The 57,334-nt window shown below is 37.2% G+C and carries 61 protein-coding genes (1 of these 61 cut by a window edge); 37 read left to right on the top strand and 24 right to left on the bottom strand.

Translation table 11 applies throughout. The features are described from left to right. Positions 1 to 251 precede the first annotated feature (251 nt). Both gdhA and ABYK33_RS00715 read left to right on the top strand, forming a co-directional pair. Positions 252 to 1,640 (top strand): NADP-specific glutamate dehydrogenase, encoded by a 1,389-nt coding sequence (gene gdhA, locus ABYK33_RS00710; RefSeq protein WP_373030978.1) that lies wholly within the window; start codon positions 252 to 254, stop codon positions 1,638 to 1,640. Between the two features lie 189 nt (positions 1,641 to 1,829). Continuing rightward, positions 1,830 to 2,444: a hypothetical protein gene (locus tag ABYK33_RS00715; protein ID WP_373030979.1), complete on the top strand. Its 615-nt coding sequence runs from the start codon at positions 1,830 to 1,832 to the stop codon at positions 2,442 to 2,444. A 27-nt stretch (positions 2,445 to 2,471) separates the two neighbouring features. Here ABYK33_RS00715 and ABYK33_RS00720 read toward each other — a convergent pair whose 3' ends face one another. After that, complete coding sequence (locus tag ABYK33_RS00720; RefSeq protein WP_373030980.1) at positions 2,472 to 2,789, bottom strand: hypothetical protein; 318 nt, start codon at positions 2,787 to 2,789, stop codon at positions 2,472 to 2,474. Between the two features lie 179 nt (positions 2,790 to 2,968). Between ABYK33_RS00720 and ABYK33_RS00725 the strand changes: the two genes are divergently transcribed. Further along, complete coding sequence (locus tag ABYK33_RS00725) at positions 2,969 to 3,487, top strand: DUF4136 domain-containing protein (protein WP_373030981.1); 519 nt, start codon at positions 2,969 to 2,971, stop codon at positions 3,485 to 3,487. A gap of 104 nt (positions 3,488 to 3,591) precedes the next feature. Here ABYK33_RS00725 and ABYK33_RS00730 read toward each other — a convergent pair whose 3' ends face one another. After that, the gene (locus ABYK33_RS00730; protein ID WP_373030982.1) at positions 3,592 to 7,008 is read right to left on the bottom strand and encodes a mechanosensitive ion channel domain-containing protein; all 3,417 of its coding nucleotides are present in this window, start codon (positions 7,006 to 7,008) and stop codon (positions 3,592 to 3,594) included. 166 nt (positions 7,009 to 7,174) lie between these two features. Beyond that, positions 7,175 to 8,299, bottom strand: a complete 1,125-nt coding sequence (locus ABYK33_RS00735) for a DUF481 domain-containing protein (protein WP_373030983.1) — start codon at positions 8,297 to 8,299, stop codon at positions 7,175 to 7,177. A 200-nt stretch (positions 8,300 to 8,499) separates the two neighbouring features. Between ABYK33_RS00735 and ABYK33_RS00740 the strand changes: the two genes are divergently transcribed. The 6 genes from ABYK33_RS00740 to ABYK33_RS00765 all read left to right on the top strand — a co-directional run bounded on the left by ABYK33_RS00740 (position 8,500) and on the right by ABYK33_RS00765 (position 15,637). After that, positions 8,500 to 8,817: a hypothetical protein gene (locus ABYK33_RS00740; protein ID WP_373031036.1), complete on the top strand. Its 318-nt coding sequence runs from the start codon at positions 8,500 to 8,502 to the stop codon at positions 8,815 to 8,817. A 56-nt stretch (positions 8,818 to 8,873) separates the two neighbouring features. Next, the gene (locus ABYK33_RS00745; protein ID WP_373030984.1) at positions 8,874 to 11,690 is read left to right on the top strand and encodes a helicase-related protein; all 2,817 of its coding nucleotides are present in this window, start codon (positions 8,874 to 8,876) and stop codon (positions 11,688 to 11,690) included. Positions 11,691 to 11,804: 114 nt separating this feature from the next. After that, entirely contained in the window at positions 11,805 to 12,293 is a 489-nt protein-coding gene (locus ABYK33_RS00750; protein WP_373030985.1) for a GNAT family N-acetyltransferase, read from the top strand. Between the two features lie 20 nt (positions 12,294 to 12,313). Continuing rightward, positions 12,314 to 13,282, top strand: a complete 969-nt coding sequence (locus tag ABYK33_RS00755; protein WP_373030986.1) for a hypothetical protein — start codon at positions 12,314 to 12,316, stop codon at positions 13,280 to 13,282. 34 nt (positions 13,283 to 13,316) lie between these two features. Next, complete coding sequence (locus tag ABYK33_RS00760; RefSeq protein WP_373030987.1) at positions 13,317 to 14,174, top strand: RluA family pseudouridine synthase; 858 nt, start codon at positions 13,317 to 13,319, stop codon at positions 14,172 to 14,174. Positions 14,175 to 14,437: 263 nt separating this feature from the next. Continuing rightward, on the top strand, positions 14,438 to 15,637 hold the full coding sequence (locus tag ABYK33_RS00765) for a DEAD/DEAH box helicase (protein WP_373031037.1): 1,200 nt from the start codon (positions 14,438 to 14,440) through the stop codon (positions 15,635 to 15,637). An 11-nt stretch (positions 15,638 to 15,648) separates the two neighbouring features. Here ABYK33_RS00765 and ABYK33_RS00770 read toward each other — a convergent pair whose 3' ends face one another. Then, complete coding sequence (locus ABYK33_RS00770; protein ID WP_373031038.1) at positions 15,649 to 17,067, bottom strand: phospholipase D-like domain-containing protein; 1,419 nt, start codon at positions 17,065 to 17,067, stop codon at positions 15,649 to 15,651. Positions 17,068 to 17,208: 141 nt separating this feature from the next. Here ABYK33_RS00770 and ABYK33_RS00775 point away from each other — a divergent pair, with 141 nt between their 5' ends. Next, a complete protein-coding gene (locus ABYK33_RS00775) occupies positions 17,209 to 17,988 on the top strand; it encodes a patatin-like phospholipase family protein (protein ID WP_373030988.1) in 780 nt (259 codons plus the stop codon). Here ABYK33_RS00775 and ABYK33_RS00780 read toward each other — a convergent pair. After that, on the bottom strand, positions 17,985 to 18,635 hold the full coding sequence (locus tag ABYK33_RS00780; RefSeq protein WP_373030989.1) for an Hsp20/alpha crystallin family protein: 651 nt from the start codon (positions 18,633 to 18,635) through the stop codon (positions 17,985 to 17,987). The genes ABYK33_RS00775 and ABYK33_RS00780 overlap by 4 nt on opposite strands. A gap of 151 nt (positions 18,636 to 18,786) precedes the next feature. Between ABYK33_RS00780 and ABYK33_RS00785 the strand changes: the two genes are divergently transcribed. The 3 genes from ABYK33_RS00785 to ABYK33_RS00795 all read left to right on the top strand — a co-directional run bounded on the left by ABYK33_RS00785 (position 18,787) and on the right by ABYK33_RS00795 (position 21,694). Further along, a complete protein-coding gene (locus tag ABYK33_RS00785) occupies positions 18,787 to 19,950 on the top strand; it encodes a DUF819 domain-containing protein (protein ID WP_373030990.1) in 1,164 nt (387 codons plus the stop codon). 71 nt (positions 19,951 to 20,021) lie between these two features. Next, positions 20,022 to 20,627, top strand: a complete 606-nt coding sequence (locus ABYK33_RS00790) for a hypothetical protein (protein ID WP_373030991.1) — start codon at positions 20,022 to 20,024, stop codon at positions 20,625 to 20,627. Further along, the gene (locus tag ABYK33_RS00795; RefSeq protein WP_373030992.1) at positions 20,627 to 21,694 is read left to right on the top strand and encodes a dipeptide epimerase; all 1,068 of its coding nucleotides are present in this window, start codon (positions 20,627 to 20,629) and stop codon (positions 21,692 to 21,694) included. The genes ABYK33_RS00790 and ABYK33_RS00795 overlap by 1 nt, the downstream gene beginning before the upstream one ends. Before the next feature lie 46 nt (positions 21,695 to 21,740). Here the strand turns inward: ABYK33_RS00795 and ABYK33_RS00800 are convergent, their stop codons facing one another. Beyond that, on the bottom strand, positions 21,741 to 22,253 hold the full coding sequence (locus ABYK33_RS00800; RefSeq protein ID WP_373030993.1) for a hypothetical protein: 513 nt from the start codon (positions 22,251 to 22,253) through the stop codon (positions 21,741 to 21,743). A gap of 118 nt (positions 22,254 to 22,371) precedes the next feature. Here ABYK33_RS00800 and ABYK33_RS00805 point away from each other — a divergent pair, with 118 nt between their 5' ends. From ABYK33_RS00805 to ABYK33_RS00825, 5 genes are read left to right on the top strand one after another with little or no spacing between them, the layout of a single operon-like run. Then, positions 22,372 to 23,238 carry a metal ABC transporter solute-binding protein, Zn/Mn family gene (locus ABYK33_RS00805; RefSeq protein ID WP_373030994.1) on the top strand — a complete coding sequence of 289 codons (867 nt, stop codon included), beginning with the start codon at positions 22,372 to 22,374 and terminating at the stop codon, positions 23,236 to 23,238. 1 nt (position 23,239) lies between these two features. Beyond that, positions 23,240 to 24,025, top strand: coding sequence for a metal ABC transporter ATP-binding protein (locus tag ABYK33_RS00810; RefSeq protein ID WP_373030995.1), 786 nt, complete (start codon positions 23,240 to 23,242; stop codon positions 24,023 to 24,025). Beyond that, the gene (locus ABYK33_RS00815; RefSeq protein ID WP_373030996.1) at positions 24,022 to 24,828 is read left to right on the top strand and encodes a metal ABC transporter permease; all 807 of its coding nucleotides are present in this window, start codon (positions 24,022 to 24,024) and stop codon (positions 24,826 to 24,828) included. Before ABYK33_RS00810 ends, ABYK33_RS00815 begins: the two co-directional genes overlap by 4 nt. A 35-nt stretch (positions 24,829 to 24,863) precedes the next feature. Beyond that, on the top strand, positions 24,864 to 25,004 hold the full coding sequence (locus ABYK33_RS00820; RefSeq protein ID WP_373030997.1) for a hypothetical protein: 141 nt from the start codon (positions 24,864 to 24,866) through the stop codon (positions 25,002 to 25,004). A 21-nt stretch (positions 25,005 to 25,025) separates the two neighbouring features. Next, positions 25,026 to 25,214 (top strand): hypothetical protein, encoded by a 189-nt coding sequence (locus ABYK33_RS00825; RefSeq protein ID WP_373030998.1) that lies wholly within the window; start codon positions 25,026 to 25,028, stop codon positions 25,212 to 25,214. On the opposite strand, the gene ABYK33_RS00830 is transcribed toward ABYK33_RS00825, so the two are convergent. Then, positions 25,211 to 26,290: an SO_0444 family Cu/Zn efflux transporter gene (locus tag ABYK33_RS00830; protein WP_373030999.1), complete on the bottom strand. Its 1,080-nt coding sequence runs from the start codon at positions 26,288 to 26,290 to the stop codon at positions 25,211 to 25,213. The two genes, ABYK33_RS00825 and ABYK33_RS00830, sit on opposite strands and share 4 nt — an antisense overlap. Positions 26,291 to 26,551: 261 nt before the next feature. Between ABYK33_RS00830 and ABYK33_RS00835 the strand changes: the two genes are divergently transcribed. From ABYK33_RS00835 to ABYK33_RS00860, 6 genes are all read left to right on the top strand, one after another. Continuing rightward, the gene (locus ABYK33_RS00835; RefSeq protein WP_373031000.1) at positions 26,552 to 27,403 is read left to right on the top strand and encodes a DUF808 domain-containing protein; all 852 of its coding nucleotides are present in this window, start codon (positions 26,552 to 26,554) and stop codon (positions 27,401 to 27,403) included. 70 nt (positions 27,404 to 27,473) lie between these two features. Further along, a complete protein-coding gene (locus ABYK33_RS00840; protein ID WP_373031001.1) occupies positions 27,474 to 27,782 on the top strand; it encodes an ArsR/SmtB family transcription factor in 309 nt (102 codons plus the stop codon). Between the two features lie 17 nt (positions 27,783 to 27,799). Continuing rightward, entirely contained in the window at positions 27,800 to 29,038 is a 1,239-nt protein-coding gene (locus ABYK33_RS00845; protein ID WP_373031002.1) for a glycosyltransferase, read from the top strand. A 93-nt stretch (positions 29,039 to 29,131) separates the two neighbouring features. Further along, positions 29,132 to 29,533 carry an arsenate reductase ArsC gene (locus ABYK33_RS00850; RefSeq protein ID WP_373031003.1) on the top strand — a complete coding sequence of 134 codons (402 nt, stop codon included), beginning with the start codon at positions 29,132 to 29,134 and terminating at the stop codon, positions 29,531 to 29,533. A 14-nt stretch (positions 29,534 to 29,547) separates the two neighbouring features. Further along, the gene (locus ABYK33_RS00855; RefSeq protein WP_373031004.1) at positions 29,548 to 29,814 is read left to right on the top strand and encodes a hypothetical protein; all 267 of its coding nucleotides are present in this window, start codon (positions 29,548 to 29,550) and stop codon (positions 29,812 to 29,814) included. Continuing rightward, positions 29,805 to 31,058, top strand: coding sequence for an arsenic transporter (locus tag ABYK33_RS00860; RefSeq protein ID WP_373031005.1), 1,254 nt, complete (start codon positions 29,805 to 29,807; stop codon positions 31,056 to 31,058). The genes ABYK33_RS00855 and ABYK33_RS00860 overlap by 10 nt, the downstream gene beginning before the upstream one ends. A 27-nt stretch (positions 31,059 to 31,085) precedes the next feature. Here ABYK33_RS00860 and ABYK33_RS00865 read toward each other — a convergent pair whose 3' ends face one another. The 3 genes from ABYK33_RS00865 to ABYK33_RS00875 all read right to left on the bottom strand — a co-directional run bounded on the left by ABYK33_RS00865 (position 31,086) and on the right by ABYK33_RS00875 (position 33,850). Beyond that, the gene (locus ABYK33_RS00865) at positions 31,086 to 31,631 is read right to left on the bottom strand and encodes a diguanylate cyclase domain-containing protein (protein ID WP_373031006.1); all 546 of its coding nucleotides are present in this window, start codon (positions 31,629 to 31,631) and stop codon (positions 31,086 to 31,088) included. Between the two features lie 254 nt (positions 31,632 to 31,885). After that, positions 31,886 to 32,431 (bottom strand): diguanylate cyclase domain-containing protein, encoded by a 546-nt coding sequence (locus ABYK33_RS00870; protein ID WP_373031007.1) that lies wholly within the window; start codon positions 32,429 to 32,431, stop codon positions 31,886 to 31,888. A 96-nt stretch (positions 32,432 to 32,527) separates the two neighbouring features. Beyond that, positions 32,528 to 33,850, bottom strand: a complete 1,323-nt coding sequence (locus tag ABYK33_RS00875) for an EAL domain-containing protein (protein ID WP_373031008.1) — start codon at positions 33,848 to 33,850, stop codon at positions 32,528 to 32,530. 345 nt (positions 33,851 to 34,195) lie between these two features. On the opposite strand from ABYK33_RS00875, the gene ABYK33_RS00880 reads away from it, so the two are divergent. From ABYK33_RS00880 to ABYK33_RS00900, 5 genes are all read left to right on the top strand, one after another. Continuing rightward, positions 34,196 to 34,369, top strand: coding sequence for a hypothetical protein (locus tag ABYK33_RS00880; protein ID WP_373031009.1), 174 nt, complete (start codon positions 34,196 to 34,198; stop codon positions 34,367 to 34,369). Between the two features lie 29 nt (positions 34,370 to 34,398). Next, entirely contained in the window at positions 34,399 to 34,632 is a 234-nt protein-coding gene (locus tag ABYK33_RS00885) for a globin domain-containing protein (RefSeq protein ID WP_373031010.1), read from the top strand. Between the two features lie 204 nt (positions 34,633 to 34,836). Next, a complete protein-coding gene (locus ABYK33_RS00890) occupies positions 34,837 to 35,397 on the top strand; it encodes a hypothetical protein (RefSeq protein WP_373031011.1) in 561 nt (186 codons plus the stop codon). Positions 35,398 to 35,523: 126 nt separating this feature from the next. Then, positions 35,524 to 36,945: a hypothetical protein gene (locus tag ABYK33_RS00895; RefSeq protein WP_373031012.1), complete on the top strand. Its 1,422-nt coding sequence runs from the start codon at positions 35,524 to 35,526 to the stop codon at positions 36,943 to 36,945. Continuing rightward, positions 36,946 to 37,965, top strand: a complete 1,020-nt coding sequence (locus ABYK33_RS00900; protein WP_373031013.1) for a M14 family metallopeptidase — start codon at positions 36,946 to 36,948, stop codon at positions 37,963 to 37,965. A 29-nt stretch (positions 37,966 to 37,994) separates the two neighbouring features. Here the strand turns inward: ABYK33_RS00900 and ABYK33_RS00905 are convergent, their stop codons facing one another. From ABYK33_RS00905 to ABYK33_RS00915, 3 genes are all read right to left on the bottom strand, one after another. Further along, positions 37,995 to 40,571 carry a M14 family zinc carboxypeptidase gene (locus ABYK33_RS00905; protein WP_373031014.1) on the bottom strand — a complete coding sequence of 859 codons (2,577 nt, stop codon included), beginning with the start codon at positions 40,569 to 40,571 and terminating at the stop codon, positions 37,995 to 37,997. A gap of 149 nt (positions 40,572 to 40,720) precedes the next feature. After that, positions 40,721 to 42,169, bottom strand: a complete 1,449-nt coding sequence (locus tag ABYK33_RS00910) for a RimK family alpha-L-glutamate ligase (protein ID WP_373031015.1) — start codon at positions 42,167 to 42,169, stop codon at positions 40,721 to 40,723. 75 nt (positions 42,170 to 42,244) lie between these two features. Further along, positions 42,245 to 43,144: a RimK family alpha-L-glutamate ligase gene (locus ABYK33_RS00915; protein ID WP_373031016.1), complete on the bottom strand. Its 900-nt coding sequence runs from the start codon at positions 43,142 to 43,144 to the stop codon at positions 42,245 to 42,247. A 115-nt stretch (positions 43,145 to 43,259) separates the two neighbouring features. Here ABYK33_RS00915 and ABYK33_RS00920 point away from each other — a divergent pair, with 115 nt between their 5' ends. Further along, positions 43,260 to 44,363 carry a M20 family metallopeptidase gene (locus ABYK33_RS00920; protein WP_373031017.1) on the top strand — a complete coding sequence of 368 codons (1,104 nt, stop codon included), beginning with the start codon at positions 43,260 to 43,262 and terminating at the stop codon, positions 44,361 to 44,363. Positions 44,364 to 44,471: 108 nt separating this feature from the next. After that, the gene (locus tag ABYK33_RS00925) at positions 44,472 to 44,639 is read left to right on the top strand and encodes a hypothetical protein (RefSeq protein WP_373031018.1); all 168 of its coding nucleotides are present in this window, start codon (positions 44,472 to 44,474) and stop codon (positions 44,637 to 44,639) included. 32 nt (positions 44,640 to 44,671) lie between these two features. Here the strand turns inward: ABYK33_RS00925 and ABYK33_RS00930 are convergent, their stop codons facing one another. Together ABYK33_RS00930 and ABYK33_RS00935 are read right to left on the bottom strand one after the other, a co-directional pair. Continuing rightward, positions 44,672 to 45,478 carry a TerB family tellurite resistance protein gene (locus ABYK33_RS00930; protein WP_373031019.1) on the bottom strand — a complete coding sequence of 269 codons (807 nt, stop codon included), beginning with the start codon at positions 45,476 to 45,478 and terminating at the stop codon, positions 44,672 to 44,674. Between the two features lie 70 nt (positions 45,479 to 45,548). Beyond that, on the bottom strand, positions 45,549 to 46,205 hold the full coding sequence (locus tag ABYK33_RS00935; RefSeq protein WP_373031020.1) for a phosphatidylcholine/phosphatidylserine synthase: 657 nt from the start codon (positions 46,203 to 46,205) through the stop codon (positions 45,549 to 45,551). Positions 46,206 to 46,300: 95 nt separating this feature from the next. Between ABYK33_RS00935 and ABYK33_RS00940 the strand changes: the two genes are divergently transcribed. The 5 genes from ABYK33_RS00940 (at position 46,301) to mscL (ending at position 49,106) form a co-directional block, all read left to right on the top strand. After that, positions 46,301 to 46,765 carry an adenylyltransferase/cytidyltransferase family protein gene (locus ABYK33_RS00940; protein ID WP_373031021.1) on the top strand — a complete coding sequence of 155 codons (465 nt, stop codon included), beginning with the start codon at positions 46,301 to 46,303 and terminating at the stop codon, positions 46,763 to 46,765. Positions 46,766 to 47,233: 468 nt separating this feature from the next. After that, on the top strand, positions 47,234 to 47,422 hold the full coding sequence (locus ABYK33_RS00945; protein ID WP_373031039.1) for a histidine kinase dimerization/phospho-acceptor domain-containing protein: 189 nt from the start codon (positions 47,234 to 47,236) through the stop codon (positions 47,420 to 47,422). A gap of 89 nt (positions 47,423 to 47,511) precedes the next feature. Further along, the gene (locus tag ABYK33_RS00950; RefSeq protein ID WP_373031022.1) at positions 47,512 to 47,664 is read left to right on the top strand and encodes a hypothetical protein; all 153 of its coding nucleotides are present in this window, start codon (positions 47,512 to 47,514) and stop codon (positions 47,662 to 47,664) included. Between the two features lie 575 nt (positions 47,665 to 48,239). Next, entirely contained in the window at positions 48,240 to 48,410 is a 171-nt protein-coding gene (locus tag ABYK33_RS00955) for a hypothetical protein (RefSeq protein WP_373031023.1), read from the top strand. 264 nt (positions 48,411 to 48,674) lie between these two features. After that, the gene (gene mscL, locus ABYK33_RS00960; RefSeq protein WP_373031024.1) at positions 48,675 to 49,106 is read left to right on the top strand and encodes a large conductance mechanosensitive channel protein MscL; all 432 of its coding nucleotides are present in this window, start codon (positions 48,675 to 48,677) and stop codon (positions 49,104 to 49,106) included. Positions 49,107 to 49,309: 203 nt separating this feature from the next. Here mscL and ABYK33_RS00965 read toward each other — a convergent pair whose 3' ends face one another. The 3 genes from ABYK33_RS00965 to blaOXA all read right to left on the bottom strand — a co-directional run bounded on the left by ABYK33_RS00965 (position 49,310) and on the right by blaOXA (position 51,314). Beyond that, positions 49,310 to 49,441 carry a hypothetical protein gene (locus ABYK33_RS00965; RefSeq protein WP_373031025.1) on the bottom strand — a complete coding sequence of 44 codons (132 nt, stop codon included), beginning with the start codon at positions 49,439 to 49,441 and terminating at the stop codon, positions 49,310 to 49,312. A 312-nt stretch (positions 49,442 to 49,753) separates the two neighbouring features. Then, positions 49,754 to 50,461 (bottom strand): ABC transporter permease, encoded by a 708-nt coding sequence (locus ABYK33_RS00970; RefSeq protein ID WP_373031026.1) that lies wholly within the window; start codon positions 50,459 to 50,461, stop codon positions 49,754 to 49,756. Positions 50,462 to 50,513: 52 nt separating this feature from the next. Continuing rightward, entirely contained in the window at positions 50,514 to 51,314 is an 801-nt protein-coding gene (blaOXA, locus tag ABYK33_RS00975; RefSeq protein ID WP_373031027.1) for a class D beta-lactamase, read from the bottom strand. 178 nt (positions 51,315 to 51,492) lie between these two features. Here blaOXA and ABYK33_RS00980 point away from each other — a divergent pair, with 178 nt between their 5' ends. Beyond that, positions 51,493 to 52,395, top strand: coding sequence for a VOC family protein (locus tag ABYK33_RS00980; protein ID WP_373031028.1), 903 nt, complete (start codon positions 51,493 to 51,495; stop codon positions 52,393 to 52,395). 163 nt (positions 52,396 to 52,558) lie between these two features. Here ABYK33_RS00980 and ABYK33_RS00985 read toward each other — a convergent pair whose 3' ends face one another. From ABYK33_RS00985 to ABYK33_RS01010, 6 genes are all read right to left on the bottom strand, one after another. Then, positions 52,559 to 52,873, bottom strand: a complete 315-nt coding sequence (locus ABYK33_RS00985; RefSeq protein WP_373031029.1) for a hypothetical protein — start codon at positions 52,871 to 52,873, stop codon at positions 52,559 to 52,561. A 5-nt stretch (positions 52,874 to 52,878) separates the two neighbouring features. Continuing rightward, complete coding sequence (locus tag ABYK33_RS00990; RefSeq protein ID WP_373031030.1) at positions 52,879 to 53,499, bottom strand: outer membrane protein; 621 nt, start codon at positions 53,497 to 53,499, stop codon at positions 52,879 to 52,881. Between the two features lie 184 nt (positions 53,500 to 53,683). Beyond that, positions 53,684 to 55,009 (bottom strand): Na+/H+ antiporter NhaA, encoded by a 1,326-nt coding sequence (nhaA, locus tag ABYK33_RS00995; protein WP_373031031.1) that lies wholly within the window; start codon positions 55,007 to 55,009, stop codon positions 53,684 to 53,686. 20 nt (positions 55,010 to 55,029) lie between these two features. Then, positions 55,030 to 55,824, bottom strand: a complete 795-nt coding sequence (locus tag ABYK33_RS01000; protein ID WP_373031032.1) for an ion transporter — start codon at positions 55,822 to 55,824, stop codon at positions 55,030 to 55,032. Between the two features lie 157 nt (positions 55,825 to 55,981). Next, positions 55,982 to 56,326 carry a P-II family nitrogen regulator gene (locus ABYK33_RS01005; protein WP_373031033.1) on the bottom strand — a complete coding sequence of 115 codons (345 nt, stop codon included), beginning with the start codon at positions 56,324 to 56,326 and terminating at the stop codon, positions 55,982 to 55,984. A 33-nt stretch (positions 56,327 to 56,359) separates the two neighbouring features. Further along, positions 56,360 to 57,334, bottom strand: partial view of a sodium-dependent bicarbonate transport family permease gene (locus ABYK33_RS01010; RefSeq protein ID WP_373031034.1) — the 3' portion only. The gene runs 12 nt beyond the window's last position; 975 of the gene's 987 nt are visible here — the last part of the coding sequence; the start codon falls outside the window, past its right edge; the stop codon is at positions 56,360 to 56,362.

Genomic DNA, 57,334 nt, shown 5'->3' on the forward strand with positions numbered 1-57,334 from the left:
ACTAGAAGCCATTAAATACTCATCGTAGAGACAAGATAAAGGAGTACAAATGTATGAGAAGTTTAATGGCTTAAGACAGTGTATCATGACGCTGTCACATTTATGTCACATTGGAAAGATTAGGATAAACCTATATATTGTAACATAAGTGAATAGACCAAAACTCCTATTTTAAAATAGGAGTTTTGGTCTATTAGAAAGGATAAAAATATGTTAAACTATAAATATACTATATTAAGGGATACTAAATCATGCCGAGTAACAAACCAACGCTAGAAGATGCACATAAGAAGATAAAAGAAGAGCTAAACAAACTCATAGAGAGCCATCGTATTGAACATGATGTTTTTTATCAGGCTCTGGAAGAGGTTTTATTTTCTATTGCACCACTTTATCTTGCTGATGAAAAATATGCTAAACACAACATTATCAGAAGATTGGCAAATCCTGACAGAATTATAAAGTTTAAAGTCGAATGGATGAATGATAAGAATGAAATTAGGGTTAATACCGGATACAGGGTTCAGTTTAACAATTCACTTGGGCCATATAAAGGGGGGCTTCGTTTTCACCCATCAGTAAATGAAGGTATTTTGAAGTTTTTAGGATTTGAACAGATCCTTAAAAATGCACTTACCGGATTGCCTATAGGTGGAGGTAAAGGGGGAAGTGACTTTGATCCAAAAGGTAAAAGTGATTTTGAAGTAATGAAGTTCTGTACTTCGTTTATGCGAGAACTGCACAAATACATCGGTCCACGCATGGATGTTCCTGCGGGAGATATAGGTGTTGGTGCCAGAGAAATAGGATACCTTTTTGCTGAATACAAAAGGATCACTACAACTTTTGACGGTGTTTTAACAGGTAAACCTCTTTTCTTTGGGGGTTCTCTCGGGCGTACAGAGGCCACAGGGTATGGAGTGGTTTATTTTACTGAAGCGATGCTTGAAACGGAAAAGAAAGAAGGTCTGGAAGGTAAGACCTGTACCGTAAGTGGTGCGGGGAATGTGGCACTCTATACCATAGAAAAGCTTTATCAGCAAGGGGCCATTCCTGTTACATGTACAGACTCAAAAGGAACGATCTATGATGCCAGAGGTGTAGATCTAGAATACTTGAAAGATTTGAAGTTTAATCGTCGAGGATCTCTAGAAGAGTATGTTTCAAAACATCCTGAAGCGATTTATATTCCTGTCTCAGAATATCCTGAAGGAGGTCATGCAGTATGGAACATAGAGACTTATGCTGCTTTCCCTTGTTCTACACAAAATGAGCTAACTGAAATAGATGCAAAAAATCTAATCAAAAACGGTTGTGTCTCTGTGACCGAGGGGGCCAATATGCCGTCTACTCCAGAAGCCATGGAAACCCTTTTGACAAATAAAGTCTGTTTTGGTCCAGCTAAAGCAGCCAACGCAGGCGGGGTTGCTGTAAGTAATTTTGAAATGAGTCAAAATGCCTCTATGCTTAAGTGGACTTTTGAAGAGGTTGACGCCAAACTTAAAACGACTATGTATGATATTTGTCAAAATATTGCTGACACTGCTAAAGAGTATGGTGTCGAAGGAAACTATGTAGATGGTGCAAATATTGCCGGATTCAAAAAAGTTGCAGATGTCATGATCGCTGAGGGAATATAAATGAGTGAAAATACTTAATCTTCGGTGGTGTTGCGGGTGCTGCATCTAATATATCAGGAGTTCAACATCCACTCAGTAGCAAGATAAAAAATACAGATAAACCTATGAATATTTTTTTCATTTGCTTTGCCTTTCGTATATTTTATATTATATCAAGTATACTGTGGAAATCAATATCCAGGGGTTTGAATGAAAAATATTTTGTTGATTGTTTTGTTGAGTGTGTTTGGTCTTGCCAAAGAAGTGAAGCAAACTACTTATGCTTGTGAATTTAGTACTTATGCTACCGAGAAAGGTAGTTTCCGTGGTGATGTCATGAGATTAACAATTGTTACAAATGATAGTAACGGTACATATACTATGAAAGGTAAGAATAAAGTATCTCAAGGAAACATCATTAGAGGTGACAAAGGATTATCTTTTATTAAAGTGACAAGACTTGGGAATATCACGACAACTACGATGAGCATCATTCCTCCTATTGAAGATCCGCAAAAAGCGGTTCATAGTAGAAATATCCTTTCCGGTGGGAAACTTTTGGCAAGTCAATACTATGGAACATGTCAGCTTGTGGAAGAAATTCAAACTAAAAAAGTACGTTTTCATATCTCAAAAGAAAAAAGAAACTGGCTGTACAAAAAACTGAATATCAAAGCAAAACTAAAATCGCTTCCAAAAAAAGATGCTAAATATGTCCTTTCAGCACTCGAAGGTGTATTTCCTTCAAGACTCGAAATGGAAGAAGATATGAGTATAGAGGGGATGATCCTTGTATCAAAGATCATGGATAGTGCGACTAAATAAAACCCTTTTATAGACTTTTATGCTTATCTAGTCAAACTTAAGCTCTTCACTTAATTTTGTGAAGAGCCACTTTTCTATTTGATTACCTCTCACTTTTGCATATTCGGCAGCTTTTACTTTTACCTTAGGTATAAGTTCTTCAATAGAATATTGACCGAGAACTCCCAGTGACTTAACACCAGGTCTACCATAGTAAGCTACTATCATTTCATTTTCAGTAGGAAGTTCTTGTGTTACGTTAGTAGTATCTGCTGCTGATACAGATCCTGTAAGACCATATAGTGAAAGGCGATCGACATTGTAATACCTGTAAAGGCAGAGCGTATTTTTAATTTTTAATCTCATTCTTTATTACTTTCCCTTTTCATGTAATGTATTAATAATCACATTTCTTTCTGACACTAAATATCCAAAAACAATAAATTATAGTTTTAACTTGATTTTACCTTTATCATAACGATATACTTAGCATTATTGCTATATCAAAAGAGCCATAATTGTGTATAAAATAAAAAGGAAATAAAATGTCAAAGTTGTTAAAAAGTACGATGGTCGGTCTGATGATCGCAGGATTTACAGGATGTGCACAAAATACAAGTGATATTGAAGTCATAGCTTTAAAATCTGAAAAAGCTAATCTAGATGGGTACAAAACATATCAGATAATTGATCAGAGTGGTTTTGTACAGGATCCAAAAGGAACGCCGATCCCGACTAATTTGGATGTAAGTGCAGAGATACAACAGATAGTCAATGCCGAGCTGGCTAAAAAAGGCAAAATGGCAGTAACAGCGAATCCTGATTTCTATGTTGCCTATCTTGCAGCTGCAGATATGGATGCTATCAAAGAGAAAGTTGATAAAGAAGGAAAAATAACGATTGAAAATGCTCCGGATGCAGCAATGTTATTGACTCTTATCGATGCAGATACGGCGGAGATCATCTACATCTCTTCAGCAGAAGGCGATGTAAAAGGGTTACCTGCGGATCAAATGAAACAACGTTTGAACTATGCCATCAAAAAGATGCTTGGTAATATGTAATTTTAGACTACTAAGCTTTCCGGGTTTTCCCGGATAAGCCTCTCTCTTTTTATAACAAAGTATACTTCGTCACTTTTCCTCTTCACGCTAACTTCATTCAATATTTATGTGCTTTTATCATCTTTTTGATGCACACGAATATCGATCGGTTTACTGGTATCAAGATGTATATCTCGTTGAGGGAATGCAATAGATATACCTGCTTCATTAAACTTTTCATTAATGGTTTTATTCATTTCTGTAATAATATTTGTACGATTTTCTACCGTAGGTAAATAGGCCCTTAAGCTAAGTTGCAGCGCATTATCGCCAAAATTTTCGAAGGCAACAAATGATTCAGGGGAGTCAAGCACATTCTTATTTTCGGTGGCTGTTTCTTTCAACAGTTTCATCGCTTTTGGTACATCACTTCCATAAGCAATGCCCACAGGGATCACAACCCTTACCGTCTGATCAGACAATGTCCAATTGAGCAATTGTTGAGTGATGAATTCTTTGTTAGGTACCAGTAATTCCTGTCTGTCCCAGTTGACAATAGTAGTCGCACGGATCTGGATACGGGTCACTGTACCTGTAACGTTACCTACCGTCACAGTATCGCCCACTCTGATAGGTCTCTCGAATAAAATGATCAAACCACTGATAAAGTTAGCTACGATCTCTTGTAGACCAAACCCTATACCAACACTAAGGGCAGCAGCAAGCCATTGAATCTTCGACCAGTCAGCACCTATAATATTGAAAAAGGACATAGCTCCTACAGCAACGATCACATAACGAAACAATGTAGTTGCTGTATAGCGTCCACCTACTGTAGACTTCTGGTTCTGCAGCAATACAAATTCCAATAAGGCTGGTAATCCCCGCGATGCAATGATAGTGATAAGAATCACTATTATCGCAAAAATCAGATCTCCTAACGTTACTGGCACCATCATATCCACTCCATCGACCAGTCCTACACTACTCCAAAGAGAGATATCATTCAGGAAGTTAAAGGCAGGTAAAAGAGGTGACCAGATAAACCATAGACCTACTATCGCACCTGAGAAAAGCATTGTATGTAGTAACTTCCGGCTTTTTATACCCAGATCAACAAGGTCAACTTCCGGTTCATCATACTCCGAGATGGGTTCATCTTGACCTAAATTACTTTCCCTGTTTTTTTCCATCGCCTCTTTTAAGATCCTCGCCTCTTCCCGACGTGCCAAAATAGCTTGGACTTCAAGTCTTCGGTTTACTAATAGCATCCAACGTGCGAGCATTCCTTGAATAAGGACAAAAGCATAGATCATCCAGATCGTTATAAACAAGTTATGTGTTAACATACTAGCTGTATTGAGGTAACCAAGAAGCACAAGAATGACTGTGACAATTATCAACGCGATGAAAAACTTTTCCCAGATGAATCTGTAACGTACTATGAGATGATCAGTATTTTTCTCAAAGTACTTGCTAAGTACACCACCCTTGGGTGTAAACGTTCTAAAAAGAAAAAGTCCTATAGCACCAATGATAGTCAATAAACCCAGAAGTGTAAGTACCCCACTAATTCCTACACTCTCCAGAGTCACACTGTAAATCGCGATAAATATAGCGGGCAAGAGTAACACCATCAAGAAACTTATCTCTTTATGCAGTTTTACAGCGATCTTCTCTGGCCAACGAAAATGCTTCACAGCGACTCCATCGCGGATAGCTATATCAGCGAAGAAAAGGAGATAAAAAAAGTCGATAGAGGTACGCAGAATAGCTTTTGACACTGCATTTGAAAACTCACTGGGTTCAGCAGCCAATGACAGTTGCCAACCAGTTATCATAAATAAAAGCGGTAAAGGCAGTGAAGCTAAAGCCGTCCAAAAAAGTGCTTCAACAGTATAACCAAAATGATCGGTACGAATACTCCGTATTTTTTCGTTTGTAGCCCTTGCAGAACTTAAAAAAAATTTTCTCATAAAAATAAGAACAACAAGAAAAAGCATTAAAAGACTAATTGTAAATTGAGATCTAAGCTGTACTAGCAGAATGTTGCCCACAAGTATCCAATTGGATGGTGACAGAAACTGTTCAAGTTCTCCTGGCAAACTTTTAAACATAGAAAGACTAACCGGTTTGGTACTACGGATCCACAGAAGGTTTTCAGCTAAGAAATTATTATATGCTTTCACCACATTCATGAGTTTCAGTAAAGAAGTATCAAGTTCTCCTAATGCACGTGAATAAGAAGATTCCAGTTCAATAAGCTGATTCAGAAGTGCTTGACGGCTCAGTGCAAGATCTTTAAGTTCTGTACGAATTGATTCAACCTCATTTTGAGGTAGACCCTGCATAAACTCTGTCAGATAGGTATTAATGTCACGTAACTGCTTATACTCTTCTGCATACTGGATCTGTTCCAATCCAGACTGAGAAATACGTTTTTTTAAGCGACTGACCTCACTTTGCATAACGGAGACCTTAGGCATCGTATTATATTGTTTGATCAATATTTCACCGTAATCTTGGTTCATCCCCGCGATCTCAAGTTTTTGCTTGATACTGCTGAGAGTATCTCCAATACGCTTGGCACTTACACGATTGTTTCTCTCTGCAACAGAAATATCCTCAATATTAAGAGTAGTTGCTTGGAGCTTCTCTCCCAGTGCAACATTCTGCTCTGCTAATTTACGTACCAGAGGATGCTTATCTTTAGACTCTTCTTTGGTGATCTCAACTTGCTGCTGTACCAGTTTAACTTCTGCAAGTCGGCGTTTATTGAGAAGCTCATTTATTAACTTTATATATATCGTCATATATTTGACTTTACTTTCGGCAACATCACGTTTTGCCTTAAGTAATTTTATACGCTCCTCGTAACTCAACAGTTCTTGATCAAGCATATTGATCTCAGAGCTAATTGCAATTGACTGCGTTTCAAGCACCCATTTTTTTGCCTGTGACATCACAGCCACATCACCTTCAGATGATGACTTAGTTGTAGTTATGGCATCTAGTTTACTCTTCAGCTCAATTAATCTCTCTCTGGCAATATGTGGCCTTGTATTCTGAGTCACTATTTGATTGTCGAAATCAGACAATCTTGCTTCGATGGACGACAGATTAGCTTTTTCTTTTTCTTCTAGTTCTACGAGTTCTTTCAGTGTTTTTGTTTCCAAATCTTCCAAGAGTTTTTCAGGTAACATCTCTTCTTTCTCTTTTAGTAGATTGAGCAATTTTTCTATTTCTGCCGGTGCATTTTTTCGAGCCTCTGAAAATGATTCTGTATTTGCCACAAAGAATTGTTCTTTCTCGATATTTGCCAATGACAAATTGTAAAGCTCTATGAGCTTTTTCTTAGATTCTTCATCAAGATCTCTTTGATCAATTTCTTCGATCTTACTTTTAATCACTTCTGAATTCACACCAGATATCATTTGATTACTATTTTCTTCAGCTCCCAATGACCATTGTGTAACAAGTAGAAACAACAATCCTGTCATCAATATGATGCGTAAAAAATTCTGTACAATATCCCTCTTCATACCCATTCCTTCATATACAATTTTTGTATTTCTATTTATCACACTTAAACACACTAAGGAAGAGTCGAAAATAAAAAATCCTTCTTTATTTCCAAAACTAACCCTTTTATACTCTTATTATATCAAATCCTATTTTTCTCGTAATTAAGTGTCATGATATTTTAGTTTAAAATTCAAAACCAAACATCAGGTTGGTTTGTGTTTTATTGTTTCCTATTGAAGGATCAGGGTTGCTGTCATTGATATAATCGAAGGAAAGTTTCGTTGTAAAAAATTCATATACAGGTACAGTGAAAGCTAAATTTGCCCGTGTTAACCAATCTTCATTAGGATCTGTAAAACTTGGAAAATACACAACCCTTCCATCAATCTTTACTTTGTTGATGAGATACACATCCTCAATTAGATATTCCCCAGTCAATCCCAGTGCGGCTGCTGTATAACTTGAATCCCCATAGAGAGTATTATCTGTATATCTTGTCCAAACATATGCCAAACCTATCGACGGTTTAATCCAACTGCTTTTACCCAGTTTAAAATTGTGACCATACCCAGCTGTTGGGACCCATCGTGCATCAATATTTCTTATACGATCATATTCACCTATCAAGGCACCATACAGAAAGTTATCACGATCATAAAAATATCGGTTACCCACCATAATAGACAATTCATCTGTAGTCTCAGTCTTTGGAATACCAGGCGTTTTTTTCGTTTCATATTCATAATCAAAATGAAGGTAAGTCTCATTTTGTGCTTTTTTTCGTAAAAGGTTGGCTTGGACTCTAATTTCATCCGTAACGCTTGACCCACTCTCAAGCTCAAGTCCAATACTAAAATTTCCCTTGAGGTAAGGTACTTTATTGCGCACATAATTTTCAACTGACGGGTCATCTTCTATGGTCATTGCAAAATGATCAATATCAGTGATCTTAACCACTTTGGTTGTACCTGCACTTTGCACTTTTAAAGATTCCTGATCCACAATCCCTACAACTCTTCCATTAATTCTTTCATCTCCATATGAAATGTTGTAACGATATTTTGTATGGATCGCATCAATATCTTTATAAGCTATATGGTTGATCCCATCAATATTGACAAGTCTAAATGAGAGCTTATGAGGTCCAATATTTGTGATTTTGCCTTTAAGTACCATTCCATGGACTTCAATCGTATCCATTACAACTTCTTTTTTAGATTTATCGTTAGATATATTTCCACCTGCAAAAACAAAAGAACTAAAAACCAACATCAGTGAAACAAATACCATTTTTAAACCGGATACCATAACATTCCCTTTACACAACATCTTATATAAATACTAAAGTACTATTATTATAGCACGGTAAACAATCACTATCACGTTTTTATAATTCCTATGAAGAAGTAAACAGAGAAAAACATGACAATTTGACATATTTCTCACATTATTTTTTAAAATAGACTATCATTATATATCTATGATAGAAGGAGCCAAAGGTGGATGGTATGATAAAAGTAATGTACACAATAATGTGTAAAAATGACGTAAGTAAAACACTGAGCTTGGCAGATATATTTGCCAATGAGAAGGTTGAAAAGGCCATCAAGAGTGAGTTTGCCAAAGGTTTAAGAAACCTTGTGATCTCACACAAAGAAGAGGCCGAAGTTTTTCTAAAAACAGAAAAAGAAGTTTTTGAAGTAACCGTAAGTAAAAACGATTTCGCAGACCTACTGGAACTTGCAGAAGAAGATGCTCGTAAACATAAGCGTATCAAAAAAGAGTGCGATGGAGTGGAATTGGTTGATATTTGTACGGTTGAGTAGGTTTAGGGCTGATTTTTCATGCTATACTTAGTCAAAATAAATAATAATAAGACACTATGGCAAAGAAAAAGAAAAAATACTTTATAAAACTCAACAACAAAATACGAAACTATTTTAATGGTCTTCCTTTTGATGAAGGAGTCACTACACTCGATGAAGATAAACTTATAGAGCTCATTATGCTGCTTGAGATCACCCTTTCCTCGCACACAAAAGAAGAGATGGTACGTGCACTCAGACGTGTCTGGAGTGAAGGTGAAGCTGTATCTAGAGAAATGATAGTCTCATACCTCACACAGAGCTACAAAGCTGTACCTTATGCAGGACATATTAAACGTCCTTTGGACAAAGTAGAAAAGATACTCCAGCTCTTAGGAGATGTCAAGTACACTAAGCATGAAGAGAACCTGCTACTTGAAGCATTTATAGACGTTAAAAGTACCAAGATCACAGAAGAAAAAGTCCTCAATAAACTTGCTTATTTACGTATGAGAACTAGACTTCACACACTGGAGAATTCTTTAGAGGTAGTGTTCAATTCCCTCAATGAAATGGACTTTTACCACAGCTTCACTTTTGCCTTACAAAGCTTCGACTTCAACAAGCTTCTTTTATGTACCACAGTCACTCTACCCATGGATGAACTTTGGGATTTGAATGACAAAGAGATCGTCACTAAACTTCAATCCATTAAAGAAGAAACCATAACCAAAAAAACTGCGGAGATAGAACATTTTCTTACCCACATCAAAGAGGATGGACATGTCTATTTAACTGAGCAGGAAGTAAATACTGCTCTCAAAAGCATGACGCCAGAATCATCACTCTACCATGCGCCTATTCCCTTTGGAACTGTTGAGAAAATATTAACTAATATTAGTGATAAATATGAGGTCTATGAAAGCACTGATCATATCATCATAGAGAAAGAGAAAAACCATGATCTCTTTGGTACGACACTCTTCTATCTTACTTCTGTTTCCTATGAAAAACCTTTCTTATACAACCTCATTTGGAGAGGCGAAGAACCTCCGGTTAAAGAAGATATCAACAGAGTAAATGATGACTTACTTGCACACTTCAAAGTCGCCATAGATGATGTATTTGATGACATGAAAGAAGAGAGTGAAAAACTGGATATCGAAGAAGAAAAACTGCATGAGTTCATCGTCCGTTTTGTGGAACCACAGATACGTTCTTCCGGCGTCTTAAAGTTTAGAGAAAAAAGTAAACGACGTATACTCTTTCACTTTGGAGACTACATCAAACCTCTGCTTGAAAAACAAAAGCGTGAAGAGTTATTGGCTAAAACCATTCGTGACTTTAAAAACCTTTTTCCTCTCGCCCGTGAACTCAAGCGGAAAATAGTATTTCATGTGGGACCTACAAACTCAGGTAAAACATATACTGCTCTCAAAGCTCTGGAAGAAGCAACAACAGGTTACTACCTTGCACCACTTCGGCTACTTGCACTTGAAGGATATGAAAACCTTAAAAAAGAAGGTGTAGCTGTCTCACTTATCACCGGTGAAGAAGAGATCATAGACGAGGAGTCTACACACATCTCTTCTACCATAGAAATGATGAACGCTGCAGTCGATGTCGATGTCTGTGTCATAGATGAGATCCAAATGATATCTGACCGTGATAGAGGCTGGGCATGGGCAAATGCACTTATGGGTATACCTGCCAAAAAAGTCATCCTTACAGGTTCCTCGAATGCACTCAAGGCCGTGGAAGAACTCTGTGAATACCTGGGTGAAGAGTTGGAAGTCATCCATTTTGAACGTAAAAATGAACTGGTCATGATGGAAAAGCCTACTTCTATGAAACAAATAGAACCGCAAACAGCCGTCGTAGCCTTTTCCAGACGTGATGTGCTCTCACTCAAACAACAACTCAGTGAAAAGTACTCTGTCTCTGTTGTATACGGTAACCTCTCACCTGAAGTCAGACGCGAAGAAGCCAGACGTTTCAGAGAGGGTGAAAGCCAGATACTTGTCTCCACCGATGCCATAGCCATGGGACTCAACCTCCCTATCAAGACCCTGCTCTTTTCCAAAGACAACAAGTTTGACGGCTTGCGCAGACGTGAGCTTCTCCCTACTGAAGTACTACAGATCTCCGGACGTGCCGGACGTTATGGCTTTGAAGAAAAAGGGTATGTAGGTGCCTTGGATGAAAATGCCCTTAGCACAATCACCTCTGCCTTTCATACACCACTGCCAGACTTGGAACTGCCTGTCTCAGTCATGGCAAGTCTAGAACATGTCATGCTTATAGGTGAGATACTTGAAACAGATAACATTTTGGATATCTTGGCATTTTTCGCAGACAACATGGAATTTGAAGGTCCTTTTGTTGCAGCGAACATCGATTCTATGCTTGAGATAGCCGCTATCGTCAGTGAATACACACTAGACCTGAAAACACGCTTTTTCCTATCCTGTGCACCGGCGAGTATCTCATCACCTTACATAGAGTCCGTTTTTCATCGTTATATCCGTCAGATAGAAGCAGGCGGAAAAGTACTCTACATCCCACCAAGAGACCTACCTGCTTTTGCACAAACGAATGATATGCTGCTTAATGCAGAAGACAGAGTAAGAGAGATCTCACTCTATCTATGGCTATCCTTCAAGTTTCCGGACACTTTTGAAGACACAAAACAAGCCATTGCCGCCAGAGTAAGACTAAACAACTTCATAGAGAATTCCCTTAGACAGGGACACTTCACAAAGCAGTGTCGAAGATGCGGTAAAGTACTTGACTTTTCTTACAGATTTTCTATCTGTGATCAGTGTCATGGTCAAAACAAAAGAGGTACAGGATCTTCAAGTCATGGTGGGTATAGAGGACGCAGAAGAAGATAGACTTTCTACCCTCTTCTACCATCATGATTTTCACTATGCTATAATTATGTATATGTATTCTAATTGCCATAAGGTCTCAATAGTGTATAACAAAAAATTTCACAGTAAAACAAAATGCATATAAGAACAGTGAGCACTAAAAGTCAAATACAAGCCATTGAATCCCTTGCGCATGAAATATGGCATGAGCATTATACACCTATCATCGGTAAAGCTCAAGTTGACTATATGCTGGAAAAGTTTCAGTCTGTTAAATCCATAGAGGAACAGATAGACAATGGCTTTTTATACTTTTTATGTGAACATGACAATGTCCCTGGGGGTTATATGAGTGTGAACATTAGAGGAGAAGAATTGTTTTTAAGTAAAATTTATGTTGCCTCAGTAAATCGTAGAAAAGGGTATGGGAGAGAAATGGTAGCATTTCTTGAGGATCTGGCAAGAAAAAAAGCACTTAATAAAATTTCACTAACGGTAAACAGATATAATACCAATAGCATTCATATGTATGAAAAAGTTGGTTTTAGTATCTGTGGCAGTGTGATCCAGGATATTGGCAATGGCTTTGTCATGGATGATTACAAAATGGAAAAAAGCTTATAGTTTTTATAAAGGAGCGAAAGATGAAACAATTCAATAGTTATATACTCATATCTTTACTCTTTTTTTCAAATCTATATGCCTATGATCTGAGTGTGTCAGAGAGCCAAGATACAAATATATCTCTTAAAGAAGTAGAGAGTTGTAGAGAGTATATTCCTAAAAAAAGAAAATCCTCAAACAAGTTCTATAGAAAATTTAAAAAACTCTTTTCGGACTATGATAAAACCTGGGTTGAAGATATGATGACCTATTCTGTTGATATGGTTATGCCTGACGAAGTAATGCTGGCGACTGAAGATGTTATGGATCATAGAGATGAAAAGGGATTGGGTTATCATGCAAAAGATATTCCCAAAACATTAAGTACTGATGCCTATAACATCATGTTAACAACCGTATACTATCATTTTCAGGATGTCGCACGCATAACTGAGGAATTATGGGAAGATGATGCCTGTGATCCAGGTACTTTTACCTATGACATCAATAAAGAGCCAAAAGAACCTTTACTCCATTTAAAAGCAAGTGATAAAAATGCTAGAGGCGTGACTCAAAACGGTATTGTTTTACCCCTAAACGAGAACTTTCCTGAAGCTTTGTACCCTTATGCTGTAAGACCAAATGGTTGCAGCGCAGAAGGACTACAGGATGTATATGATCGTGCTAATGATTTCTCAAATGATGAGCCTTGGCTTAAAAAAGCATGTGATAACCATGACAGATGTTATTTTACAGAAGGCACTACTTCCAAAGATTGTAACGCTCAGTTTATTATTGAAGCCGTAGATGCCTGTAACCATATTAGTAATGAAGATACCCTACTTTATATGGGAATGAAAAACGCTTTTTGCGGCTTCAAAGGCTTGACCGTATCATCTGCTGCAAATGCATGTGCAGACAAATATTTTACAGAAGCACAAAGAAAACAAAGAGCATATAATCAATGGGTCAAAAGATATGAAGAAGCATATCTCAAAGCAAAACAATAAAATATAATAATATAAAATAAAAAGGTACTTACCTATGGCAGATATATTCACAGTGAAAGAAAAAAGTAAACTCCTAGAGTTTCTTTTTGCACATCTAGGCGGTTGGTCCAAAAAGACTATTAAGCAACGATTACAAGGTTCAAGTGTTGCTGTAAATGGTCAGATCACCACCAAGCATGATCATCCATTAAATACAGGTGATGTAGTAGAAGTAGGTGTGGTTAAAAAAGCTTCGACCCAGGCACAGACCTTACAAAAACTGGAGATCCTCTATCAAGATAAAGACATCATAGCTATCTATAAACCTGCAGGTCTTTTGTCGGTCGGGAACACAACAGAAAACAAACAACATGCCCTTGCCATTCTGAGGGATCAACTCTCACGAGGTAAAAATCAGGTGAAGCTCTGGCCTGTACATAGACTGGATAGAGATACCTCCGGTGTTTTACTTTTTGCAACCTCAAAAGAGATGAGAGAAGTCGTCATGGATAAATGGAGTATATCTGAGAAGATCTACCTGGCCATAGTCGAAGGTTCTCCAAAAGAAACAAAAGGAACCATAGACCAGCCATTAAGACCGGATGACAAAGTGTACCGTATGTATGTAGGGAAACACCCTGAGGCAAAACCTGCTGTGACTCACTATAAAGTCAAACAGTCTACAAAAGATAGATCTTTATTGGAAGTCAGTATAGAAACAGGAAGACAACATCAGATACGTGCACATTTGGCCTGGTTGGGACATAGTATCATTGGTGATGAGCGTTATGGAACAAAAGGTGAAAAGATGGGACTTCACGCAAAAAAACTTACTATTATCCACCCGGTAAAGAAAAAACCTATGAGTTTTGAAATGGATGCTCCCAGAGAGTTTTACGCTCTTCTCAACTAATACGCTATAATACGTATAATATAATCATAAAATATGACTAGTCATATGAGCCTACTGCTGAAAAATCACAGTGACAACAATATATTTTTGATAATTTGCCTAAATGGCAAGTTCATCATAAATATACAATTTTGTGCTTTGCTCAAAAAATGTCCTATTAATAGTTACACCAAGGAAATACCATCAAATCATTTGAAAAATTAAATTTACATCCCGATATTTTAAAAGCCGTTGCGCATGCAAAATATGAACAGACCACTGCCATACAAAATAAAGTCGTACCATTAGCACTCAAAGGTGTGGATGTACTGGGTGCATCAAAGTCTGGAACAGGCAAAACTGCTGCATATGTACTTCCCTTACTTAACAAACTGCAAAAAATAGTTAAAAAAGACCAAAAAGTATTAAGAGCTCTGATCATCGTTCCTACCATTGAACTTGTTGATCAGGTTTCCAGAACGATCAATGATCTGAGCAAATACCTGGACATTAAAAATGTGAAGATACAAGGCGGTATACCTAAAAGTACCCAGCTTGCAAGACTTTCACAAGGTGCAGACATTGTTGTTGCAACACCGGGACGTTTACAAAGTTTTATAGATGATAAGAAGATAAACCTTGAGCACATCAATACCGTCATACTAGATGAAGCAGACACGATGTTGGAACTTGGCTTCTTAGGTGAGATCAAAGCCATACTCAAACACTGTGGACAACCAAGACAAACCATGATGTTTTCTGCAACCATTTCACAGAACATCAAAAAGCTTGGAAAAGAGTTTATGCGTGATGCTGCAATTGTTGAAGTGAGCCAAAGACGTGATGTTGTTGACTTCATCGCTCATCGTGCATACAAAGTAGACAGGAAGAGAAAAGATGAATTGGTCGCTAAACTTATAGAAGACATGCATATGGAACAAGTGCTTTTATTTGCAAGTACTAAGGAGTCTGCAAATAAAATATATGAATACCTCAAAAGTCATCACATACGTACTTCCATCATACATGGGGATATCAATAGAGGCTCCAGAGCAAAATCCTTAGCACTGTTAAAAAGTGGAAAAACACAGGTACTGGTAGCCACAGACATTGCCGCACGTGGTATAGACATCAAAGAACTTGATATGGTCATCAACTACGATATGCCTGAGGGCACAGATGACTTTACACACCGTGTAGGAAGAACCGGTAGAGCAAATCATAAAGGATCTGTGATATCTATTATAACGGCTAGAGAATACAATCTTTTTTCAAAGATGGAAAGAGACTTAAAGCTCAACATAAAAAGAGATGTCTATCCAGGATTTGAGCTTACCGATACACAACCAAGACAAAAACAGCCAAAGAAAAAATCACTTATCGAAAGAAAAGGCGGCTTTGACTACCATAAGCAAAAAATGCAAAGAAGAGGACAAAGCAAGTCAGCTCCTGCAAAGAAAAAGCCAACGGGACGAAAGAAATAAAAGTAAAAATATCAGAGTAAAGGTGCAAACACCTTCATCATATTTTCAACTGCTTCACGCAGCTTAGAAGGTTTTTTCATCCCTCTGCTTGAATCGTTTATTAACACTTTCATCCATCCCTCCATACTCTCTATAAATTGGGGGGAATAGACAAAAGTAACTACTTCATAGTTAAGAAAAAGACTTCGGTTGTCCAGGTTCACTGACCCTACCATACCTCCAAGATCATCAAAGAGTATCGCTTTGGCATGGAGCATCTCTCCTTCATACAAAACCACATCAGCACCTATCTCATCAAGCTCACGCATGTAGGGGCTTCTGGCCAGATCTGCGAGCATATGGTCAGAGTTTTTAGGCGTGATCAACTTCACATCAACACCTTTATGATGTGCTATCACCAATGCCTGTATCATATTTTCATCTGGGACAAAATAGGGAGTCACTATCCATATACGTTCTTTCGCATTATAGATGGCATTTAAGAGTGCTTCATAAAGTGCATCAGTAGGTATATCTGGTCCAGAAGGAACCACTTGTACGATACTCTCTCCCTCATAGGTATCAGATATTTTAAGATCTGCTTTTTCTTCTTTTGTGGCATAGCCCCAGTCATTTTGAAAGATATGATAAAAATGATGGACAGAGGGTCCCCTCAAAAAGTAAAGAAGGTCTTCCCAACGTTTACTTCCGTCTGCTTGTCCCATATATTCATTACTGAGGTTCATACCTCCACTTAGCAGTGTGGTTTGATCGAAAAGATAGATCTTACGATGATTTCTAAGATTGATATAGTTTTGAAACGGTCTCTTCAAAATAGGAGTAAAAAATGCCACTTCGCCCCCAGCCTCTTTTAATGCATTAAAACCTTTTTGATTAAAACTGGCACCGAAAGAACCCACCAGATCCATCAGCAATCGTACTTTGACTCCTTCGTTTGCTTTTCTGGTCAATACATCTAAGATTACCTCTGTTGTTTTATCAAACTGAAAAACATAGGTACAGATATCGATACTGTATTTTGCACTATCAATTTCTTGGAGCATTCGTTCATAAGCTTCTGAATCATCGGTGATCAGTTCAAAAGTATTGCCTTTTGTTGCAGGGGGAATACCATTTTTTTTCAGAAGATTTTGAAAGGCATGATGAGGGTCATCCAATTCAAAAGGAACATGTTCACGCACATGATCAAATGTAACATACTCTTTTCTATGTTTTGGTTCACGTTTACGTATACCGATAAGAAAATAGAGTGGCACAACGATATATGGAAAAAAGAAAATTGATAACATCCATGAGATCATACTAGTTGGAGATCGTTTTTGATAAAGGATATGACTCAGTGCAGAGAAAACAAGGATTCCTGCAAGTACGACTAAAAAATAGGTACTGATAAACTGTAAAGGTGTAACGTCGATGGGAAACTCCTCTATTTAAGGCATCTTAAAAAACCCTAGATACTTTTATAGATTAATTATAACATAATGAAAACTGCTAAAAGAAAATTATTTAAGAAATGATAAGAAGGAAAGATCATAGTACTTACTGCCAATGACTTACGTTATAATACTTTCATGATAAAAGACCTACAAAGTAAAAATTTCACATTGGTTCTCTCAGGTGGTGGTGCTTTAGGCATCGCACATTTAGGTGTATTGCACGACCTGCAGAAACAACAACTGGTACCTAATGAGATAGTTGGTACCAGTATGGGAGGTATCATTGGTGCCTGTTTAGCTATAGGATTGGCAGAAGAAAAGATCTATGAACATATCAAGAGTTTTGCAGGTATATATAACTGGATCAAGTTCTCTTTTTCCGGTAATGCTGTCGTAGACAATGAAAAAGTAGCCAAAATATTTGATGGTATTTTTCAGGATAGAAAAATGAAAGATACCGCTATACCACTCAAACTGATCGCCACGAACCTACTTAACGGTGATAAAAAAGTGTTTGATGCATCTGATGATGTCTATATCAAAGATGCCATACTCTGTACTATGGCCATACCTGGTGTGTTTAAAGAGCATATCATCAATGGAGAAACCTATGGCGATGGCTTTCTTTGTGAAAACCTTGGTGTCACAGAAGCCACATTCGATACGATACTCGCCGTAGATGTGCAAGGAAAAAATGCATTTGAAAAATCTATGCCTGATAACTTTTTCAAAACAGCCAATATTTTAGAAATGTTTGAAAAGTCTATAAGGCTACTCATTTACAACCAATCAAAAACAAATTTAGCTCATTTACACAACGAGATCTACCTCATAGAACCGGAGACAAAAGCCCACAAGACCTTTCAGTTTCACAAACATGAGGAAATTCGTGATTTAGGCTTGGGATTACTCTAAACATGTGAACTTGTATGTGGTACCCTTACTTTTGTTGTATTGTTTTCCTTTTTCTCTTGCTCTTTTGATAGTTCCTCTACTGCTGCAGGTAGCTGTTTTTCCTTCTCTTTCACTACAGGGTGCTGAATACTCTTTTTTTTCTGAAGTGTTAAAACAAATACACCATTTTTGTACTCACTCTTTAAACTGCCTGGATCTACATCATTAGGTAATGTCTCGCTACGTTGCATCATACTTACATAGTGTTGTTTCATTTTCATATTTGACTGGTTTGACTTCTTGACTGTATCTATCGTTGCTTTTAGATGTAACATACCATTTTCAATTGTAATATCGATCTGATTGTTTTCACTTTCCGGTATTTGTGTATTGTACTCATAATATGTACCTTTATCTACCAAAGTACTTTTACCTGTCTTACTGTTATTTGGAATCAAGTTCTGTCTGGTCGGATAATTCCACAGTTGTGTGCGTTGTTCCATTCGTTCATTCATACGCTCAAAGATCTTATCCATCTCTTTTTGCATTTGATACATCTCTTTAAATATATCATCCCCGAACGGATCATTGAAAAACGGATCATTTGCCTGAAGTGAACTCATTGCTATCAAAGGCAAAATGAAAAGCGATATTTTTTTACTGAACATGTTGTGCTCCTTATACTTGCTATTTATTTATGAAAAAATTATAAAAAATATAGGTTAATCGTTTTTAAACAATCATCTTTCTTATCTCCTGTACATACGCTATAATACTCCATACAGAAGAGTTATATATTTTATAATATTAAGGACCAAGATGATAGAGAATGGATTTACCTATGTAGCTGTACTAGCGTTGACAGCTGCATCTATCGTCTTTTTAGAAAAAAGAACACAAGCAAAATTTTTTGAGTATCTTCCGGCTATCGTTATCATCTATTTTGCTGTCATGCTCCTCTCTACTTTTGGACTATGGCAAAAAAGTGAGTCAGTGACGGATGCCTACAAGTTTCTCAAGTCCAACCTCCTTCCTGCTATGATCTTCCTCATGTTACTCTCTGCTGACATGAGAGAGATATTTAAACTGGGTAAGAAAATGTTACTGACTTTCTTTCTGGCATCTGTGAGTATCGCCATAGGATTCATAGGTACTTTTGCCCTCTTTCATACCTACTTTGAACCTGACTCATGGAAACCTTTTGCTGCACTCTCAGGCTCATGGATGGGTGGCACAGCAAACATGGTCGCCATACAAGGTGCTTTAAACTTACCGGACTCTGCCATGGGATACACCCTGCTGATAGACTCCATAGACTACGCGATCTGGGTCATGATACTACTGGCACTCGTACCTTTTGCCAAAAAGTTCAACCTTTGGAGCAAAGCTGATACTTCAGCCATAGATGAAGTAGGCGAAAGACTAGCATTGAAAGAAGTCTCTAAAAAGCCTATGAGCTTCACTTCTCTCTTCATCTTACTAAGTGCAGGCCTTGTTGTCTCTGCTTTGGCACAGTATGGCGCATCATTCCTTCCTACTACATCATTTCTTACCACTACCACTTGGGTTGTCATCATTGCAACAGTTGCCGGGGTGTTCTTTGCTATGACCCCTTTAGCGAAGTTATCGGGAAGTTCTGTATTGGCAAACATCATGCTCTATCTCATAGTAGCACTCATCGCTTCACGCGCAAATTTCACAGAGCTTACAGAGGCCCCGCTTTACATCATGGCCGGATTTGTTATCATTGCCATACATCTCAGCATCATGGTACTCTTTGCCAAATTCTTCAAACTTGACCTCTTCTCCTTGGGTGTCGCTTCTTTAGCCAACATAGGTGGTGTAGCCTCTGCACCTATCCTGGCCTCAGCCTACTCAAAAGCCCTCATTCCCATAGGTGTACTCATGGCGATGATGGGCTACATTGTAGGCACATTCGGTGGATTAATGGTAGGAAAAGTCTTAGAGATGATCGCTGGATGAGCACAAGGTATATTTGTTATAATAACCGATATATAATACACACATCATACATTCAAGGAACATCGTAAAATATGCAAAAAGTAAAAGAAGAATTTTTCTTATCAGTGATCTTTGTTCTTAAATGGCTCTCCTTGGGACTGGGTGCTTTGGCTATTGTCTATTTTGCTATCTCACTTGCCTACCACAAATCGTATTATGATCCACTCATTCAAGAGTATGACCTGGAAATTGCTACACTTAAAAAGAACAAAATAGATTCTGAAGCTTCTTTGAATAGTATGAATATATCGCTTCATGAGATACAGGCAAAGATCGATATGCTTAAAAAAACCGATATTCCTGCTGCAAGAAATGCTATTGCATTACATGAGAAAAAAATTGAATCTTTAGATGAAGATATTATCGACAGATATAACCCTTTCATAGAAAAAAGCGACAAGGTAAAACAAGTCTATCAAGAAAGAGATACGGCAATCGAGCATAAAGAGAGGCTGGATGACCAATTGGAAGATCTACGTATGACCCAAGCAGTTAAAGCCGTATCAAGATCTGAAATGCTTGATAGGATCAATCAAATTGAGATATTTATCTCCGTGGAAGAACATGAGAAAGAGCGAGTAGGAACGGGAGCACTGGGTGTGTTACCTTGGCTTTTGGGGATATTAGGCCTTACATAATGAAGATAACCAATATACGGACAAGCACACTAAAAGCCCCTCTGAAAAATCCTTTCATCACCTCTTTACGTCGTGTAGATGCCCTTGAAGACCTTGTGGTGATCATTGAATGTGATGATGGTTCTGTAGGATATGGTGAAGGTGCACCTACACCTGTTATCACTGGTGAGACAATGGGATCCATGATAGCTACTATCGAGTATATCAAGCCTTTTATTGTAGGACTTGAGATAGAAGATTTCAATACCATGTTAAATAATATACATACACCTATACTCAAAAATACCACAGCAAAGTCTGCACTTGAAATAGCCCTATACGACTTGAAAGCCAAGGCAGCCAAACAACCTCTCTTCAAAATGTTAGGTGGCACCCAAACAAAGTTTAAAACCGACATCACCATCAGTATAGGTGAGATCAACAAGATGATATCTGATAGTCTGGATGCCGTAAAGCTAGGCTATGACACACTGAAGATAAAGATAGGTGATAACCCACAAAAAGATGTAGAACGCATCGCCGCCATACATGATGCCCTGGATGACAACATAATGCTAAGACTCGATGCAAATCAGGGATGGACGGCGAAAGAGAGTGTAACACTCCTGCATGCTTTAGAAAACCAGGACATCATCGCCGAATTCATAGAACAACCAGTCGCTGCTGATGACATAGAAGGGCTCAAGTATATCAAAGAGAGAGTCCAAACCCCCCTGCTTGCAGATGAGTCCATCTTTTCCGTAAAAGATGCAAGCAGACTGCTGGAAATGCAAGCCATAGACTACGTTAACATCAAGCTGGCTAAAACTGCAGGTATCACACAAGCTTTAGAACTGGCCGATCTTTCAAAATCATTTGGAGTGAAGTGTATGATAGGCTGTATGCTAGAAGGGCCTATCTCTGTTGCTGCAGGGGTACATGTGGCTTCTGCCAAGGCAGATGTCATTACAATGCTTGATCTGGATGCCGTAAGCCTCTTGGCTTCTCATCCTGTCAACACCACCATACTCTTTAATGAGAGTGAGATCATACTTTCCGAAAATAATGGCTTAGGAGTATCCTTTTAAGAGCATGCTCTCTGACATAACTAGAATATACTTAAGTTATATTGCTCTAAGAGGTGATATTACAATTGGTTGTATAGACAATGTCTATCGGTTTAATAAAGAATACTTTATCAAATTCATGTTCTTCTTTTATCTGAATATATTTTTCTACCACAGTAAAAATAACTTCTTGAATCGTATATGATGTTGTCAGAAGTTCTGTTTCTACACAATAGACTTCACTACCACCATGCATACGAATATTAGATATAAGTATTTCACCAAATTTTTCTCCGCCTATTTTATCCGTGGACTGGCAAAGAAGTACATACACATTGTTTTTCTTATCAATCTCAAGCAAGATATCTGTTTTACGCTTCCATTTTTGAAGTAAGTTCTCTAACTGCAGATCATCAGCTGATAATAAGATCATAGTAAAAGACAACTTTCCTCTGTGTTCCATCAAGAAATAGAGGAATTCCACAGTTGCCCTTAACTGATCCATCATTTTTTTTGCCAATTTAATTTCATCTTCAGGGAATGACAACTCATTCATGTGTCTTCTCTCCATTGTAACCATAAAAAACCTTTCATAAAAAAATAATAAAACCACTTCCTGTTTAATTATAACACTTTATAATTAAATATTTATTATACGAAATAGTGATATATCATCATACTTTTGCTATAATGTCTTCATGAAAAAAATCACTCTTATCTTCTTACTATTAACTACATATATATTTTCTAATATCAATGCTGTGGTAAGCATCTTACCTGAACAAACATTTGTCAAGGCCATCGGTGGTGACAAAGTAAATGTATCGCTTATGGTACAGCCTGGTAACTCACCACACACGTATGAACCAAAGCCTTCACAGATGATTGAGATAGCAAAAGCAGATCTTTACTTTGCCATAGATGTGGAGTTTGAAGATGTTTGGCTACCTAAATTCCAAAGCCTGAATCCTAAAATGCAGGTCATCGATCTTGCAAACAACGTTACAAAAATGCAAATGCAGAACAAGCATAATTGTGAGGCTGAGGGGGAACATCATAGTGAACATGATGAACATAAAGGTGAGGACCCGCACATTTGGACCGCACCTTCAAATGTGAAGATCATCGCTAAAAATATTTATAATGCTTTGAAGAAAATAGATCCGCTCAATGCAGATTATTATAAAAGAAATCTCGATATATTTTTAGCTTCTATAGATGAAACAGATAGACTGATCATTGATATCCTTTCCTCTCTTGAAGATGGAGAAAGGTTTATGGTGTTTCATCCTTCTTGGGGCTACTTTGCCAAAGCCTATAATCTGGAGCAAATAGCTGTAGAGGTAGAAGGTAAAGAACCTAAGCCTAAAGAACTCATACATTTACTCACAGAAGCAAAAGAGGAAAAGGTCAAGGCCATCTTTACACAGCCTGAGTTTTCAGATACAGTAGCCAAGATCATCGCTAAAGAATTACAAATACCTGTAGTAAAAGTAAGTCCCCTGGCTGCAAACTGGTCTGAGAATCTTATAAGCATTGCAAAAGCGATAGCAGGAAAAAACTAGGATGTCTGTCATAGATATCAAAAATGTTTCTTTTGCTTATGATAAGCAGATGATCCTAGAAAACATTACTTTAAGTGTAGAAGAGAAAGACTTCATGGCTATCATTGGTCCCAATGGCGGGGGCAAGTCTACCCTACTCAAACTCATACTGGGTATTATCAAACCCCAAAAAGGTTCTATTTCTGTATTGGATAAAGTACCTTCTAAAAGTCTTACACACATAGGCTATGTTCCACAAAACACCAATGTCAACACTGACTTTCCCATAAAGGTTATTGAAGTCGTGATGATGGGTCATGTGGGAAGTAAAAGACCACTATTTGGCTATGGTAAAGATGAAGTACTTTGTGCCATGGGTGCCTTGTCAGAAGTAGGGATGGAAGACTTTGCACAAACCAAGATAGGTGCACTATCGGGGGGACAACGCCAACGGGTCATGATAGCACGTGCGCTTTGTGCCCATCCAAAAATACTCATACTTGATGAGCCAACATCAAGTATAGACATTACAGGGCAGAAAGAGATCTATGAGCTGATCAAAAAACTCAATGAAAGCATTACTATCATTGTAGTCAGTCATGATATCTCAGTCATCCTCGAATATGCAAGTAAAGCAGCACACGTGAACAAAACCCTTTCCTACCATGACATTTCAGACAAGCAAAAAACATTCCACACACATGGAACTGACGGACATTTCTGTGAGATAGAGCTTTTACAAATGCTGGGTGCAGAGAGTTGCGATACATGTGAACCCGAAATACCAAAATGGAGGGCAGTAAAATGATCGAAGCTTTACAGTTTGAATTCATGCAACATGCCCTTCTAGCAGGTTTACTTGTCAGTTTTGCTGCAGGTATCATCGGGTCACTCATTGTCGTGAATCGTATGGTATTTTTAGCGGGAGGCATTGCCCATACCTCTTATGGGGGTATCGGTCTTGCGGTCTATTTCGGACTTCCTATTTTCCTGGGTGCTTCAGTATTTGCTGTTGGTGCTGCCCTGCTTATAGCGGCACTTACACTCAAAAAACGCCATCGTATGGATACCTTCATCGGACTTATCTGGGCGGTTGGTATGGCCATCGGTGTGATATTTGTTGATCTCACACCCGGTTATAATGTGGATCTTATGAGCTACCTTTTTGGCTCTATTTTGGCTGTAAGTTCTGAAGACTTGTACTTTATGGGAGCTTTACTGGCACTCATACTTTTTGTCGTTACCTTCTGGTACAGAGACATTTTGGCCGTCTCCTATGACAGTGAATATGCAGGTCTGCGTGATGTTAACGTCAGATTTTTCTACACACTTATACTCATACTCTCGGCACTCACTGTGGTCATAGCCATTAAAGTAGTAGGTCTCATCCTGGTCATAGCCATGCTAACCATCCCTGTCTACATTGCAGAGAAGCTTTCAAACTCTCTTTTTTCTATGATGTTCCTTTCAGGAGCCATCGCGACATTCTTTACGCTTGTTGGATTGTGGTTCTCTTATACATACGACCTGACTTCAGGAGCCTCTATCATCATCGTTTCTGCTGTTTCTCTTGGAGTGTTCCTGTTATTGAATAAAAAGGATACAGCATAAAAAAAACATTTTTATTATTTATAGGTGCACTCTTTTTGAATGCATGTACACCTGGAATTGGTGTTGGTGTACCAGTAGGTTCAGCGGGTTACGTGGGTGTAGGTGTAAATAAAAATGGTGTACGTCCATCAGCAGGTGTACGTGCAGGTTCCGTAGGTATTGGAGTGAGTGGATAATGTTAGCCAAAAGGTGGGAAATTGTATAAACTAGTCGGTTTCTTTTTTCTTCTTCTTTCTTTAACAGCCTGTTCTCAAAATGTGGGTGCAGGTATAGGTGTTGTTGGCATCGGCACTTCAGGTAGTGGCAGTGCTGGCACTCAAATACATGCAGACACTGATACTGGTATCCATGGAAGCATTATCATGGATACCAGCATCAGACTTTAAGCTTTTTTCATAAGCAATAGATATCCTACAAGTCCCCATAAAATCACAGAACTTAACATCGCGATCATCCCTACCTCCTCATGCATATGGATCAAAGAAGCCGGATCAATATCTGATGCAGAAAAAAGATAATCTAAACCCAAGCCAAATATTATACTCCCCACAACGATACTTCCCAAGTAAATTGCAAGTGAACGTGTTCCAAGCATTTTCTTGACAACACCTATAGTCACTGTATTGGTTGCAGGACCTGCAGAAAGAAAAACAAAAGCTGCACCTGCACTGACTCCTGAAAGCATTAAACCTGCAGCGATAGGTAAGGATGCGGTCGCACATACATACATTGGTACTGCAATGGCGATAACGATAATATAGGAGATCCACGAATATTCAATAAGGATCTCACTGATGCTCTGGGGGATAGCCACAGTGATCAATGCACCCAATAACAGACCCCAAACAAGAGGCTTGGCTATGTCACCTAATAATGTTACAAACGCATAGCGAAAAGCACTTGTCAACCAAAAATCTTTTTTTTCTGTACTACAACATGAAGACTCTGTACTGCAACAGCTGGCTTCTTCCTTCTTTTGTAATGAAAACGTTGGGGAAAGAGTGTTCGAAGCCTTTATGGCAGAAAATCCAGATTTTACAGGACTCTCTTCTTTATCAAAAATATTCGTCAAGATTCCTGCCACCATAGCTATGATCATAGAAGTGATAACACGATAAATGGTAAATATCCATCCAAATATCCCATAAGTAGCTAAAATAGAATCCACACCTGTAATAGGTGTAGAAATAAGAAATGAAAGTGTTGCACCTTTACTGGCTCCACTCTTTTTAATACTTGTCGCCAAAGGGATAACACCGCAGGAACATACAGGCAAAGGTATACCAAAAAGTGTGGCTTTGATCACAGAAAATATATTGTCTTTACCTAAATGTTTTGTGACTATGGTATCGGGTACAAACTCATGCAGAATACCGGCAAAAAGCAATCCAAATAGTATATAGGGGGCCATTGCATTACTGAGTTCAAACAGTGCAATAAAAAAGAGGTTTATGTATTCCATGGGCATTCCTTAATATAAATATATAACCTTATTCATATAAATAAAAACTGAAATATAGGTATCAATATATCTTGATACCTACAAAATATTACATTATACTAGAGACATCGATACTTTTTTACAGATCGTTGGGATATACTACTGTATCTGTTCACCACTTGATAAGTTCAGATAAGATGTTTTAAAAGAGCTATCATTACTTTAATTACAACATCTACTTTAAAACCTAAATGCTAAAATAGCATTAAAAAAAGGATACACATGGCAGCAGGACTTTTAGCACTTTTTGATGATATCTCAGTACTCATGGATGATGTTTCAACCATGACACAAGTAGCGACCAAAAAAACCGCGGGTATACTCGGAGATGACCTCGCAGTGAATGCCGAAAAAGCATCTGGCTTTGCCTCCTCACGTGAACTTCCTGTACTTTGGGCCATTACTAAAGGTTCTTTCATTAACAAAGCCATTATCTTACCTTTTGCATTTTTACTCAGCGCCTTTGCACCGTGGGTCATCGTACCCATACTCATGGTAGGTGGAGTTTATCTAGCCTATGAGGGTGCAGAGAAGATCTACGAATACTTCTTCCCTCATGGTGAGAAGCAACATATAACCAGTCTAGAACAAAAAAATAAAGAAGAAGTACTCGCTGAAGAAAAGTCGAAGATCAAATCTGCTGTTATTACAGATTTTATCCTCTCTATAGAGATCATCATCATCGCTCTTAGTGCAGTGGCCAGTGAGCCTATGATAGTGCAGATAGCTGCAGTGTCATTTGTAGCACTCATCGCTACAGTGGGTGTCTATGGGATAGTCGCCCTACTCGTACGTATGGATGACTTTGGGTACAAGCTTATAGCTATGAATGGTGGTGAAAGTGCGATTGGAGAATTTTTCGTACTATCCCTACCTAAGGTCATTAAAGCCCTCACAGTCATCGGTACCATTGCTATGCTTCTTGTAGCTGGAGGTATCTTCATACACAACTCATACTTTGTACATGACCTTGTACATGGCATACCATTTATCTTGGGTGATCTATTGGTAGGCTTAATAGTGGGTGCTATAGCTGTAGGTGTTATGATGATAGTTGAGAAGGTTAAAAATTAAAATATAAACATGAAAGACACAGACATCAATATATCTTGATACATACAAAATATTACGCTAAACTAGCGACATGGATACTTTTTTACAAACCGTTGGCGCACTCAATGATGAAACCAGACTCAAACTACTGCGATTTATAGACAAGCATGGTGCCGTATGTGTGTGTGACATAGAAGCAGCCTTTGGCATGATACAGTCACGCATCTCACGCCATCTAAAGATCCTCAAAGAAGCAGGATTCTTAAGAGTAGAAAGAAAAGGCCGTTGGGCATACTACTCCATCCGCTCCCCTCTTGATGCATTCCGTCAAAATGTACTAACAGAGATAAGCTATTTGGAAATGGACTTACCTACATTGAATGTATCTTGTTCCCTCTAATATGAGAAAATAATTCAATGAAAAAAATATTAGTGATCGGCTATGTATGGCCTGAGCCAAACTCATCAGCAGCAGGAAGCCACATGATGTCTATCTTACGGCTCTATAAAAAACAAAACTGGCAAGTTGAATTTGCAACACCTTCACAACCAACCGAACATATGATCGATCTAGCTGAGGAAGGCATATCAAGTCAAAGTATCACGCTCAATTGCGATAGTTTTGATACCTATATTACCCAGTACCAACCCGACATAGTCATGTTTGATCGTTTCATGATGGAAGAGCAATTTGGATGGAGAGTCGAAAAGAATTGTCCCGATGCACTGAAGATATTGGACACTGAAGATCTGCAATGTTTGCGTCAGGCTCGTCATCAAGCTCTTAAAGCTGATAGTGAACTAACACAGGCAGATCTCTTCAGCGATTTAGCAAAACGTGAGATAGCTGCCATCTTGCGCTGTGATATCTCTTTGATCATTTCCAGTTTTGAAATGGAACTATTGGTAGATACCTTTAAAGTAGATGCTTCTCTACTTCACCATTTACCTTTTATGGTTGATCTGGAAAAGTGTCCAGTCAAAACAGCCTCTTTTTCTGATCGAAAACATTTTATGACAATCGGTAATTTTCGTCATGCACCCAATTGGGATGTAGTGTTGTATCTACAAAAAATATGGCCTTTGATCAGAAAACAGATCCCAGAAGCCCAGTTACATATTTATGGCTCTTATCCACCTCCAAAAGCGACTGCTTTACATAATCCTAAAACAGGTTTTATCATTAAAGGATGGGCTGAAGATGCCTTCTCCGTGATGGAAGAATCACGTATCTGTCTGGCACCCATACGGTTTGGTGCTGGGATCAAAGGTAAATTATTGGATGCAATGATCATGCAGACACCGAGCATTACTACATCTCTAGGCAGTGAAGGTATGCACCAGGAAGAGCCCTGGCCCGGTGCCATCACAGATAATATCACTGAATTTGTAGAATCTGCTGTTCATTTCTATAATGATGAAGAAGCATGGCTTAACGCACAACAAAATTCTGTTTCTCTTTTAAAAGCACGATACGACAGTCAGTCATTGGGTCCACAGCTTATCATAAAGATAACAGAAACAGAAGAAAATCTAGAACAGCATCGTTTGAATAATTTTACGGGTGCTATGCTCAAACATCATTCTATGATGAGTACCAAATACATGTCACAGTGGATCGCAGCAAAAAATGCACATAAGCGTGATGAAAATTGATCAAGTCAATATCATGTTATATATCAAGATATCTTGATATATAACATTCTTTATGCTACAATTCCCACAACAATTAGATAGAGGAAAACAGCTATGGATAAAAAAGTTCTCATACTCTGTACAGGAAACAGTTGCAGAAGCATCATCGCGGAAGCACTTATCAATGCTAAACTTGATGGTGTAAGTGCCGAAAGTTCAGGAGTCAAAGCTTCAGGAAGAGTTAATCCAAATGCAAAGAAAGTATTGGAAAAAGAAGGTATCTGGGATGAGAACTACCATTCCAAAACACTTGATACCGTCATCAATAATGATTATGACTTAGTTGTTACTGTCTGTGGTCATGCACAAGAGACCTGCCCTATGTTTCCAAAACCAGTAAAGACCATACATGTAGGATTTGAAGATCCGGACGGTAAATCCTATTCTGCATTTACTGAGTCGTATAGAGAGATCGAAGAGGTTTTACTGCCTAAAGTAAAAGAAGCACTAGTATAAAAAAGGGGGGAAAGATGGATAAAAATGTAAGTAAAACAAACCAAGGTATTAAAATTAATTTCACTGGTTCAGTAGAGAAACAAAACATTGTCAAGATGGTAGAAAACTGTGCAACTGGACAGTGTGAATGTATGAGTGATGAGACAAAGAAAAAGATAACCAATATGGAAGTAAGCGGGAAAGATGGTGATGTGGCACTTGACCTTTCCGGTGAGGTAAGTAAAGAAGAGATAGAAGCCGCTCTGGCTAAATCAAAAGTACTGAACGACTCATGCTGTTAGCCTCTACCCTCTTTCTTATTACTCTCGTCTTTGTCATCTGGCAGCCAAAAGGCTTGCAGATAGGTACTACTGCCATTATCGGTGCTGTTGCAGCGCTTATTTTGGGTGTAGTAAGCTTTGACGATGTTATTACAGTAACAGATATTGTTTGGGATGCAACACTTGCTTTCATAGGCATCATCATTCTCTCACTTGTACTCGATGAGATAGGTATTTTCGAGTGGGCAGCACTCAAAATGGCAAGACTTAGCGGTGGTAACGGTAACCTGCTCTTTGTCTACATCCTACTCTTAGGTGCATTGGTCGCGGCCTTCTTTGCCAACGATGGTGCAGCACTCATTCTTACACCTATTCTCTTAGCCAAGATGAAACACTTGAACATGAAACCACTGGCTATCTTTGCTTTTCTTATGGCAGGAGGATTCATAGGTGACAGTGCATCAAACCCACTGGTCATCTCAAATCTCACGAACATTGTGACTGCAGGTTTCTTTGACATAGGCTTTTGGGAGTATGCAAAGACAATGTTCTTACCTAACCTACTGGCTATCATCGCATCGATTGTGGTGCTTTGGATCTACTTTAGAAAAGACATCCCTAAACAGTTAGATGTACAGAACCTGGCAACACCAGAGTCTGTCATCAAAAATATGATCATGTTTAAACTCAGCTGGTGGTTTTTAGGACTCTTGATGATAGGTTACTTCATAGGTGACTACTTCAACTTACCAGTATCTCTCTTTGCATTGGGCGGCGCACTGATCTTTTTGGCCATTGCCAACCATTTCAAAGCAGTTAAACCATTAGAGACCATCAAGTCTGCACCATGGCAGGTTGTCTGGTTTTCCATAGGGCTTTATGTTGTAGTCTATGGACTTAAAAATGCAGGACTCACCTCTTACCTGGCGGTCATCATCAATGACATGCAAGAGATGGGTAATACTGCTGCCGTCATAGGTACAGGTTTCCTCGCAGCAGCACTAAGCTCCATCATGAACAACATGCCAACGATCATGATCATGGACATCGCCATCGCTGAGACAGGACATGAGGCTTTAGCCTACGCAAACATACTAGGATCTAACTTAGGTCCTAAAATGACCCCTATTGGCTCGCTGGCTACTCTACTATGGTTGCATGTACTTGCCCAAAAAGGTGTAAAAATAGGTTGGGGAGAATATATGAAAGTGGGACTGGTTATCACCCCACCTGTATTGTTTGTAGCTTTATTGGGCTTATTGTAATCGTCACTCGACGATTACAAAGTCACATTACACTTTATTTTCAAAAAGCTTTTCATCCAACTGATCGAGTACAGATGAGAACGATTCATGTTCTATATATTGCATCACGGCAGAATAAGATGTCAACTGAAACATCCTACTGCGATGTTTAAACTTATAGTTCGACATTCCATTTTGCATATTCACAATGTGTTCCTCTACTTCATCTTCAGTCAGATCATAGATGAAAATCAGAAAATTATCATCCATATAACGTACGATCTCATAATTGATATGGTTATCTTTCATATACCGGATCATATAATCACTGACTTGTTTTAAGAGCCTGTTCCCTACATTTGAATCATATTCTTTAACGATCTTACCATGATCAGAGATCTTGATACTTACCAAAAATCCAAAATCATTAAACGTTTCATTGTTATTGAGTTTTTCTTTCAGTACCCATAGTCTATTTTTACTCTCAGTGATATCATCTGAAAAGAGTTGTTTACGTAATAAATGCATATTCTTCTTGAGTTCATCTAAGTCCAAGCGACACTCTTTATCCATAATATCATTCTCATTATGCATTTTCGTTCCCTTCTTTTTAATTATTAACTATTGTAATGTAAAAATGTCATAAAAATGTCAAATTTATGAAAATAATCTTGGAAATATACACGCTATGTCAATGATGGGGGAGTCGGTGTTTAATGACAAAAAAATGAAGTGATTTGAGAAAAACGAGCACTTTGACCAAAGTCAAGGTCACTTATTCTCTTTATATAAGGGGATTATTTAGAAAACGTAAAGAAGAAAAATTCATATAAAAATGAATGTTATACTTACTTTTTGTTCTGAAAAAGCTTTTCATCTAACTGATCCAGTACAGATGAGAACGATTCATTTTCTATGTATTGCATCACGGCAGAATAGAAGCCCAATTCAAACATCCTACTGCGATGTTTGAACTTATAGTTCAACATCCCATTTTGCATGTTCACTATGTGCTCCTCTACTTCATCTTCATTCAAACCATGCATAAAAATTAGAAAATTACCTTTTTTATAACGTACGATCTCATAATTTAGATTATTATCTTCCATGTACCTGATCATATAGTCACTGACTTGTTTTAAAAGCTTATTTCCCACATTTGAATCATATTCTTTAACGATCTTAGCATAGTCTGAGATCTTAATACTTACCAAAAATCCAAAATCACTAAATGTTTCATTATTCTTGAGTTTTTGTTTAAATATCCATAATGGATTTTTGGCCATAGAAATATCATCAATAAAAATATGTTTACGCAATAAATTAATATCAGATTTAAGTGCATTTAACTCCATCTGATACTCACTATCTATCATCGCATTTTCATTATGCATTTTCTTCCCCTTTTTTAACGATATAACCATTGTAATATAAAAATGTCATAAAAATGTCAAAATATAAAAATGAGACCCAGGACATAAACATGATAGTCAATTAAGTCCAAATGTTTTTTTGACACTGTTCCAATCCTCTGGTTTGTGCAAGTGATAGCCTTGTAAATAATCCACTCCAATGCTTTTTGCCAACTTTAAGATACTCTCATCACTAATATACTCAGCAATAGTCTTAATCCCAAGTCCACGGCATATATTAACCATGCTCTCTAAAATGACTCTATATTTTTCATCATGTATTTTAGAGATTAAAGAACCATCAAGTTTTACATAATCAACATCAAGCTTCACAATATTATCAAAATTTGAATAACCGCTACCAAAATCATCTATAGCAATAAGTACACCTAGTTTTTTGAGTGAAAAGATAAACTCATTGACCATTTCAAGATCCTCGATTTGCTCACTCTCTACGATTTCAACTGTCAACCGACTTCGGTTCTTCATTCGTTTTACTTTTCTTATCAATACATTACAAAGTTCAATATTATTAATATCTAAATAAGAGAGGTTCAAAGTCATGGCTATATTATGGTTATCCATCACATCAAATACTTTTTCTATCATTTGGGACATTAACTGTGTGTACAAACGATATTCTTTTGATTTATCCATAAAAACTACAGGTGAAAGTACACGTCCCTCACTATCCATAAGCCTCATAAGACTTTCAAACTTATATGGAACGCTGCTATGATTTACATCAAATATACCTTGGAAATAAGGTGTAACCGTTTCATGCTTAATGTTATCAAGCAAGATTTTATATACCATATTTTCATGCTTGCTATTTGAATAACTGTCATGAAAAATATAACTGTTATGATACCTATTCGCTGCCTGCAATGCTTTTTCTGCATAAGATAAACTCACAGAAGCATCTGCCTTTGTCGCACCAAATGTCACATTTAAATGAATGTAATTATTATCAGAGATAGTAAATTTATGCTTTGAAATTTTAGCAGATAGCTGTTTCACAATACTATCAAGTAAGTGATGACTAAAATCATTTTTAATAAATAAACAAAGTTTATCGGCATGAACATGAAAAACTTCATAATCAAATACACCAATATTATGTTTAGTAAATACGTTATTTTTAACCATTTCTTTTAAGGTTTTTACGATTATTGATTGCATATCATCAACAAGACGTGTACCTATTTCATAGCCATAGAGAATATTTATATCATCAAACGCTACTATATCAATCAGTGAAACAATAGCAACCCCATTGTACTCAGATATGATCTTACGGTGGTCTTGCATTGATTTTTCTGATAGTTTGACGGAGGAATTATTTTTTTCATCTATTTTGTCTAATACTGTTTTGATCGGTTGAGGAATAGTTGTACTCATTTTTTCCCTTCCTTGTCTAATTTCTATCAGATTAAGTAAAGCAGTGCTACATTGTTGGTCTTAACGCTTTTTTAGTCGTTTTAGCATCAATATCTTTATATATAACGACTAACTTATAACCCTCCAACAGATTTACAATACCACTCACTGACAACTTTATACTTTGAATTAAGTAATTGTAATAACTGATATTCTACATCATATTATTAAATATGTCAAGTCATTATAGTAATATATATAATATTACTACTTTATATTAGTAATTCATATATAATCATACAACAGATATATCTTTGGTTTCCTTATAATTGTTATAATATATAGTTTAGATTAAAGGATATAACAATGAGTTTATCAGAAAAGACTATAGAGATCTGTAAAGCAACAGTGCCCGTACTAACAGAGCAAGGAGAAGCAATTACAGCAAGAATGTATGAGGTCTTATTTAGCTCTTATCCAGAAACCAAAGCACTTTTTTTTGGGGGGGGGAAGCACCTGAAGATCAGCATAAGAAACTAGCAAGTGCTATCGTAGCATATGCCAGTTACATGGATAACCTTGAAGTATTAGGCAAAGCAGTTGAAGTGATGGCTCAAAGACATGTTAGAACACAAGTGAAGCCCGAACATTACCCTATGGTAGCTGTGTCTTTATTACAGGCTATTAAAGATGTATTAGGTGATGCAGCAACTGATGATCTAATAGAAGCATGGAAAGAAGCATACTTTTACTTAGGTGACATACTCATCGCAAGAGAAAAAGAACTTTACGCCAAAGCGTAAATAAATAATCCTCATCTGAGGATTATTTCAATTATTCCTACTTCTTCCACTACCTCTTTCCTTTCTCTTATTATCTTTGACCAGTATATGGATATTTTTCTTAAAACAGATTTGAGAAAATATAGAAAAGCAGCACTTGTATTTTTAATCCATTCGATATATAATAATATTCAATAACAAATAGTTAGTGTAATAGGACTAGAAATGAAAAAAGATGTTATTAGTAGGTATGAGCGTAATGAGAATGGTGATATCCTCATTGATGTGACTGCTGATAGAATGGAAGACCTGTTTAATCATTTTGACAAGAGTGCACCTTATATCCAAAGAGATCTGGATCAGGACCTTGTAAACTATATCGTCGACTCTGCAAAAGAACTAGGTAGGGAACCATTCACCATTTGCTTTACACTTACCCACCTGCCAGATGAAGCAGATCTTTTAAATATTAGTCGAAGTGTCAATAGCTTTTTTCTCTCCCTTGTGGAGGTGGAACGCAACAAGTTTCAACATATGATTCGAAAGTCTCTCATTTTCTTTAGTATAGGTATTGGAATTTTATTCATTTCTGTTTGGGTCAATCAAAAATTGGGATCGGACCGTACAGTCGTTACTGATATGTTTGCAGAAGGGCTGACAGTTGCAGCGTGGGTTTCATTGTGGGAAGCTCTAGCAACATTTTTGATAAAGTGGTTTCCACACCGTACAAATATTAATCTATACAAACGTTTAGCCACGATCAAGTCACTTTTTCGATCTTCTTAAGCTAACAAATATTCTTTTAGTCAATACCTGATTGGATGATACTGTCGACATATTCCAATCTAATGATGACCACTATATGGATGTTTTTGTTATACTAATATAAGATTATATAAAATAAGGTATCTAATGGGTAGTGAGATAAGCCATCGAGAGTTTACAGAAGAAGATTTCATAGCGTTTAAAAAAGCATTGTATGATGAACATGCATATATAAAATCCTTATTTGATAAAGGCCAAGAACTTTTTTCAGACAAATACCGTATCGGTTATGAACTGGAAGCATGCATTCTTACTGGTAATAATCTTCCAAACCCCATCAACAAAGATATTCTCGATGATATTAACTCACCCCTTTTTACCAATGAACTGGCAAAGTATGACCTGGAGATCAATGGCAATGTTTTTAAACTTGATGCTGATGCACCCAAAAAATTAGCCAATGACTTCCTCTCACTTTGGCAACAAGGTCAAGACTCATCTAAAAAGTTCAATGCAAAACTTGGACTCTTTGGTGTACTTCCCTCTTTGAAACTTGAACATTTTGACAAAGAACTGTATCAATCTGAAATGCATAGATATACTCTGGTATCTCAACGTATGAAAGAGTTAAGACACGAAAGTGTCAAGATCCTCTTTCGTGGTGAAGATGAAATATCTTTACAAAAAGATGATGTAATGCTTGAAGCACTGGGAACCTCATTACAGATACACTTTCAAATTCCGTTTGAACAGGCAGTTGCGTATTATCACGCTGCACTTCTGGCATCTGTTGTACTACTTGGATTCGGAGCTAATTCATCACTGGTTCTAGGGAAAAGAGCCTGGCATGAATCTCGCATCGCTATTTTTGAGCAATCTGTTGATACACGGGATAAAAAAAGGAGAGATCATGGTGATGAAACAAGAGTACATTTTGCACATGGATATATAAACTCTTGGCTGGACCTGTTTGAACAAAACAAAATGTTTAAAATTATTTTTGCAGATGTGAAAAATAAGCCTGTAAGTGACTTGCACCATTTCAATCTTCACAATGGTACGATCTGGAGATGGATACGCCCTATTTTAGGAGAAGACAAAGATGGCAAACATACATTGAGACTTGAACTTCGTGTACTACCCTCTGGACCTACGCTCATAGATACACAAGCTAACATATGGTTTTTCATCGGTCTCATTGAAGGCTTGGTAAGATCAAACATCGATCTGACGAAAATACCATTTGAAAAGTTAAAAGATGACTTTTACTCTGTAGCAAAAACGGGATTGAATACTAAGTTTCATGAACCTGTAAATGCGCAGAAAGTCTCATTGAAAGAGTGGATCTTAAATGATGGACTGGCACTTACAAAAATGGGACTTTCCTCTTTTGGCATAGATGACGTTGAGCAATTTCTAGATATTATAGAGCAAAGAACTTCGAATGGTCAAAATGGAGCATCATGGCAACTTGAACATTATAAAAAATATAACAGCATACCTAAACTTATGGAGGATTATATGAAAAACTCTGAACAAAATATTCCCGTACACACATGGAGCCTATAGATGAATGACTTAAATATACTAAACGAATTGCCTGATGCATTTCTAGACATTTCCTATCGTGATATTAAAAAAGTATTTGAAAAACCTACACTTGTGCATCTAAAAGGAAATAAAGGTCCTGCACTGTTTGTATCTATTTTACTTCACGGAAATGAGTTTAGTGGTCTAGAGATCATGCAGGAGATATTCAAAAAGTACAAAGATACACAGGGATATGCACTACCAAGATCGATCTGGCTTTTTGTGGGTAATGTTGAAGCAGCAGCACAGGGACTTAGAAGGCTTAATGATGAATTGGACTTCAATCGTGCTTGGCCAGGGACTCCTGAACCTGATGCACCTACAGCAAAACTTATTGATGAAGTAATGAAGAGGATCACAGAAAATGAACTCTTTGCAGCGATCGACCTGCATAACAACACTGGGAAGAACCCCCCTTACGGCTGTATCTCTGTTGTAAATGAAACAAACAAGTACCTAAGCAGTTTTTTTAACCATATCGCGATGGTTTTTCATACACCTAAAGGAGTCTCGACGATGGCATTTGATCATATCTGTCCTGCCATTACACTGGAGTGTTCTACACCCGGTAACCGTCCGGGAATAGATCGAGCCGTAGCACTCATAGATGATCTTATGCATATGGATCATTTTCCTGAAAAACCTTTGCCTACGCATGACCTACAGTTGGTACAAAACAACGCTGTTCTCAAGATCGCTGAAAATGTGAATTTCGGATTTGAAAATGAGAAGGGAAACTTTGATTTGACACTTGTAGAGAATTTCGATCGCCATAACTTCACTAGACTTGAAACATCTGAAGTCTTTGCCCATACGACTCTTACTAAACCTCTCATCGCCACAGCAGAGGACGGTACAGATGTAACCGATGAGCTGGTCTGCAATGAAAACGGTGCCATTTCGCTAAGAAAACCACTAATGCCTGCGATGATCACACTAGATAAGAGGATCATTATGCAGGATTGTCTCTGTTATCTATTAGAGGATTATGCATCATAATATTCCTCTCTTAAACGTTCTGCTTCTTACTAATACTTCTCTAAAGGATTATACTTGATCATCGCAGGGTCAGAAAAGTTCGGCACATCATCATAGGCAAATACTGCATAATATTTCTCTTTATCAAATGAAGCAAAGTTATCGTAAGTATATGTGTCTTGCCCTCCATATATCTTCACACCATCCATAAAATTCTTTGGTATATGAAAGCTGTTTCGTACTACATAGTAGCCGTTTAAGATTTCATCATTTATTTTATCCCAAGAAAGTTTGATCATCTTGTTTTCTTTACTGATAGTCAAATTTTCAACTGAAGGTAATGCAGTACGTCGTTTTGGGATATATTTGACAATAAGCTCAGCATCTTCATTCCATTCGATGATTCTATCTTTCACACCTGATGGAGAGGTAGGTTTGATCACAAGCTTCAGTGTTTTTCCTTCTTGATGCATTTGATCCAGTGCTATCTTTGACAATGTATCAAATTTAAAGTACTGATACTCTTTGGCATTAAGATCCGACTCTGCTACTTCATAACCGATATACTCTATCTTTTCACGGTTTTTAACATCTTCATAGGTCCCTACTTCATCCACTTCAACCAGTTCAACATAGTAACGGACATCTGACTTTTTCTTAAACGTATTATTATTACGTATACGTAGTGAACATTGCGTTACTACAGTGTTTTGATGGTCTGGAAGTTGTGAAATGTCAAAATCAAGATATCCGTATACACGATCACCATTTGCATCAAACCCACTTTTTATACCCTCTACCATATTATCTCTACAAATAGTTGAAAGTGTAGCAGCCGGTAGTTTGATCTTTTTCTCTTCTACTGTAAATTTGATATCAAGGATCGGTCTATAATGTATACCTCCACCAAATTGCCCATACCCTATATCAAACTGCATCATTTGACTGTCTTCACCATGAGGAAGTGTTTTTGGTCCATCTATTCTAAAAACTGCTTTGTTGTTTACTATTTCTTCTTGTAGCAGTTCACATTCATGTCGAGAAAACTCCCAAAAATTCCAAATTCCCTGTGTCAATTGTCTTGACTTAATAGCTTGACCCATTCTACCTTTTGATTCGGCATTATCAACTTCAGTAAAATCTGTGACATCAGAAAAACTGTCCGGTTTTAAAAGTGACAGGTCCCACTGACCATATTTTTCTATCTTTGCCCCTACTCTATTCATAGGATAGAGGTAAAATCTGGCTGATTTGATGATGGCATTTTTAGGGATACTGTCAAAATCAAAACTGATCACAGCATCACATATACCTTTTGATTTGTTTACGCCAACAAAAAGAGAATTAAGCCCAAAGTGTGCACGGTTCTGTTCCTGAGTAAACTCGCCTACATACCCTGTTCCACTTTTGTTTGCAAAGATAAGTTTGAAAAACTCATCATCTTCAAGTTCTGTACGTACTTTCACTACCGGAGCAAAGGGTGACTTGTATCCAGTGTTTTTATTGACAGCACGAATAGTGTAATAGTAGTTTGTAGAACTTACCAACTCTGTATCGGTAAAACTATTTTCACCTACAATACCCACTTTAGTACGTTCATTACATGCATCTTTGTCTTCAGTACTTCTATAGATCTCAAAAAAGATATCATCTCTTAGCTCATATTTCCATACGAGTGTAACAGAAGTAGGTTCTGTACCTTCTATAGTAAATTCATCTACTCTTCTTGGTGCAGATGAAGAGTAATTGATCACTTCTCCAAACGCTTTTTTAAGTGCAGGAATATTTTCGTTGATACTTCCACTCATGCTTTTCATGTAGTCTGGAATATTCTTTGTTCCTACCTCAGCCACAACAGCAATGATACCCTTAGAGTAATAATACTCTCGTCCACTACCGGAAATAAGTCCTGCAGGTGGTTTACCTCTGTGTATACCATACCTTCTACCTGTCACTTTTGCAAACTCATCATTCATGTTCGCACACAAGACGTTCATATCTGTTCCGTCTATTTCTGCTTCATGCATGAACTTATGTGCAGGGAAAAAGACATTTCCTTGTGAATGGTAGTCAAAGGCTATGGTGATGTTCTCATGCGCATCTACAAATGTTTTGATAGCAGAAGTCTCTGCCTCTGAGAAAGGTTCTTCTCCTCCATAGACATTTGAAGAGGTATTGCTCTGTTTTACAAATCCTATGGAGAAGTTTCTGTTTAGATCCACACCATAAGTACCATCATGGTTCTTACGTCTGTTCTTACGCCAAAAAGAAAAGTGTTTACGTGAATACTCATATCCGTCAGGATTCAGGCATGGAACCATGTAAAGCGTTGATTCATTCAAACTTTTCTCAAGTTCAGGATCTATGTTTTGATTTTCTGCCACATATTCTATAAACTTCAGTGCAAGTTCATTTCCTATCCATTCACGTGCATGTATACTTCCAGTGTAGAGCATCGCAGGTTTTTCATCTGCTGTTTCAACATTTTGAGATATTTTAACAAGGACGATATCCCGTCCTTCATAAGTTGTCCCTATTGGAATAACCTTTATAAGATTTGGATGTTTTTTCTCCATCGCATCAAGAAAGACTAAACTCTGTTCATACGACATATATTGGTTTTTCATATTTTGTTACTCTTTTTATAATTAATTTATCTATTGAACACCCAAAGAATACCTTTTGGTGTATACATCAATCTAATCTTTTGATACAATTAAATTCATGTATACATTCCCACCAAAACGGCGGGAAAAGGTTGAAATAGTAAAGCAGGTTACAGTTTATTTTTCAATGCTTCCCACTGTTTCATAAGCTTGGAAAGTACTTTTTTCTTGAACCATGAAAATTCTTCTTTAAGCTTCTCCGGTGATTCCTCCAAAGTTTCTATGAGTTCCGCAGTATCAAATTTTTCTAAGATCTTTTTAGATTTTTTCTTACTTATACCTTCTACAGAGGTTAAAAGCTTTTTGATCTTTTTTTCCGTCAAGACGATCATTGATTCTTGACTTTCATCTGTTGAAACCTCATCTATACTTACAACTTCGTCATCAGTCTCTACTCTTGGATTACTCTTCGCATGTACTTTTCTCACACTTTTACCATAGTTATCCTGGAAGTTCCACTTTTCACTTGGCCACTCTTCTTTTGTTCTGTCTTCTGTAGGAAGCATAGGGAAAAGTGCATCCAGTTCATGCAGATAGATCTCTCCATCATTTGTATCTCTTGTTTTTTTATCAAGGAAATACGCACCGTCATAACTCGGTGTATAATTTCCAAAAGTAATATAACGAAGTGTCCTAAGTACAGAAGGATCCATCTTACCCAGTTCTTCCCAGTTAAAAAGAGGAATATTTGGTTTAGCAAATCTACCGTTAGAGAATTTCCACATGAGGTACTGACCTATCCAGTCTCTGATGTATGGGAATGCTGCAAATGCTGTTGCACATTCCAAGATACGGTACTTGCCATCGGCACCTACTGCTACGTCACATGCCCAGTACTCAGCATTGGCAGCTTTGGAAACCTGTACAGCAAGATCAAGTAACTCTTTAGGCACATCCATGTAATCCATACTTCCCCCCTGAGAAGTATTTGTCAACCATTCACCCTCTGGTGCTCTTCTCCAGAATGCACATACAGGCTTATGACCTATAAGCATCACTCTTACATCTGCTTCCATTGGTACAAAGTCCTGGAAGTATGCAGGATTATACTTTTTCTGAGCCAATAGATTTCTAGCTTCTTGTTTACTGTCTACCTTATGTACAAAGTAGCCACCATAGTTTGAAGGGCCGTAACTCTTCTTAATGATCTTAGGGTACTCAGTATCTTCTATAAAGTTATCTGCTTTGTCTTTATCGTAATAGATATAGGTCTTAGGGATAGGTATATCATACTTCCACGCAAAACGTGTAACGTTCTCTTTAGACTTGTTAGAGAATTGTGTATCCAAAGAAGGGATGAATTGTACATTTGGTAACTCTCTTGCGATCTCTCTGAATGTCTCATATGCAGTAGCAGGAATATTACCTATAAGAATATCTATCTTCTTATTTTTTACTTCTCTCACAAAACGATCTTTATCGTTCTTCCAGTGATACGTTACAGTCTCTATCTTATCCGGCCATCCTCTAAAGTTTGACTTGTCAAAAAATCTTAATACATGATCAAGATAAAGCATCCCTATTTTTGGTAGTTTTCCGTTCTTCTGTTTTTTTGCCATTTCCATATCCCTATTATTTATTATCTTCACTACACATCCTCATCCACGGGTCAATCCAAAGGATGACGAACACTCTTATTTCTTCGCTTTTCTATCAATAAGATCTACGATCAAGTCAATTTTCTTCTTGTTAAAGTTCAGTCCCATTTTCTCTTGTTCCGGTGTTGCAAAAGCCGGTATACCATTTACTTCAAGTACTACATACTCTTCTTTCTCCATATCGTAGATGATATCTACACCCGCAATGTCTGTACTACACACTTCCGCTGCCTTCTTAGCCAATGCAATGACTTCATCATCTGGCTCTCGCAAGAAGACTGAACCACCACTTGTTATATTTGTACGCCAGTCTGTTCCACTTGCTTTTCTTCCGTAACATCCTACAAACTCACCATCAACGATGTCGACACGGTAATCTGTATTATCATACTTCACAAACTTCTCCACATAGAAAAAACGTAGATCCATTTGGTTCAAAAATGGCAGTAACATATCAAGTGTCGCTTGGTTCTCTATTTTGGTAAGTCCAACCCCACCCCAACCGTCTGTCGGCTTATAAACCATTTTCTCCCATTTTTTCATGATACCCTGAAGATGGTGGGTGTCATCTCTATGACACAGTTTAAAACTCGGTGTTGCTACGCCATGCTGACGCAGTAAAAATGAAGTTTGAAACTTATCTTCAGTCAAAGCAAATGCATCATAGGAATTTATCATCGGCATTACACGGTTGAGTGCCTGATACAAGAAAACTTGATACTGCGTCTGTTCTCCAGCATTATAAGAGAAGAACAGATCAAGCTTATCTACCTTTCGATCATTGTGAAGGATATGTCCATTCTTCGCTACAGCATGTCGAAGGTTCATCTCCGTAAGTGTTTCGATATCTCTTTCTCTAAGTTTCTTTACAATCTTCTCTTGAATTTTATCACCACCGCCATTACTGTAAAGCCACATACCGATTTTTCTTGACATTTTTTACTTCCTTTGCATTTAAGAACTAATCTATTATTTTACTATATTTTACTAAAATATATTCAGAGAAAAAATATAAATATGCCTTAATTATGGGCAATTGATAGAGGGAAAGATGAGTAAACAAAATTTTGATGAATTACAAAAGATCATAGAGATCAATTCATGGACAAAAAATAAAGAAGGTGTCGATGAAAATGGTGAGATATTTGCCTACTGGATACAAGAGTTGGGATATACGCTTACTCGCTATCCAAGAGAAGAAATTGGAGACCACCTTCACCTTATCTCTTCACACAGAAAAGGGAAGAAACTGCTTCTTTTGGGTCATCTCGATACTGTCTTTCCTCCCAATACTTTTGAAAAATTCAAAGAAGATGAAGAGTGGATCTACGGTCCTGGTGTCTGTGATATGAAAGGCGGTAACTATGTTGCCCTAGAAGCACTGAGAAATGCACACCGTGCGTATGGAGAAATTCACAACATCGATTTCCTTCTTGTAAGCGATGAAGAGACAGGTAGTGATGACTCTAAGCACCTCTCGGCAAAACTGGCTAAAGACTATGACTACTGTATGGTATTTGAAGCAGCCGGTTTACATGATGAAGTGGTGGTAGGACGAAAAGGTGTGGGTACTTTTTTTATAGCCATAGAAGGTATAGCCGCACATGCAGGAAACCACTACAGCGATGGGGCCGATGCCAACCTTGAAGCAGCACATAAACTCACGCAGCTTGTGGCTTTAACTGACCTGGAGAAACAAACTACTGTCAATGTAGGTAAGATATCTGGTGGTATAGGTGCCAATACTATCTCACCAAAATCCCACCTCACTTTTGAACTTCGATATACGAATACAGAGGAAAGAGACAGAGTACTCAAAGCTATAGATGAGATCGTTGCACATTCACATGTGGAAGGCACTGAATCGACACTTTCCGGAGGTATCCAAAGAGATGTGATGCAACCCTCCCCTGAACAGCAGAATTTCATAGACCATATCAATACACTCTGTAACATCCAACTCCCTACCGAAAAACGTGGTGGTGTCAGTGATGCCAACATTATCTCCTCCCAAGGCGTAGCCACACTGGATGGCTGGGGACCTTATGGAGACGGTGACCATACCGTACATGAAAGAGCATCCAAAAAAAGTTTTGCAGAGCGTATTGACTTGGTTACTGAGATATTGACACACTTTTTAGAGGGAAAAATATAAATCCACAAAAACGTTAAGTATTACTTAACGTTTTTGCTGTATACTCTTATAGTAACTTATCAATAAGATATAATGTGAGAAGTCGATATACGTCATAAGGAGTTATATATGGAACTTTGGAAAATAATAATATTTTGCCTTATTATCCTGGCAGTTGTTGTGGGTGGATATGTATTTATGTTCTTTCATATTATGAGAAGAGATCCAAAAGAATTGGAATTCAGAAAGCACATCGGTCAAGATGATAGACTGATACCACCTAAAGAAAAAAAATAATACACTTTTATAGAATAACGTGAAATATACTACTATTTTTTTCTCTCTTTGATAATCCCATATGCTTGATTTATCTCTTGCGTTTTAGCAGTAGCTTCTTCCATATAAGAGTCATCTTTGTCTTGTGATTTAATAATATCTGGATGGTATTGACGCACAAGATTTCTATAAGTCTTTTTAACATGACTTTCATCATCACTTTCATTTACGCCTAAGATTTTATAAGCTTCGTCAAGAGTCATTGTTTGCTGTTTATTTTGCATCATGTTTTCAAATTTACTTACCATTGCAGCATATTCATCCGCAGATATAGTTAATTCATTTATAATTTCACGTAAAACTTTATCTTCATCAGAACTAATTCCATTATCAATAAATGCAAGTTGGATCAAAAATCCCACAAACTGCTTACGTTTTATTCTACTGCGACCGAGTAGTTTGTTTAGAGAACGTGCTATCTCTTTTGTATCATCATCTCTCTCTTTTTCTTCGTTAAAGATCTCTTTTAGGATAACTCTAGTTTTCTCTTTATTTGGAAAAACACCGGAAATGTCATCAAACATAATACCAATGAGCTGTGCTTCGAGCTCATGCACTCTGCCATCTGCTTTTGCAACTTTTGCAACAAGTGCAATAAAAAGTCCTAACTCGGTCTCTTTAAATAACTCTTTAGAGCTTGATATCTTTCCTAATTTACTTCTTAGATAAACTTTATATAGATTAAATGCAACAAATAAAGAAGCCAAAATTGAAAGTGTTACCCATATATTTGCAATGAATATGTAATAAAACAGTACTAATAGTATTGCTAAATATATCCATTTTTTTAATTTGATCATTTATGCCCGCTTGTAATAAAATTTATCAAGTATACAATATTTTGTTTTATGTGCGAAAATTGAGTATATTTTATATAAGTTGTGAGCCATAAATAGCTGTTATCCCAAGAGTATAAGCCGCAAGTAAATAGACATTTCTAGGGTTCCCGGAAAGTTTTGATGTTTTGATCTCTGATACATTCAGTATTGCAAGTCCTATACCACTAACATATAGAATGATTGTAAATACTTCATGACTAACTAAACTATTGAGTAAAAATACAGACACTAAAATCAAACTATTGTTATCAAGAGCAAGTCCCGTATATTTTGTTCCACCGGCTAGTCCATATGTACTGAAATAACTAAGTCTAATTGCAGCAGCAGCCATCATAATAAATGCTCCTATTAAAAATATAGGCTCAAATTCTCCATAACTTAAAAGTAAAATTGCAGGAGTTACACCATAACTAACTATATCTATCACGACATCAAGTTGGCCTCCAAACTTTGCATCTGTAGCAGTCCGCCCTTTAAGTTTGCGTGCAACTAATCCATCTGCCCAATCAAAAGCAACAGCCCAGACCATTCCAATCATTGCTGCGGCATAAAGACCTGTGATACTAAAATAAATAGCCAATACGGTACAAGCTAATCCTGAAAGTGATAAAAGGTTGGGAAGATCTCGTACATAAGAGAGGATCGTTGGCTGTGGTGTTTGACTCGGTGTAGTGTTTTCTTTTGACATAAATTAAGTCCTTACCAAATTTTTACTGAAAATCAAGAATATTTGTGATATTATATCTGAAATTTATTAATAAGTTTTACCAAAGGAAACAAAAAATGATTATTTATACTGTTGGAACATTTGATTTACTACATGTTGGACACTTAGCGTTGTTAGAATATTGTGCAACATTGGGGGATAAGCTTGTTGTTGGTGTCGCTTCTGATAAAGTAGTAGGCTCATACAAAAAAAATATACCTGTCGTACCATTAGAACAACGTATGAAAATGCTAAAAGCTTTAAAATGTGTGGATGATGTTGTCTCTTATGATGAACTTGAATACGTGACTAATTGTAAAGAATTAGATATTGATATTTTTGTGATCGGAGAGGACTGGGGAGATAAGCCTCATAACATTGCAGTAGAAAAATTCCTTAAATTAAAAGGTAAAGAAATAGTTCAAGTGAGCTACAATCCAAAAACTTCATCGACAAAGATCAAGCAAAATGTTATTGCCCAAACTCTCAAGAGTGATAACTTGGCTCATACTGTAGACTACAAAACAAGCTTAACGGCTTAGTAAACGCCTGACAGATCGTAGAGGATATAACTGAGTTATATCGCCTTGTTACGTTACATAACTCTGCGATTAAGATAATTCCACTTCCCCTGAAGAATCAAAATCCTATAATTTAACATTGAATATTACGATGGTATCTTCCACAGATTTTTAAATAAAATAATTTTCGTATATTATATTTAGAAGGATAATTAATGCCTATAATTTTTAAGCATAAAGTCATTATCAGTATGCTTATGTCACTTGTTATCGGGCTCTTAAGCTTTTTTCTTTACCAGTTTACATTTGCAAACTCTATAGGAATAAGCTTTATTATTTTGGTTTTTCTCTTGCTCTTTTAAATATTAATACAAGAAGTTCAGAAATAGATATAGATGATGAAGTAGATAATGATGTGAAGTATAGTATAGGCTTCTTGAAAAGAAATTTAAGGCTATTTCAGAAAAAGCAGAAATACTGGAACATGAGATCAAATCTACTGAACTATTTCTTGCGAGTATGTCTCATGAGATACGTACTCCGTTAAATGGTATTATAGGGATGACCGATGTTCTTGATGAAACGTCATTGACTCAGGAACAAAAAGAGTTTGTCTCAATGATCAGAGAAAGTTCCAACAATCTAAGGGTCATCGTAAATGATGTGCTCGATGTCTAGAAGATGAATGCAGGAAAGATGGAGCTTGAGAGTATCCCTTTTGATCTGTATACAAAGATAGAAGCAATGGTAGGTATAATCAGATCTTTATGCCTGTTATGGGTGATGTTGAATCTACACATAGTAGTTTAGAATACAAAAAAGAGAATGGAAAAGAACATATACCAATCATTGCATTGACGATCAATGCACTCCCCGAAGACAAAAAAAATATATGTCTGAAGGAATGGATAACTATGTAACCAAGCCTTTAGATGTAAAGATGATTGAAAAGCTTATTGAGAAATATTGTAATATTCATAAGGATTAACCTGCTCTATTCTCCATTGAGCATATAAGACAGGTCTATTTGATGAAAATTTAGTGGTCTAAAATACCATACATAAAAGATCCTCTTAGGATTAAATTAAAACTAAAGACCTTATAAATTTATATATTCTATAAAGTTTATCCTGTAGCTTTTTTTAGATTGTAGTAAAATGATTATTTTTTATACAATGTATTGAATAATATTATTTCAATTAAGACTATAATTGAAATATGGAAGCCTTTAAAGACTATTAATCCCTTTGATCTTTCTGGCTTTCTGGTAACTTTTAATTTTAGATTGCATAATTTTTCTCATTGGTTTGCCTCCTATAATCTTGTCCAAAATTTAAAAGTTACCTTCTCTAAAAGTACTAATATAACTATATAAATAATTGTCTACTCAAAACCTTATAAAGTTATATTCTTTATACAGTGACTTGAATAATATTGTGTTATTAAGACTATGGCAACAGAAGCAAAAAATCTAATATACAGAAAAGAGGAAAAGATGCCCAATAAATACTTGACAATCAAACAGAAACAAGAAAAGAACTATTCCACAATCGAGAAGAAGCTACAAGAGAAGTACTCCACAATCGAACACAAGATGCAAGAAAAGTATTCTACCGTCGAGCAAAAGTTGCAAGATAAGTACTGTACAATCGTACAAAAGATGTAAAAAAACTTCTCTTAAATAATTAAATGTATTAATACTTTAGATGACATAAAGTTTATTATACTACAACATGAAAACCTTATATGTTTTATAAGGTTTTGGCAGGAGAAAATCAGTCAATTATTTGAAGATTAAAAAATAGGAAATTAAAATAATCTTGCACTTTATATATCCTCATGCTTCTCATAAGGATACATCACAATATTTTAAGACATATTTCTCAATCTTTATATTATAATTTTTTATCTTATAAACTAAAGGATAAGAATGTTAGAAGAGTTTAAAAAGTTTCTCATTAAGGGAAATATGGTAGATATGGCAGTAGGTTTTATCTTTGGTGGTGCTTTTGCAACAGTAGTAAAATCGATGGTTGCCAATGTCGTTATGCCTCCAGTGGGTATGCTTATGGGACAGGTTGATTTCTCTCAACTTTTTATAGCACTTGATGGTAACAGTTACGAAAGTATGGCTGCGTTAGATAAGGCTGGAGCCCCTGCTATCAAATACGGTATGTTTATCAATGATGTGATCTCTTTTGTCATCTTAGGTTTTGTAGTATTTATGTTCATCAAAGCCTATAATAAACTCAAAGAACCTGAAGAAGCTTCTGCTCCGATGACAAAAACATGTAGTGAATGTGCGGAGAGTATACCTCTAGCTGCTAAAAAATGTGGACATTGTGGTAATACAGACGTCTAAAATAAATACGATAAAGACTTCCCTGAAAACCTTATAAAGTTATATATTTTATAAGGTTTTAAAAAGTGGTAGTGTTTAACCAGTATAGTGTTAACGCTTTTTGATATATCTAGGTATCTTCAAAATGGAGATATCCGAACAGATGCACGTTCCTTGAGGGTTGGTTCAAGTGGGTCTATGTATGCAAAGGGAAATAGCGACTACTATGGAACAGTAAGTGCGATAAAGACAATACCACCCACTAAAGCTACAAGCATTACTAAGAAGCTTAACATACCTAGTTTCGCTTTTCTAGCTCGTTCTTTTTTTGCTATCTCATATTCTTCATTAGTCATATTCACTCCATTTTTAATAAAATTCTAGCCTTAAAAAGTTCAGAGTATACTTAGCATTTTATAATAATTTAAAATTCTTGATATGAATTACTCCCTTTTGTCACTCTCTTCATCATCCTGCCATCCATTGTATTCACTGGATTGATTGAGCTGGTTATTGGGTTGGTTCTGTGAGCACGTAAGGGCAATCCCCCGTAAAAACTTAAAGATTGCATCTTTTTTCTCTGCTTGTAAGTTCAGTAGAAAATCTTATAAAATGTTCTATATAGGAGCTTTAATAATGACACCAAAGATTCGATGAAAATATTTATTTTAATGAAAATTCTTTTTTAAAAGTAGCAAATAAATTGCTACAGATATACCTGCAGACCCCAAGATCATAAGCATGACCATTATCTGATACCGTACTGCGATCAAGGGATCAACACCTGAGAGTATCTGACCTGTCATCATCCCCGGTAAAGAAACCAGACCCACAGCGAAAAGAGCATTGATGATGGGGATGAGTGCCGCTTTATAGGATGTCGCCCTCGCCTCTACATAAGAATTTTCTCTACCTATCTCACTTTCAAATCTCTCGGCAGAGATACTCACTGTATTCATCGAGTTTGCAAAGATCATCCCTGCTATAGGTATAAGAAATCTGGGTTCATACCAGGGATTCAGGTCCAATACACCAAAAATGACCATGATCAATGTAAAAAGCCCGCCAATAAAAATAGAAATAAAAGCATAAAGATAGAGTGACTTGTTTATCTTTTGAAGTGGACGCATGGCGATGACACTCGCAGCAATGAGCATCACACAAAGTATCGAGACCACAAGATAAGGAGAATCGGCATCAAAGATATAGGTAAGAACATACCCTATCAAGATCAATTGTATCAACATTCTAAAGAGAGCATAAAAAAGTGTCGTCTTGTCTTGCGTCCAACGCATATAGATCACGATGACCACAGTCACAGGGATCATTACCCATAAAAGATTTAAAAGTGAGATATTATAAATTGATGTATTCATAAGATATTATAGCAAATTACAGTGACGGCTTAACATCTGCCTTATGCTATCGTTATTTGACAACCCCTTTGATTTGTAATGCATCCCTCGTCAGTTTCAAACGTAGTGATAGATCTTTCTGATCATAAATATCTATATTTGTAGCGAAGACCCACACATCCTTAGAGGTTTCCACATATCCTACATACCAACCAATTTTTGGTTTTGATCCACCTGCCAAACCTGTCTTTCCCCGTATGCTATAAGCTGGTGTTTGTTCAACCAGCATAATTTGTCGTAACGTCTCGTATGATGATGTACTGAATGGTAGTGTACGCTGATACACTTTTTTTAGGAATTCTACTTGTTCCATTGCACTGATCTTAAGTGAACCATCAAGCCAAAATGTTTCTCCATCAAAAGGCTCGTGTAACTCTCCATAAGAAGTATTTTGCAGATAGCTTTGATATTTTTGAACCCCAACACGGCGTGCAAGCTCCTGAAAACACCAGACACATGAAACCTTAAATGCACTTTCAAGCGTCTGATCACAATTCCAATCCGAAATAGCATACATATGCCCATCCCACTTAAATAGATCATCCTTTCCGGAAATAACCTTTTCTTCAAGTGCAATCAATGTATTGAGTATTTTAAATGTAGATGCAACCGTAAATCTATAGTTTGCACGAAGATCATTATGTATGAACGTCTCTCCACTGCCTACTGATGAAATAACTATAGTTCCAGTCAGCCCCTCATTGACAAATATGTTTGTAATGTCTTGATCTTCTGCCACTGTTTGAACTGAAAGTAATAAAATCAAGATAAAACTATGGATGTATTTGTGTATCGTTGTTGTCCAAAGAAACATTCTATTCCTTTATCTTTGATAGGGATAGTATACAAGAAAATCTCATACAACGACAAATAATTACAAGCATGAAAGAGATGCACTGAAAACCTTATGTATCATAAATAAATTCTGATATAGTAATACTTTAGATACAAATTGCCATCGGCACCCGAAAAAATAAAAGGATAGGTAGAAGATGAATGGAATGATAAAGCTTAGATTGACTATAGGTGTAGGGATCATGTCCCTTGCCATACTCTTAACGGGCTGTACAGGTATGAAGATGCCCTCTCTTGAAAAAGACCAGATACCTTTAGCAGCCATTACAGATACACCGACAGGTAAACACAATGCAGGAAGGTTTGTTTGGCATGATCTTATAACTGATGATGCTTCTAAGGCAAGAAAGTTTTATGCTGCACTCTTTGGATGGTCATTTGAAGATCAAGGTCAATATACAGTTGTATCCAATCATGGTAAAGCGATCGGCGGGATATTGGAGCTAGCACCTAAACCTGGTACTGAAGCAGAGGCGATCTGGCTACCTTCTATGTCAGTTGCCAATGTTGACAGTTCTATTGCCTACTTGAAATCAAAGAAGGGTGAAGTGCTCAAAGGTCCTGTCGATATGAAAAAGAGAGGTAGAGGTGCCATTGTGAGTGACCCTCATGGAGCTCAACTGGTACTACTTAATGCAAAAGGTGGAGACCCTGCAGAGGCTGTACCTAAGATAGGTGACTGGTTGTGGACTGAACTTTGGACACATACGCCTAAAGAGAGCTACGCTTTTTATCGCAAGTTAGGAAAGTATGATGCTTCTGAGTTGAGAGAAGACTACCGGATATTAAAGAGTAAAGACAAATGGCGTGCAGGTATCAGACATCTGGCTAAAGCGGATGTCAAAGCACGCTGGGCTTCGGTCATACGTGTAACAGATCCAAAAGAGATCACTGAGCGTGTACCAAAACTTGGTGGGAAAGTATTGATGGAACCTGATGAAGAATTTATGAATGGTGATGTTGCAGTGATTGCAGATAATACAGGTGCGTTGCTTATCGTACAGCGTTGGTCTGAGACATCGTTAGAGGAGGTAAAGTAGCCATGAAAAGATCACTAAAATGGATACTAACTATCTTATTGACTTCGTCTGTGGCACTTCTGACAGGATGTTCTAGTTCAGGAACAAGTACACATGTTTCAATATATAGTGGATACGGCTATCCACATTATGGATATTATGGCGGATATTATTATGGTGGTTCTTATCCACCACCTACACATAGACCACCCGGAACTAGACCACCCGGAACCAGACCACCAGGAACCAGACCACCAAGACCTACACATCCTATAGCGAGGCCAGACAGACCAAATAGACCATCAATAGGACGACCGTCAACAAGACCGTCATCAAGTATGCGATCACGACCATCACGTGGAGGTGGTGGAGGAAGACGTAGATAACTCTTCCACGCATTAAGCTGCAGTAAAATGAATTTTATTGTAGTGTATAAACTGTTGAATGTGTAAGGAAAGAGAAATAAGTCTGTCTGCCAAGCTAAAAGCTTAGCAGACAAGGTTCTTAGAATTTATACGTTACACCGACGTTCACAGTGTCAACCGTTAAATCACCGTTAGATCCAAGAACATTTTTATCGTCATCAAACAATGATACATAGTCTACAAATACAGCTACGTTATCATTGACAGAGTATTCTACACCAGCACCCCATGTGAAGCCATCATTATCATCAAAATCTGTGCTATCGATATCATAGTCAAGTGATACTACTCCATATCCAAGAAGTGCGTACACATTAAATGCTTCACTTACAGGGTACATTGGTTTAGCATAGATTCCCCATGCATCAACTGACACATCTTGTTCGTAGGCAGTACCGCTTGCCCAAGTATTGTCACCTACTCCAAACCAATATCTACCTTCAATGGCAATATACTCATTGAATTTATATCCCGCTTGGATCATCAGTTCATCAAAGGTATCCGAATCTCTAGAATAACTTGTATCAGGATCCCACTTTCCGTCTAGTGCACCATAAGCAAGACCAGCATAAAAACCAGCTGATGATTTGTATGCCATTGGGGTCTCTACCATTGGTTCAACTGGAGCGATGTCTCCACCTGCTACTGCAAATGTACCCATTGCAAAAACCGCTACTAATGAAAGATTAAATTTTTTCATAATAGTTCTCCTTGTTTTAATGTAATATAATTATAGAGATAAAGTATGAATCATCTGTGAAAAATATCTTTAAAAAATAGAGTTTTATACCAAGTTGAATTCGTATATTTAGAAGATTATCTCTGTGAAGAAACCTTATAAAATATATAACTTTATAAGGTTTTTAAAATAGGATACTTGGTTTTTATTTTGCTATATATCTAAGCCAGAAATACCCAAATAGTCCGGCAAATAAAGAAGCTGCCAAAATCCCTACTTTGGCTTGAAAAATTAATTCAGGGTTATTAATAAATGCTAAGTCTGCCACAAAAATAGACATAGTAAATCCTATACCTCCAAGAAATGCCACACCAAAAATTTGACTCATGCTACTGTCATGAGGAAGAGATGCTATCTTCAGTTTAATAGCCAACCATGCTACACCAAAAATACCCAATACTTTTCCAAGTATCAGCCCTCCTATAATCCCCATGGATACAGGTTCCATGATCGTAGTACTTATAGAACTAAAATCTATAGCAATTCCAGCATTTGCCAATGCAAATAGAGGAATAACGATCAGCGCTACAGGCAAATGCAGATCCCTTTCAAGTCTTGCAGCAGGAGTACCAATGGCATTTATATTACTTTCAAGCTTTAAAAGTATCGCTTTTTGTCTCTCATTCATACCTTTTGTAGAATCGATAGGATACGTGTCATATTCATCAAGGAGTTTTTTTGCATCTTTTCTAAAACCTACTGCTGAAAGTTTAGGTCTTGTAGGTATAGCTAATGCTGCTATAACTCCTGCTATCGTGGCATGAACACCAGATTCAAGCATAAAGAACCACATAAAAAGCCCCACTATAAAATAAGGCAAGATCATATGGATACCAAAACGGTTGAATGCGACTAAAATTAAAAAAGATGCTCCCGCCAACATAAGAGGCAACATATGTATCTGTTCTGTATAGAAAAGTGCTATGACCAATACTGCACCGAGATCATCTACAATCGCCAAAGCAACCAAAAATGTAACCAATGCAGGTGGTACACGTTTACCTAAAAGTACTAAAGCACTAATGGCAAAAGCAATATCTGTAGCCATAGGTATACCCCATCCACCAGCTCCTTGCGTACCATAATTGATATAAATGTAAATAAGTGCAGGAAATACCATACCACCTATAGCTGCCAAAACAGGAAGTAATGCAGCTTTAATATTGGACAACTCACCTACTGTGACCTCTCTTTTGATCTCTAGTCCAATAATAAAGAAAAAGATAGCCATCAGTCCATCATTTATCCAATGGTGGAGAGTATGAGAAAGTTTCCATTCACCTACATTAAAATCTATTTTCATATGAAAAAAGTGTCCATATGCCTCTGAGAATGAAGTGTTAGCAAATATCAATGCAATGATTGTCATAAACATTAAAATCGCACCTGTAGTAGTCTGTGCATGGATAAAGTGCTCAAAAGGAGTTGCAACTTTTTTAAAGGTTTTTTCCCATGGGGCATATAGTTTCATTTATCTTTCCTTAATATCGTTTATTTGGATACTAGTAACTCTTTGAGCTCTTTGATATCATTGCGTAACATTTTAATTTCTAACCTTGCTGCATCTTCAACCAAATGAACTTCATTTACAATATTCTCTTCTTCCTGGGCATTCATCTCATTCATTGCATCTACAACTATAGCAATAATAAGATTAACAATAATAAAGGTTGCTAAAAAAATAAATGGAATAAAGAATATCCATGCAAGAGGATAGATTTCCATAATTGGTCGTACGATTCCCATAGACCAGGATTCCAATGTCATAATTTGGAACAATGTATAAAATGACTCGCCCAGTGTACCGAACCACTCCGGAAACTTTTCTCCAAATAACTGAGTTGACATAATAGCAAAAATATAGAAAAAGAGCGTTAATAGCCCTGCGATAGATGCTATACCCGGAATCACACTCAACAATGCAGCGATGATCTTCCTCATTTGTGGTACAACCGTGATAAGTCTGAAAAGTCTCAGTACTCTCAATACTCTAAATATCTCAAATCCACCGCTTGAAGGAACTAAAGAGATCGCAACAACGGTAAAATCAAACAGAGACCATGAGTCTCTGAAAAATGACCCTTTGTAGACATAGATCCTTAAAAGGATCTCTATTGTAAAAGTCGTGATAACAAAGAAATTAAACCACTCAAAAAAAGTATGGTAATCTGTAGCAAAACTTTTTGATGTCTCAAAACCCATAGTAATACCATTAAGAACTATCAACCCTATGATAAAGTTTTGAAACTTAGAATTCTCGACAAACTGTTTTATAGCGTTATACATCTATACTCCTTATACAATTAATAAAATACTAATCGGACGGAATTATAATCTATATAAGTTAAATGTATGTAAATAGAGCGAGAATTCTCTCAATGTTGCATCTTTTTATGAGTAGGATTCATTATCTGTAACAACAAACATTACGTTTGACGCTCTTTTAAAATGTCCATCCCGGACACTTAGGCTTAGAACTATCACACTTTTCAGCATTTAATATCTGTGCCTCATGCGTATAGACAAATATGTGATGTCCCATCTCTCTATAGGTATTTAAATTTTTTATGAGTGTTTCAGCTAGCTCATTGGATACTACAACAATGAACATGACATTTGACTCGCCATCAGAGTGTCCGTCCTGGACACCTGACTCACCATCGCCGCGTGCATTTAACTGGGTATATCCGGTGATCCCGATATTTTTAAGAATTTTTATTAATTTATTTTCAAACGTGCTGTTAATGATAATCTGTACTGATTTTCCTGCATACATCTCTATTGACATTCATAACTCCTTTTAATTGTGATTCATTACGCTTTAAGACCCTATATACCAAATCGTCATTTGATAGAAGAGCGGGATTCCGACAACAACATTGAAAGGGAAAGTCACTCCCAAAGACAATGTTAAATAATACGATGGGTTTGCCTCTGGTACTCCATAACGCATTGCCGGAGGCACTGCGATGTATGAAGCACTAGCCGATAATATGGCTAACAAGAACGTTCCACCCACTGAAAACTCAAGGATCGATGCACCTATGATAATACCAAGTGTACCTCCTATAAGCGGCATGATCATACCAAAAGATATAAGTATAACACCCGCTTTCTTGAGTGTATCTGCTTTTTTGGCAGCCTCAATACCCATATCCAATAAGAATAGACATAAAACTCCCATGAAGATATCCTGCGTGAACGGTGTCACTTTTGCAAGAGATTCTGGAGATGCTGTTGCACCGATCAGGAGTGCACCCAGCAAGACGACCACACTTCCGTTTGTAAACGCTTCATGAAGCAGAGGTCCCCACTCGGTTTTTACTTCAGCAGTACCTTTCTGCGCAGCCAATCTTTTTCTTACGAAGGCTGCCATCATGAGTCCCACGATGATCGCAGGTGATTCCATAATAACCATCATCACGATAGGATAACTCTCATAGCTAACACCGGATACTTCTAAAAATGCCACAGCCGTTAAGAATGTTGCAGCACTTACAGAACCGTAGTGTGCGGCTATCGCTGCGGCATCAAACTGATTGATCTTGTTTCTAAAACGCAATAGTCCATAACCGATGATCGGTAGCAAGAAACCTAAGATCGTAGCCCAGATGATCGACTCAACTGCCAGTTGAAAATCTGCTTTACTTAATGCAATACCACCTTTTAACCCGATGGCCATTAACAAATAAACACCTATACCTTTACTCATTCCCTCGGGAAACTTTAGGTCTGAATTTATTAGCTTTGCAACAACACCAAGTGCAAAAAACATTACAGCTGGTATGAGTAGACT

The organism is Sulfurovum sp. (assembly GCF_041562805.1).
Lineage (GTDB): Bacteria > Campylobacterota > Campylobacteria > Campylobacterales > Sulfurovaceae > Sulfurovum.

What these genes read in the sequence shown, in the direction of transcription:
- ABYK33_RS00905 (WP_373031014.1), bottom strand. Translation starts at nt 40,571, where the DNA reads ATGAAAAACCAATATATGTCGTATGAACAGAGTTTAGTCTTTCTTGAT.
- ABYK33_RS00790 (WP_373030991.1), top strand. Translation starts at nt 20,022, where the DNA reads ATGCAAAAAGTAAAAGAAGAATTTTTCTTATCAGTGATCTTTGTTCTT.
- ABYK33_RS00775 (WP_373030988.1), top strand. Translation starts at nt 17,209, where the DNA reads ATGATAAAAGACCTACAAAGTAAAAATTTCACATTGGTTCTCTCAGGT.
- nhaA (WP_373031031.1), bottom strand. Translation starts at nt 55,009, where the DNA reads ATGAAACTATATGCCCCATGGGAAAAAACCTTTAAAAAAGTTGCAACT.
- ABYK33_RS00800 (WP_373030993.1), bottom strand. Translation starts at nt 22,253, where the DNA reads ATGGTTACAATGGAGAGAAGACACATGAATGAGTTGTCATTCCCTGAA.
- ABYK33_RS00795 (WP_373030992.1), top strand. Translation starts at nt 20,627, where the DNA reads ATGAAGATAACCAATATACGGACAAGCACACTAAAAGCCCCTCTGAAA.
- ABYK33_RS00890 (WP_373031011.1), top strand. Translation starts at nt 34,837, where the DNA reads ATGAAAAAAGATGTTATTAGTAGGTATGAGCGTAATGAGAATGGTGAT.
- ABYK33_RS00805 (WP_373030994.1), top strand. Translation starts at nt 22,372, where the DNA reads ATGAAAAAAATCACTCTTATCTTCTTACTATTAACTACATATATATTT.
- ABYK33_RS00880 (WP_373031009.1), top strand. Translation starts at nt 34,196, where the DNA reads ATGAGTTTATCAGAAAAGACTATAGAGATCTGTAAAGCAACAGTGCCC.
- ABYK33_RS00840 (WP_373031001.1), top strand. Translation starts at nt 27,474, where the DNA reads ATGGATACTTTTTTACAAACCGTTGGCGCACTCAATGATGAAACCAGA.
- ABYK33_RS00850 (WP_373031003.1), top strand. Translation starts at nt 29,132, where the DNA reads ATGGATAAAAAAGTTCTCATACTCTGTACAGGAAACAGTTGCAGAAGC.
- ABYK33_RS00750 (WP_373030985.1), top strand. Translation starts at nt 11,805, where the DNA reads ATGCATATAAGAACAGTGAGCACTAAAAGTCAAATACAAGCCATTGAA.
- mscL (WP_373031024.1), top strand. Translation starts at nt 48,675, where the DNA reads ATGTTAGAAGAGTTTAAAAAGTTTCTCATTAAGGGAAATATGGTAGAT.
- ABYK33_RS00940 (WP_373031021.1), top strand. Translation starts at nt 46,301, where the DNA reads ATGATTATTTATACTGTTGGAACATTTGATTTACTACATGTTGGACAC.
- ABYK33_RS00815 (WP_373030996.1), top strand. Translation starts at nt 24,022, where the DNA reads ATGATCGAAGCTTTACAGTTTGAATTCATGCAACATGCCCTTCTAGCA.
- ABYK33_RS00745 (WP_373030984.1), top strand. Translation starts at nt 8,874, where the DNA reads ATGGCAAAGAAAAAGAAAAAATACTTTATAAAACTCAACAACAAAATA.
- ABYK33_RS00910 (WP_373031015.1), bottom strand. Translation starts at nt 42,169, where the DNA reads ATGGCAAAAAAACAGAAGAACGGAAAACTACCAAAAATAGGGATGCTT.
- ABYK33_RS00715 (WP_373030979.1), top strand. Translation starts at nt 1,830, where the DNA reads ATGAAAAATATTTTGTTGATTGTTTTGTTGAGTGTGTTTGGTCTTGCC.
- ABYK33_RS00965 (WP_373031025.1), bottom strand. Translation starts at nt 49,441, where the DNA reads ATGACTAATGAAGAATATGAGATAGCAAAAAAAGAACGAGCTAGAAAA.
- ABYK33_RS00915 (WP_373031016.1), bottom strand. Translation starts at nt 43,144, where the DNA reads ATGTCAAGAAAAATCGGTATGTGGCTTTACAGTAATGGCGGTGGTGAT.
- ABYK33_RS00860 (WP_373031005.1), top strand. Translation starts at nt 29,805, where the DNA reads ATGCTGTTAGCCTCTACCCTCTTTCTTATTACTCTCGTCTTTGTCATC.
- ABYK33_RS01005 (WP_373031033.1), bottom strand. Translation starts at nt 56,326, where the DNA reads ATGTCAATAGAGATGTATGCAGGAAAATCAGTACAGATTATCATTAAC.
- ABYK33_RS00885 (WP_373031010.1), top strand. Translation starts at nt 34,399, where the DNA reads ATGGATAACCTTGAAGTATTAGGCAAAGCAGTTGAAGTGATGGCTCAA.
- ABYK33_RS00990 (WP_373031030.1), bottom strand. Translation starts at nt 53,499, where the DNA reads ATGAAAAAATTTAATCTTTCATTAGTAGCGGTTTTTGCAATGGGTACA.
- ABYK33_RS00955 (WP_373031023.1), top strand. Translation starts at nt 48,240, where the DNA reads ATGCCCAATAAATACTTGACAATCAAACAGAAACAAGAAAAGAACTAT.
- ABYK33_RS00835 (WP_373031000.1), top strand. Translation starts at nt 26,552, where the DNA reads ATGGCAGCAGGACTTTTAGCACTTTTTGATGATATCTCAGTACTCATG.
- ABYK33_RS00755 (WP_373030986.1), top strand. Translation starts at nt 12,314, where the DNA reads ATGAAACAATTCAATAGTTATATACTCATATCTTTACTCTTTTTTTCA.
- ABYK33_RS00875 (WP_373031008.1), bottom strand. Translation starts at nt 33,850, where the DNA reads ATGAGTACAACTATTCCTCAACCGATCAAAACAGTATTAGACAAAATA.
- ABYK33_RS00980 (WP_373031028.1), top strand. Translation starts at nt 51,493, where the DNA reads ATGAATGGAATGATAAAGCTTAGATTGACTATAGGTGTAGGGATCATG.
- ABYK33_RS00740 (WP_373031036.1), top strand. Translation starts at nt 8,500, where the DNA reads ATGATAAAAGTAATGTACACAATAATGTGTAAAAATGACGTAAGTAAA.
- ABYK33_RS00900 (WP_373031013.1), top strand. Translation starts at nt 36,946, where the DNA reads ATGAATGACTTAAATATACTAAACGAATTGCCTGATGCATTTCTAGAC.
- ABYK33_RS00920 (WP_373031017.1), top strand. Translation starts at nt 43,260, where the DNA reads ATGAGTAAACAAAATTTTGATGAATTACAAAAGATCATAGAGATCAAT.
- ABYK33_RS00930 (WP_373031019.1), bottom strand. Translation starts at nt 45,478, where the DNA reads ATGATCAAATTAAAAAAATGGATATATTTAGCAATACTATTAGTACTG.
- ABYK33_RS00855 (WP_373031004.1), top strand. Translation starts at nt 29,548, where the DNA reads ATGGATAAAAATGTAAGTAAAACAAACCAAGGTATTAAAATTAATTTC.
- ABYK33_RS00760 (WP_373030987.1), top strand. Translation starts at nt 13,317, where the DNA reads ATGGCAGATATATTCACAGTGAAAGAAAAAAGTAAACTCCTAGAGTTT.
- ABYK33_RS00725 (WP_373030981.1), top strand. Translation starts at nt 2,969, where the DNA reads ATGTCAAAGTTGTTAAAAAGTACGATGGTCGGTCTGATGATCGCAGGA.
- ABYK33_RS01000 (WP_373031032.1), bottom strand. Translation starts at nt 55,824, where the DNA reads ATGTATAACGCTATAAAACAGTTTGTCGAGAATTCTAAGTTTCAAAAC.
- ABYK33_RS00735 (WP_373030983.1), bottom strand. Translation starts at nt 8,299, where the DNA reads ATGGTATCCGGTTTAAAAATGGTATTTGTTTCACTGATGTTGGTTTTT.
- ABYK33_RS00785 (WP_373030990.1), top strand. Translation starts at nt 18,787, where the DNA reads ATGATAGAGAATGGATTTACCTATGTAGCTGTACTAGCGTTGACAGCT.
- gdhA (WP_373030978.1), top strand. Translation starts at nt 252, where the DNA reads ATGCCGAGTAACAAACCAACGCTAGAAGATGCACATAAGAAGATAAAA.
- ABYK33_RS00870 (WP_373031007.1), bottom strand. Translation starts at nt 32,431, where the DNA reads ATGCATAATGAAAATGCGATGATAGATAGTGAGTATCAGATGGAGTTA.
- ABYK33_RS00925 (WP_373031018.1), top strand. Translation starts at nt 44,472, where the DNA reads ATGGAACTTTGGAAAATAATAATATTTTGCCTTATTATCCTGGCAGTT.
- ABYK33_RS00935 (WP_373031020.1), bottom strand. Translation starts at nt 46,205, where the DNA reads ATGTCAAAAGAAAACACTACACCGAGTCAAACACCACAGCCAACGATC.
- ABYK33_RS00845 (WP_373031002.1), top strand. Translation starts at nt 27,800, where the DNA reads ATGAAAAAAATATTAGTGATCGGCTATGTATGGCCTGAGCCAAACTCA.
- ABYK33_RS00720 (WP_373030980.1), bottom strand. Translation starts at nt 2,789, where the DNA reads ATGAGATTAAAAATTAAAAATACGCTCTGCCTTTACAGGTATTACAAT.
- ABYK33_RS00865 (WP_373031006.1), bottom strand. Translation starts at nt 31,631, where the DNA reads ATGCATAATGAGAATGATATTATGGATAAAGAGTGTCGCTTGGACTTA.
- ABYK33_RS00830 (WP_373030999.1), bottom strand. Translation starts at nt 26,290, where the DNA reads ATGGAATACATAAACCTCTTTTTTATTGCACTGTTTGAACTCAGTAAT.
- blaOXA (WP_373031027.1), bottom strand. Translation starts at nt 51,314, where the DNA reads ATGTTTCTTTGGACAACAACGATACACAAATACATCCATAGTTTTATC.
- ABYK33_RS00810 (WP_373030995.1), top strand. Translation starts at nt 23,240, where the DNA reads ATGTCTGTCATAGATATCAAAAATGTTTCTTTTGCTTATGATAAGCAG.
- ABYK33_RS00950 (WP_373031022.1), top strand. Translation starts at nt 47,512, where the DNA reads ATGCCTGTTATGGGTGATGTTGAATCTACACATAGTAGTTTAGAATAC.
- ABYK33_RS00970 (WP_373031026.1), bottom strand. Translation starts at nt 50,461, where the DNA reads ATGAATACATCAATTTATAATATCTCACTTTTAAATCTTTTATGGGTA.
- ABYK33_RS00780 (WP_373030989.1), bottom strand. Translation starts at nt 18,635, where the DNA reads ATGTTCAGTAAAAAAATATCGCTTTTCATTTTGCCTTTGATAGCAATG.
- ABYK33_RS00730 (WP_373030982.1), bottom strand. Translation starts at nt 7,008, where the DNA reads ATGAAGAGGGATATTGTACAGAATTTTTTACGCATCATATTGATGACA.
- ABYK33_RS00895 (WP_373031012.1), top strand. Translation starts at nt 35,524, where the DNA reads ATGGGTAGTGAGATAAGCCATCGAGAGTTTACAGAAGAAGATTTCATA.